This window comes from Rickettsia rickettsii, assembly GCF_001951015.1.
Taxonomy (GTDB): Bacteria; Pseudomonadota; Alphaproteobacteria; order Rickettsiales; family Rickettsiaceae; genus Rickettsia; species Rickettsia rickettsii.
This window is the reverse complement of the sequence record NZ_CP018914.1, coordinates 1,120,687-1,178,357: the sequence shown is the minus strand read 5'-3', so window position 1 is coordinate 1,178,357 and position 57,671 is coordinate 1,120,687. Positions and strand designations below refer to the sequence as shown.

Below are 57,671 nucleotides of genomic sequence, written 5' to 3'. Positions count from 1 at the left end.
TAACGCAAAAGGTACGGCGACACTTGGCGGTACTACAAGTTTTGCCAATACATTCACTAATACAGGTGCGGTTACTTTAGCCAAAGGTTCTATCACTAGTTTTGCTAAAAATGTAACGGCTACCAGCTTTGTAGCTAACAGTGCTACTATTAATTTCAGCAATAGCCTAGCCTTTAATAGTAATATAACAGGTGGCGGTACTACACTTACTTTAGGTGCAAATCAAGTAACATATACTGGCACCGGTAGCTTTACCGATACGCTAACCTTAAATACTACTTTTGACGGAGCAGCTAAGTCAGGTGGTAATATCTTAATTAAATCAGGTAGTACTCTTGATTTATCAGGGGTTTCAACTTTAGCACTTGTTGTTACTGCTACTAATTTCGACATGAATAATATAAGCCCAGATACAAAATATACGGTAATATCTGCAGAAACAGCAGGTGGTTTAAAGCCTACTTCTAAAGAGAATGTTAAAATAACTATTAATAATGACAACCGTTTTGTTGACTTTACTTTTGATGCATCGACTTTAACGTTATTTGCAGAAGATATAGCTGCAGATGTTATAGATGGAGATTTTGCACCGGGTGGACCGCTTGCAAATATCCCAAATGCTGCAAATATAAAGAAATCGCTTGAGTTAATGGAGGATGCTCCCAATGGTTCAGATGCACGTCAAGCTTTCAATAACTTTGGTCTAATGACACCGCTACAGGAAGCAGATGCTACAACTCATCTCATTCAAGATGTTGTAAAACCTAGCGACACTATAGCTGCCGTTAATAATCAAGTTGTAGCGAGTAATATATCAAGTAATATAACTGCTCTAAATGCTAGAATGGATAAAGTACAATCAGGGAATAAAGGTCCTGTTTCTTCTGGTGATGAAGATATGGATGCTAAGTTTGGTGCGTGGATAAGCCCGTTTGTCGGTAATGCAACGCAGAAGATGTGTAACAGTATAAGTGGTTATAAGTCTGATACAACTGGTGGCACTATAGGTTTTGACGGCTTCGTTAGCGATGATCTAGCACTCGGACTTGCATATACAAGAGCCGATACTGACATTAAGCTAAAAAATAATAAAACGGGCGATAAGAATAAGGTAGAGAGCAACATCTATTCTTTATACGGTTTATATAATGTACCTTATGAAAATCTCTTCGTTGAAGCTATAGCATCTTACTCAGATAATAAGATAAGAAGCAAATCAAGACGTGTTATTGCAACGACACTAGAGACTGTCGGTTATCAAACTGCAAACGGTAAGTATAAATCCGAAAGCTATACAGGTCAGTTAATGGCTGGTTATACCTATATGATGCCTGAGAACATTAACTTAACACCGCTAGCTGGGCTTAGATATTCGACTATCAAAGATAAGGGCTATAAGGAAACCGGTACTACTTACCAAAATCTTACCGTTAAAGGCAAGAACTATAATACTTTCGACGGTTTACTCGGTGCTAAAGTATCAAGTAATATCAATGTCAATGAAATAGTGCTAACACCTGAGCTTTACGCAATGGTCGATTATGCATTCAAGAATAAAGTTTCGGCGATTGATGCAAGGTTACAAGGTATGACTGCTCCTCTTCCAACCAACAGCTTTAAGCAAAGCAAAACAAGTTTTGATGTCGGTGTCGGTGTTACTGCTAAGCATAAAATGATGGAATACAGGATTAACTACGATACCAATATCGGAAGTAAGTATTTCGCTCAGCAAGGTAGTGTAAAAGTTCGTGTTAATTTTTAATTAACCGTTCTATAATCATAAAAAAAGCCTATATAGTTTGACTATATAGGCTTTTTTGCTTTATAATGTAGTTTTGAGAAGCGTCATTGCGAGGAGCGAAGCAACGTGGCAATCTCGTCAAATATCCTGAGATTGCTTCGTCACTTACTTCGTAATTTCCTTGCAATGAAGATAAAAACTTAAATAAAAAATTATGTTAAATAATATTAGAAAAACTGCCGATAGTTTTATAATGCGGGTTTTATTCGCAATGATAGCTTTTGCTTTTGTCGGCTTTGGTATTAAAGATGTATTAAATGGAAGAAGAAGCGGCGATATTGTTACTTTTTCTCATGTGAAAAATATCTCCCAGGAAGATTTTTTGAGAGCAAAATCTTTAGAAATTAATGCTATAAGTAAGCAAACGGGAACAAGTTTAACGGATGAAGAAATAGCACAGTTAAATATTGATAACCGAATCCTAAAAAGGCTTGTTTACGATAATGTCTTAGATTATTTAGTGAGTTATTATGACTTAGATCTAAGTGATGATACAGTTAAAATTTTAGTTAAAGAATCACCGGTTTTTAAAAATGAGCAAGGTGTTTTCAATATAAAAATTTTTAAAACTTATTTTAGAAATTCTTATATGGATGAAGAAAAATATTTATTAAACTTCAAAGAAAAAGCTCTAAAAAATATTTTTGTTGGTACTTTTATAGAAAGTTTCTATGTTCCTAAAGCTATGACTGACAATATAGTAGATTATATGGCTGAAAAAAGAGAAGTAGAATTAATACAAATAGATTTACAAAATAAACCGAAAGATTTACAAATCCCTACTCCTACCGGTCAGCAATTGAAGGATTTTTACCAAGATAATAAAACCGCGTTTGAGGTACCTGAGAAACGCAGCTTTTCTTATATTAAAGCTAATATTAAGGATTTAAAAGTCTCAGTTACTCAAGATGAGTTGTTAGAATTTTATAATGAAAATAAAGATGAATTCGGTGATCAAAGTTTTGAAGCGGTACAAAAACAATTACATGATTTATTAAAGGCTCAAAAAATCGACATACTTAATATGGAGTTTGCTAAAAAGCTGGAAGATGAGACGGCAGCCGGTTCTAGCTTAGTTGAAATTGCCGAAAAATATAAGCTACCGATACAAAACGTTAACTATATAAGTTATGCAGAGCTTATTGAAGATAAAATAATTGCTGAAAGTGCCGATAATATTTTTGAGCTTTCGGAAGGTGAATTATCTTATCCTATAGAAACAGAGGATAAAAGCTATCTTATATTGGTAGAATTAAAATCTATTCAGCCGGCAAAAATACCTGAATTTGATGCTATTAAAGAGCAGGTAAATAAAGCTTGGATAAAGCGGAATATTGCAGATGTAAACTTAAAAATTATCAAGGATTTAGCAAAGGAATATAATTCAGATCAAGAGAACATAAAAGAGCTTAAAGCTACCGGAATAAAAATAAGCAAAAAAAGCTATATTAGATCCGAAATGGAAAATGATCTAACACTAACTCCTGAAATATTATTATCAATTTTTAATACTACAATAGGAAGTAATACGCCTGTATTTCAAGTAGGTGATGAAGTATATTTTGCACATATTAAATCTAGCAGTATCGATGAATTAACAGCTAAAAATATTCATGTCAATTCAGAAAAAAATATAATATATAATATTAAAAATTCTGTAATTGATGAGCTAATTAACTACACAATTATTCAGAATGATATGCAGGTAAAAGCTAATTTTAGTAAGTAGCGAAATCCATCAGGTCATACCGTATCGTCATTGCGATGAAATTACGAAGTAATTGACGAAGCAGGATATTTAATGAGATTGCCACGCAGCCTATGGCTGCTCGCAATGACGATAAAATAAGCCACACATTATAAACAAAAAAAACTATGAGCTTTAAAGATTTACCGGAGTTTTTAAAATTTTTAGAAAAAAACGGTGAGTTAAAGCGTATTGCTCTTGAGGTTAAAACTGACTTAGAAATTACTGAAATTAGTAGAAGAGTATTAGCACAAGGCGGACCTGCATTACTTTTTGAAAATGTTATAAAAGTCGACGGCATTAAGTCCGACATACCTGTTCTAACTAATCTTTATGCTAGTATAAATCGTATTTGTATGGGGCTTAAACTTAAGTCACCCAAAGAATTAAGAGAACTTGGCGTTTTACTAGCATTCCTTAAACAGCCGCAACCACCCGCATCTTTTAAAGAAACATTGTCAATGTTACCGCTTGCTAAGCGTATATTTGCTATGTCTCCTAAAACCGTATCAAAAGCAGCTTGTCATGAAATCGTCATTGACAAACCGAATATTAATATATTGCCGATCCAAAGATGTTGGCCGGATGATATTTCGCCTTTAATTACTTGGGGTATAGTATTTACTAAAGGTCCAACAAAAGATAAAATCGATAATTACAACCTTGGCATATATAGAATGCAGGTTATTTCAGAAAATAAGCTATTGATGCGTTGGTTAAAGTTACGGGGGGGAGCAGAGCATCATAAACGTTGGAAAGAAGCAAAAAAAGAACCTTTTCCTACTGCTATCGTTATCGGGGCCAATCCAGCGGTAACTTTGGCAGCAGTTATGCCGATACCTGAGAATATCTCGGAGTATAATTTTGCTGGTTTACTCGGTAATAAAAAAGTAGAGTTGGTACAATGCAAAACTATTGACCTCAAAGTACCTGCACATAGTGAAATAGTTCTGGAAGGCTATGTAAGTTTAGAGGAGTATTTGCCTGAAGGTCCTTTTGGGGATCACACCGGATATTATAATGATGTTGAGGAATTTCCTGTATTTACGGTTACCGCAATAACGATGAAGAAAAATCCAGTATATTTAAGTACCTATACAGGAGAACCGCCTGATGAGCCATCAATCTTAGGTGAAGCATTAAATGAAATTTTTATTCCTATATTACAGCAACAATTTCCGGAAATAGTCGATTTTTGGCTTCCACCTGAAGGTTGTTCATATAGAGTTGCAGTAGTATCGATTAAAAAATCCTATCCCGGTCATGCTAAAAGAATAATGCTTGGGATTTGGTCTTACTTACGGCACTTTATGTATAGTAAGTTTATTATAGTTGTAGATGACGATATTGATGTTCGTAATTGGCAAGAAGTAATTTGGGCAATAGCAACAAGAAGCGACCCAAGGCGTGATACGAGCTTTATAGATAATTCCCCGATAGATTATTTGGATTTTGCATCTCCTGAGTCAGGCCTTGGTAGTAAAATGGGAATAGATGCAACCGATAAAATATACCCTGAGACAAATAGAAAATGGGGTAAAAAAATAGAAATGAGTCAGGAAGTTATCGACAAGGTTAATAGTATGTGGAATCGTTTAAAGATATAAGGTATACTCGTTTAATTTGAAAAATTGGCGTTGTTGTTTCATATTTTTTGATCCTCACGTAGGGCTAATGATTTAATTTAGACGTTTTTTGTCAATAATTACTTACTCGGTAAAAAACCGATGCCTTTTGATTTGCTATATTGGAATGCGGATTCTACTAATTTGCTGGCAAAAGTGTATGAGGAATATTTACAAAATACATATTGCAATAACTTGCTAAAAGAGTCCAATAATTTAGAGGTACTCTGAACAAAAATAGATCTTGGAAAAGTTAATTGTAACTCTTTTTTCGTATTATTAAACGGACATAAGATTTTTTGTCTCACGGATTCAGGGCATGTAGCAGTTGTAGTTAACCCTCCCGCTAGTGCTAAATATAATTATCGGTTTAATGACGACTTAAGTTTAAGTAGTCATGAGTGGCTTATGAAAGCTACAGAATATAAAGGCTCATGGTGGAATTATTGGCTTAATTGGCTTATAAAAAATAATAATAAGCTAGTAGATTCTTTAGATTATCAGAATCTAGAGGTTATTGAAGAAGCTCCAGGAAGTTACGTAAGGAAGTAGGTGTTGTTTGTGGGGATACTAAATCGTCATTGTGAGAGCCATAGGCTGCATGGCAATCTCATGAGATTTTGCTTCGTCAATTACTTTGTAATTTTCCTCGCAATGACGGAAAAGCCGATCTATGCAATGCCTAAAATATAAATAAGTCATGAAGAGAAAAAATAATAAATTTATAGAAATATCTATTGCCTTTATTTTGGGAATTGCTTTAGGTATTTATGGACAGAATCCGGATTATTTTACTAATCTAATAAGTAAAAAATCATTAGCTTTATCTGCTCTGCAAATAAAGCATTACAATATTTCAGAGCTTTCAAGAAGTAAAGTTAGTACATGTTTTACTCCGCCTGCCGGTTGTACTAAGTTTATAGCCAATCAGATAGATAAAGCTGAAGAATCTATTTATATGCAGGCATACGGTATGAGCGATGCGTTAATTACTACTGCACTTATTAATGCACAAGCGCGAGGAGTAAAGGTTAGAATATTGCTTGATCGTAGTAATTTAAAGCAAAAATTTTCTAAATTATATGAATTACAACGAGCAAAAATTGATGTATATATAGATAAAGTACCGGGAATCGCTCATAATAAAGTTATAATTATTGATAAAAAGAAAGTAATAACTGGTTCATTTAATTTCACGGCTGCTGCCGATAAACGTAATGCTGAAAATGTAATTATTATAGAAGATCAGGAGCTAGCAGAATCTTATTTACAAAATTGGTTAAACAGAAAGGCGAGCAACTGAGAGGAGATTCCCACTATGTCATTCTTGCGAAAGCAGGAATCCAGTAGCTAAAAGATATAAATAGATTTTAAACATTTTTGATGACATTCACTAGCTTGTTTGAAATCTTTAGAAGTTGCTGCTTCTTTAGTAGTATTCAAAATAGTATTAACATTATTTTGTATAATTTCGGAATTTTTCTTAAGCAAAGATAGCATGCTTTCTGTAGCAATTTAGTTAGTTATTAAAAGAATATTCATAGCTCTTTGCATTGTATTTGTGATAGATGCAAGATCTACACTAGGGATATTTTTTATATAGAACTCATATAAAATTCTGGATTCATATAGGATTTCATTAAATCTAAAATTGTGTATTATTTCACATTATTCATTATCCTAAAAAATTTTTTGTGTTTTATAGGTTACGTATATGTATAAATTCTCAATTCATGCTCACATTTATAAAATTATGAGTTAATAATTGTTAGCATTAAGAATAATATTAAAAATAGTTAAGTTTTTATAAATGTTAGATACATCAATTCAAGCGTTAATAAATAAGTGGCAAAAATACCTCGTTTTGCAAAGAAATTACTCTAATCATACAGTAATTTCTTATAATAATGACCTTAAGCATTTTCTTGAGTTTATGAATTATTATAATTCAGAGCTTGTAACGATAAATCATATTAAAACCGCAGATATCAGATTAATCCGAAGTTGGCTTGCAAAACGTAACTGTGATAATTTTGCCGCTTCTTCAATTTCACGTGGTTTATCTGCAGTAAAAAATTTTTATAGGTTTTTAGAGAAAACAACACAATTAAATAGTCATATAATTTTTTCTATAAAATCTCCTAAAAAGACTAAATTGTTACCAAAAGCTTTATCGGAAGATGATGTAGTAATATCACTTGAACATATTGAAGAATACGGGAATATTAAGTGGGTAGAACTTAGAAATAAAGCCCTACTTGTCCTTATATATGCTTCAGGTCTACGTATATCGGAAGCATTATCAATTACGAAACTTCATCTACAAAATCTAGAATTTATAAGAATAATAGGTAAAGGTAGTAAAGAAAGAATAATTCCGTGGTTACCGATTGCTAAAAATTTAATTACCCAATATTTAGAAATATTGCCGTATAAGTTAGGTGATAATGAACCCATATTTAGAGGAAAGCAGGGTAAGAAATTGCAACCACCGGTATTTAATCGTGAATTAATTAAATTAAAGCATTTTTATGGTTTACCGCAGCATTTAACTGCTCATTCATTTAGACATAGTTTTGCTTCACATTTGCTTGAGCATGGTGCAGATTTACGGTCTCTTCAAGCACTATTAGGTCATAAAAGTCTATCTACTACACAAAACTATACTAAAACAAGTATAAAGCATTTAGAAGCTGTATATACTACCGCATATCCAATTAAAAAATAAAATATATTAATATTCATAATCTTCTTGCATTAATTTTAAGTTATATATTATTTTAAAAACCTTATAAACATAATATATTATAGTTAATATTGAGATATGAATATGCTAGAAACACTTTTAAAAACCTTATAAACATAATATATTACAGTTAATATTGAGATATGAATATGCTAGAAACACCTAAATTACCTATGGGATATAAACCTTCTCAAGATGAAGAATATATGTGTCCTAATCACCTAGAATATTTTAGACAAAAACTTTTAATATGGAAAGAGGATTTATTAAAGGAATCTCAAGAGACTTTAAATCATTTAAAGGAAGCAAATTTAAAAGAATCCGATCTTAACGATTGTGCTACTCATGAAACAGAAAGAGCTTTTGAGCTTCGTAGTAGAAATAGATATTGTAAATTAATGAGTAAAATAGAAGAAGCATTATCACGTATTAAAAATGGGGAATATGGTTACTGTGAAGAAACAGGCAACCCAATAGGTATAAAAAGATTAGAAGCACGACCTATTGCTGCATTATGTATTGAAGCTCAAGAGCGTCATGAAAATTATGAGAGAAGTCATTTGGATGAGCCTGGGAATTAAGTAGCTAGGTAATTTATGTGCGTGGATCGCAGGAATCCAAAAACATTTAATGCCGCCCCGTGGCTTGACAACGGGGTCTAGAAAAACAAATTATTATATTAATAATTTTAGTATTTTTAACTAGATTCCGCGATCAAGTCGCAGAATGACAATAATTCATTTTTGCAGGCATGATACTTGAACATCTAAAACCTAAAGAAGTTAGAGCATTTACTGTTTCAAATAAAGGTAATCCCATAACATTTGAATATGAGCCGGAAATAAATGAGATAAAAGCTTCTGCATAACCGGAAATTTTACATCCGCCGGCTTTATCTATTCCCTCATCCAAAGAACAATAAAAATTAATCTCTTCATCACTTAATTTTTTGAACTTAACAATAGTCTGAACTATTTTTTGTCTAACTGTAAGCTGATCATTCTCTTTTTTGATAATACATAAACCGGTATAGACACGGTGACGACGTCCGGATAACATCTTAATACAATTCTTGACTTCTTCATAAGTAGTAGCTTTCGGCAATATTCTTCTACCTACTGCTGCTACGGTATCGGCAGCTATAATTATAGCTGATTCCTCTATTTGAGATGCAATTTTTATAGCTTTTTCGTAAGCAAGTCTTATGGCTAAGGGAGCGGGTAATTCACGCAAATTAGGTGTTTCGTCTATATCTGCCGGAATAATTTGTGAAGGGATAATTTTGATTCTGTTTAGTAACTCAATTCTTGCAGGAGAGCTTGATGCTAATATAATCGGTAGGTTTTTTCTGTTCTGCTTCATACTTATAAAGACTAGTGACGATGAATCACACGCCCCTTAGTTAAATCATAAGGAGTCATTTCTACCATAACTTTATCTCCTAGTAATATTCTGATACGATTTTTACGCATCCTACCGGAAGTATGAGCAATAATTACATGATCATTCTCAAGCTTTACTCTGAAAGTAGCATTAGGTAAAAGTTCAAGTACTGTACCTGTAAACTGAATGAGGTCGTCTTTTGACATTATAATTTATGTTTTTATGGTCGGGGCGGAGAGATTCGAACTCCCGACCCTCTGGTCCCAAACCAGATGCGCTACCAGGCTGCGCTACGCCCCGATAATTAATTATATCTATACTATATACTCTATTATTCGTAGCAAATCAATTTGTTTATGTAAAAATTTATAGATTTTACCTAGAAAAAGTGGTTTTGTTAGGTTCTAAGCGTCATTGTATTAGTCCTGCGGCTTTGTTGTATGGCCCTTATGGTTCATACCCGTGGGGAAGCGGGAATCCAGTCTTTTTTGCTGTTATACTGTGACTTGACCCCGATCTTGTATAACAGACTGTGTCCTGAGATCCTGCAATCAAGTTGCGGGATGACATTAAAGATTACTGGATTCCTGCTTTCGCAGGAATGACATAAGAGGTACAAAAATTAATAAAGTTTTGCGGTTTTCACTAAGAAGCTAAAATAGATAGGTTTTACCCTTGTATTTCTTAATTTTTATATACGATTTACCGAATTTCTATAAAAAGTACATAAAGTTTAATTTATTTTAAACAAGAAAAAGTAATCATAAGTTACTTTTCTATATAGAAAATACCTTATTTATAAGTATTTTTATAGATATTTTTAGTATTAATTAATGTTTTGCAATTAAAAGTAATATATTATTTATATAACAAAATCATAATAAAAAAAAGGCATGTTTACATCAATTGCGGCATTGATGCTTGCTAGCACTAGTTAGTGCCCTTGGTACTGCTAACCGAATCGTAACAGTAGGGGGTGGCGCAGTAGCTGATGGTAGTGCTTTTGGCGGAGGAGCATATGTACCAGGTTCATTTGTAACCCTTGGCGAAGTAAATAATTTTACTGTAGATGTGCCAGCAATTCCTTCTATATATTTAGATACCTTTAATAATGCAACAATGACTGTGCCAAATAACATATTTTGGACCGGTTATACCTGTTGATCTTACTAAAGAAAATGTCGGGCGTGTTGTAGATGTCCCTAACGCTATAAATATCACTTTAACAGGTACGCCAGTTACAAATGCACAAGTACTTGCAGTGGTTCCTCCTGTTGCTCCAGGACCAGCACCAGGGAATACTTACTATTTTAACAGCTTTAATTTTAACGATTTAGCTAGTACTTTGATTTTTCAGGCTACATCTACTTTTTCCTCCTACTGGTGATAATAGCATCGCCTTTATCTCAGGTTCAGGTAGTATAGTAACTTCTGTTCAAGGCCAGGCAGATCTTACATTACAGATTGACACTGACTTTCAATTTAAACATCCAAGTTGGATTAAGGCAAAAACTTTTAATATTGCAAATAATAAGTTACTTAATTTTGCTACTGATACTTCACCAGCCGCAGGTCTTTACGTTAATGAAGTTATGGATATACAACCTATAGACATAGTATCAAGTTCGGCGGCCAAAATGCTACTTATGACGTAAGTAATGAATCGCCAAATGCTGCAGAATTTGTGGCTAGCTTCAACCTAGTTCCAGCAAATGATGTAGATGGTCAATTAAGAGTACAAGTGGCTTCCGGTAGCCGAGAAATTGCACTTAATGCAGGTAGTGGTAATGGAACAGGAGGGACAATAAGGCTTAACAAATTTTTAACCGATTGGGATAGGAGCTCCTCTAAATCACACTCCAGCTACAATTACAGGAACCATCTTTGCCTAAACTATTCAGATAGGGAACCAGTATCAGCCTATTAATATAGGAGTAGACACGCCGTATGGTGTGGATTGGATACTGGCGCGGGAGGATTAGTACAATTTACGCAGCACTCGTTAGTACGATTTTAGCAAGATGTAATTTCTGATATAGATTTTAACGGTACGGCCGCACAAGTAACAATCGTTGATGGTAAGAATGTTGGTGGGACTACCGGTGGTAATATAGATAATAAATTAGTAGGAGGTGTGAATATATTAAATTTTGTCGAATAGTACGGTTATCGGTAATGTAGGAGCTATAAATCCGGTTAATATATTAAATGTTCAAGGCAATAATGCCGGTACAATAAACCTTGCTGCGGGCGGTAATTTAGCGGCAGTAACAAGTAGCGGAGGTGTTAACGGCATTGTTAATGTTTTAGGAGTAGGTACGCGTAATGCTGCGGTCGGAGCAGGCCAACTTACAACAAATACTACGGGTAATGTTACTGTTGGAACAGGAACATATACAGGCAATATTACCGGTAATGCAACTTTTTGCGGGGCCGGAACTATTAACACAACAGTTATTACAGGACAGACTGATTTTAAAGGGTCTGCAGGTACGGTTAACGTTAATGATACCGGTACTTTAGTAGCAGTGACAGGTAGTGCAGCAACTAACAGTAATTTAGTATTTTTAGGAGGCGGTAACGTTACCGGAGTCATAAATAATATTGGAGCAATTACTGTTAATGCAGCAGGTAATAAAACGTTTATCTTGCAAAAAAGTGTATCCGCTACTTCTTTAACACTTGGTAACAATGCTGTGGCGAATTTACAAGACTCGCTTACAAAAAGCGGTAACGTGGATTTTACCAATGGCGGTGTTTTAGAGTTTTCGGGAGCAAATCCTGCAGGTTATTTACTTAACAGCCAAATCAAAAATGGGAACACAGGAACATTAAACGTTTATACTACCGGTACTACTTTAATGGCTACTGATTCAAGTATAGGTATGGTAAACACAATTAATATCGGTCAGGGAAATGCAGTCGCGGCATTTACGATAGATGTATCTAACAAGGCTTTAACGCTAGGAAGTGATATTAATTTGAATAATACTAAATCCGTATTTGGTTTAACTACTAGTAAAAATCAACAAGTTACCTTTATGAATAGTGTCGATGGGTTTGCTGGTGGAGGCGGTAGCGTCAATTTAAGTAGTACTTCTAGTACTATACCTAATAACAATGTGTTAACTTTGCAGGGTAATTTGGGTAATGAAACTCTTGGCACAAAGGCAAACCTTTGCTGTTATAAATGTTAGTGGTAATGTCGGCGTTGTGGGTACTAATGCTACGTTAGGTACAAATGGACTTGATATGATTAATACTGCAGTGCTTAATATTGCTGTTGGCGGGGTTTTTGCCGATGCATCACTTACCTCGGCTAAGATTATCAAAATTAATATCGGTGAGGTTAATGCTGGACCAGCCGTTTATGCCCTTGATGCATTAAACGGTGATTTTCCATTAGATGCACCAGGTGTTACATTCGTGAATCCCGCATCTGTTTTAAAGTTAATGACTACCGTAGCTAGCGGCAAAAACAGTACTATAGAGTTAACAGGTAATATAGAGCCAGTTGTTCCAAATACCGGTGTAGTTGAGATAAATGCAAGAAATGCTAATACCAAGTTAACAATAGATGGTATGGCTAATAAGTATGCTATCGGAACAAAAGCAAATCCGGTGAGTAAAGTACAACTTACAGGGCACGGAACACTGGTAATAACTGCTCTTAATACCCCAAATATCGACGTATCCGTTGCAAAAGTTGCTATAGGATCAAAGTTTGGATCAAATTTTTTTCTCCACTCCTTCCGGTCCTATTAATAGCGAGTTTGGGGCTGTAAAGATTGACGGTAATATGAATTTCCAAAATAATGTCGGTACCGTAGCAATATTTGCTAGTGATATAGCAAATAATATAACATTAGCTATTACCGGTAATATAACAAGTACCGGAGGTACTAACGGTACTATAGGTACAGTTGACGGTAATGGAAACTCAACGAATACAATTACGAACCTTGCAATGTTAAAAGCGGGTGTTGACAACAGCACCGTTACGATTAATGCCGGCGGTAATATGTCAATTGCTGAAATCCAAGGAACCGGCACGGGTAATAAGTGTTTACTCAAGCAACTAATTTAACCAGTGGTATTAACATCACAGGTGGTAAAGTTGTGGATTTAATGTTTACCGGTCCAAGCAGCGTTAGTGGAGCTATAGGTAGCAGTACTTCAAAAGTGGGTGATATAACTATTAGCGGTGATATATTAAATTGTACAGGAGGTATTAATGCAGGATATATAATATTAATAAATGTTGGCGACATAAAATTTAAGGAAACAACGAATAGTTTAGATATTTCTGAAGGATCAAGCTTTTCTCCTTTTGTTTTTAAATCCTGAGGATAGAGCATGGTGATTTTTGATGAATTTACTGCTATTACTTATTCCGGTAGTATAGGTACTAAAGGAATGGTCGATATAGTTCAAATAGACGGGGGTGATGTTACAATTCAAGGTACCGTGAAAACAGGCTCGATTTCATTTACTACTGCTCAGTCTGCAACTTTAAGCCTTAATAATACAAGTATAATAAATGAATCAATTACGACCACAGGTAATAAAATCCATACTCTTGCAATATCAAATTATTTAACAACTGGAGCTAGCGGTAGTGGTTCGGTAGGTTCACAGACTCAAATCACCTTAAAACTGTTCAGTTCAAGGGTGTAGACAGTAAAATCACAATCGATAGCGAAGATTTTTACTCGAGTATAACAACCAAGACTAATAATCAAGGTACGGCAATATTTAACGCTAATAATGGTTTGACCGATGATTTAGGCGGTGAGAATTTAAACCTTAAACTAGTGCAGTAGTAATAAAGGCACGGTAAAAGGGGATACCTATGCTAAAGATATTACTATTGATGCTGGTAAATCAGCGGTATTTACCGGTTATAACAGTAGAAGTTTAGACATTCCGTCAGTCACGGTCGGCGGTGTTAAAGTGCCAAGAGCAACAACAAAATTTCATTACAAAACAAAAATCGTTTCAGAGAACTTCAAAGGGAGCAGCAGCAACTCTTCAGCGGAATACACTAATGCTGCACTTGTACAAGCACAGATTAATGGTGGTAGTCATAAATGCGATGATGATGTATAGTTACAAAAAGCGGTAACAGGCACTAATACTATTACTTTTGCACCGAAGAAAACCGCTTTTATTATTGCATCAGATTTAGGAGCAAATACTATAAGTTGCCGATCAAGCAACAATGATGTTTACCTGTGATAATATTAGCGTAAATGTCGGGGGCAATATCTCAGGAAGTAATATAACTTTCGATCTTGGTAATAATAAAGTTACTTATACAGGCTCTGCTACTCCTACCGGTGAGCTTATTATAAATGTCTTCTATGATACTATAAATGCAGGGCAAACAGGCAACGCTAATAGCGGTAATATAGTACTCGCAAGCGGTAGTATCTTTGATTTATCAAATGTTTCTTCAATTAAAGTATTTTTAACTGCACAAAATAATCCGTTTGCTATTGGGCAAGGTAGTGCTTATCCTATCATCACCACGGCAGGAGGTAATATCATAGTTGGTAATTCTGTAAGCTTACCGTTATGTAACCGCTAATGAAGGTGGTTTTGTCAGATGGCAAATTACAGGTAATTCCTTTGTACTTTTAACGATAGAACCAACAGGAGATGTAACAATAGATAATATCATCAAAATTTTAATAAATACTACTGTTGGTAATGTTATAGTAAATACCATTGTAGGGCAAAGATGAGAAGTCGTTGAACATCTATTACCTATAATTACAAAGACCTTCAAATGAAATACATAGAATAACTACTCCGCTTATTACCCCAATGGGGTCCTTCCGTCGGTTCGAGTGTTGGAGGTTTTAACCCTCTACAGCCGCCACCAACTAGCGGTAGTGTAGTTATATGTTCCGCCTACCACTCCGGGCAGCTACGACGTAACACCTAGCAATCCGGCGGGATATAATACTCCGACTACTCCGGTTACAGGCACAGGCGAATTTGGTCCTAACGGACCTGGTACAGGAGGAACTACAGGAGATAATATTGGTACAGGAGGCGGTAGCCCATCAGTTGGTACCGGTGGTTTTGGTCCTAACGGTCCTGCTAATGTCGGAGGCAATCCTTACGGTCCGAATGCTTCGGTCGTAACGACTCCAACTTCAAACTTAGGCGCTAACCAGTTATCAACTGGAGGAGGCGGTAGCTTTGGAGGTACTACGGGTTATAACAGTCCGTTAACAGGTGGCTCAAGCTACAATAGTTCAGTTTTCGGTTCGGATGTATACAGTCCATCAACGGCTGCTAGTGGTTAGAGTGGTGCCGGTGGCTCAAGTTATAATAGTCCTGCTGCAACCGGTATTGCTCCTGCTAATAGCGGTAACTCTTCAGCACAAGGGAACAGTTCTAGTTTGGGAGGTACAACTAAAGGCGGTGTAACCAACAGCGGAAGTAGTCCATACGGTAATAGTTGTAATCCTAAAGCAACAGGTGTTTCTCCCGCTAATAATAGTAACGGCATGGGAAGTAGTTCCGGTAGCGATATGTCTGCTATAGGTAGTAGCTGAGATAATTCTGCAGGTACAAGTAGCGGTGGAAGCTCAGGTAGCGGAATAAGTCGTGCTAAAGCGAATGACGGCTTTAATGCTGCACAAGATAATACTAGTACCGCTAATCAAAAAGTAAGGGAGAGAATTAAGGCTCTTGAAGATGAAAATAACAATGCTACGAATCCTACAGCAGAAGATGCTACATCACGTAAGAGAGGTGTAGTTGTCGGAGGTGGTGATTGTGAACTTGATGAAAGTAAAGCTAATAATTCCATTTACGGGGTATGGGCTAGCCTATATTACGGTAAGGCAGTACAAAAAGCCTTTAACGGACTTTATAAAGCTAAATCTACCGGTGGCTCAATCGGGATTGATACCGTTATAAACGATAATATAGTTCTGGGTGCTGCTTATTAGAGTCGGTACGAAGTTACGTAAAATGCTAAAGCCGGCAATACTACTAAGGTCGGAACTAATATGGGCTCTATATACGGTTTATATAGCTTTATAAATAACCTATTTATAGAATGCGTAACCATCTATGCACGAAGTGATACTAAAACTAATGAACTACGTAATATTATAGGCGGTTATGAAACAGCACACGGTAAATATAATTCAACTTTTTATAGCGGTCAAGTAGTTGGGGGTTATAATTATCTATGGAAAGAAACTTCATTTGCACCGATGGCAGGAATCAGGCTTACTAAGATTAAAGATTTCGGTTATCAGGAATACGGTACTTCTTTCCAAAACCTAACTATTCAGAAACGTCAATATAACAAGGTTGAAGGTATACTCGGCGGTGAAATTAAGACAACCTACTATAAGGATGAATGCATAATTAGACAGCAAATTCATGCCTTTATTAATTACGATTTCAAAGGTAAAACACCGGCAATCGTTGTAGATCTTAACGGTCTTAATGAGCCTCTACCGGTACTGGCAAACCTACTAAAATGCTATATGATTTAGGGGCAGGTGCAGTAATTAAGAAGGGTAGAATGGAGTACGGAGTGCATTACAGTCTGAACTTAGCTCAAAAATACCATGCCCAGTTCGGTACGCTAAGATTTAAAGTAAACTTCTAAAAACCCGCATCAATTAAGAATAAGGATTTTAAAATCCTTATTCTTAATTACACACCGAATAGCATTACTATATAATCAGCTGTTTGCATAAAATTAAATAATAAGTTGAATTTATACAAGGATTATCATATTAATATTTGTAATTATTTTTCGGGAACTGCGATAGTTTTTATGGTAATTGCATGTAGTTTTTTATTTAATATTTCAGACAGGGCGTTTTTTACTAATTTATGTTGATTAATTAAAGAAAGTCCATTAAATTGAACATCTGATATTTCTAAGGCATAATGGTCTTGATCTCCTACTAAATCAGTAATTTTCATTGTACTGTTCGGAAATGATTCTTTAAGTATTTTTTCTAACTCTTCTACAGATATTGCCATTATTTTATCAATATTAATTTAAGTATTAATTAAAGTTTTTTTGCTTAAAGTAAAGCTTTATATGAATTTTTATTATAGAATTTTAAACATTCATTGATAAAATCGACTCTTATGAATATAATAATTAATATTATTATGTCATTCTATTAATTATTATGCAAAAAGAAACTGAAGAATTAAAATTATTTATCTTAGAATGTTTAAGTGAGAAAAAAGCAGAAGATATTGAGGTAATTGATTTAACAGGAAAACATAAATTAGCCGATTATATTATATTTGCTAGCGGTCGTTCGACTAAAAATGTTGGAGCAATTGCTGAATATGTAGCTTTAGAATTAAAAAATAATGCTGGTATAAATAGTAATATTGAGGGGCTTGGTAAATCAGAATGGGTACTAATAGATGCCGGTACTATTTTAATTAATATTTTTTATCCTGAAGTACGGGAGCATTTTAAGTTAGAAGAAATTTGGAAAAGATGAACGATCATATTCTTATTAACGTTATAATTTTACTCGGCACTGCGGTTTTTATCGTGGCTATACTTAAGCGTCTTAGATTAAGTCCGGTACTTGGTTACTTAATTGCCGGAGCTGCAATAGGTGATCACGGTTTAAAAATCGTAACATATGACCAAACTAAGTTACTAGGTGAACTTGGTGTAGTATTTCTATTATTTGCGATAGGACTTGAGTTATCCTTCGAGCGATTAAAAGCTATGAGACGATATGTATTTGGTCTCGGTAGTTTGCAAGTTTTAACAACCGCTATAGTAATTGCTGGTGCAATGGTGCTTATAGACGGCAATAGTAGTGCGGCTATTATTACCGGCGGTGGTCTGGCCCTTTCATCTACAGCACTTGTTATGCAGGTGATTGAGGAAAATCGTAGTCAATCAACGCAAATAGGAAGAGTTTCTTTAGCTATTCTGTTACTACAAGATTTGGCCGTAGTGCCATTGCTTGTGATAGTTCCGTTACTTGCCGGTAACAATAAAGCCTCGCTTGCAGCGGCTCTTGGTATTGCACTCTTAAAAGCCGTAACGGCCTTACTTACAATATTTATTGTCGGTCGTGTTTTTCTTCGTCCTGTATTTTCATTCATTTCATCAGAAAGTAATAATGCAAGCGAGTTACCTATTTCGATGACTTTGTTAATAGTACTTTCTGCTGCTTGGGCTACCGAAACATTTGGTTTATCTTTAGCTCTAGGAGCGTTTGTTGCCGGAGTATTAGTTGCAGAAACTGAATTTAGATTGCAGGCAGAGGAAAGTATTTATCCTTTCAAAAGTTTATTTTTAGGATTGTTTTTCATGACCGTGGGTATGAATATCGATGCCCTAGAAATGTATGAAAAAATATCTCATATTCTTACTTTATCTATTGCTTTAATAGGTATAAAAACCTTAATCATAACGGCTTTTTGTATTTTATTCGGTTTTAATAAAGGAGTTGCTTTTTATTCAGGCTTATTATTATCGCAAGGTGGAGAGTTTGGTTTTATATTATTCAGTTTAGGTAAAGATAGTGGAGTATTAGAAGAAAGTACTGCCGATATATTATTACTCGTAGTTACTTTTACTATGGCACTTACTCCATTACTCGCAGCTTTAGGGCAAAAGATTGCTGAGAAAGTTGATAAAGGACTTGGTAAAACTCCGACTCAAATGATTGAGCTTGGGGCAAGAGATTTAACAAACCATATTATTATTGCCGGACTCGGTAATACCGGTAAAATGGTAGCAAGAGTTTTGGAAGCAGAAGGTATAAGTTACGTAATACTTGATTTAGATGATGATAGAGTAAAAGAAGAGCTATCAAACGGTTTGCCGGTTTTTAAAGGTGATGTATCGCAAGCCGATACTCTAAAGGCATTAGGTACGGAAAGAGCATTCGCTATAATACTTACTATGAATAATCAAGTAACTATCAAGAAATCGCTTAAAACAATTAGTGGTAATTATCAGGATATACCGGTTGTCGTTAAGTTAAAAAATTTAAAAAATGCTAGAGAGTTTTATGATTTAGGTGCCACAACTATTATTCCAGAAAGTTATGAGACTGGATTACAAATAGGTGGAACAGTCCTAAAAAATATAGGTATTAGTGAGCAGGAAATTAATAGAATAAAAGTACAATTTAGGCTTGGTAATTATATAATAGCAAAAAAAGAGGATGCTTTATCTGAAGCGGAAGATAATGATTAAAATTCTTATTACTTTAATTATTGTAATATTATCAACAACAATTAATGCCGATAATAAAAAATTGCCTATTCCGAGATTTGTTTCAATAAAATCTAATGAAGTAAATGCAAGGAGCGGACCAACTACTAAATCTGCCGTAGAATGGGTTTTTGTTAAAAAAGGCGAACCGGTAGAAATAACTGCAGAGTACAAGCAATGGCGACAAGTACGTGACATTAACGGCGAAGGTGGTTGGATACATTCAAGCGTTTTATCAGGTAAAAGATCAGTAGTTATTACTTCTGATAAGGAAATAGAACTTACCAAATCCGCAGACCATAAAAGCCGAGTTATAGCAAAATTAATGCCAAAAGTTCGTTGTAGTTTGAAAAAATGTAAAGAACAATTCTGCCAAATTACATGTAAGGATTACACAGGTTGGATTTCCAAGAAAGTAATTTGGGGAGTGTATGATGATAATGATAGGTATTAATAGGCTTCTTGCATAACCTCCTTCTAAAGGTAATTTGTACGTCAATCCGGTACTCGCATCCTCACGTACTTTTATGTACGCTGCAGTGCTGTGTTCCGTGTTTCCTTCAAGTGCCTCTTTATAAGATAGGTGATACAAGAAGCCTAGTACCGATAATAAATTGTAAAAGTAATTTACTGCCTGAAGTTAATTTGCTAATAAAGATTTACCAAAGATATAATTATTTATCCAAAGATATTTAGACGGTACAAATGATGTCGCATTTAAAAAACTATTTAGCGATAAAGTAAAATTAATAAATTTATTGACCTCTCTTCTTAGGTTATCGCAAGGAGATAGAATCATAGATTTAAGCTATATAACTACTGAACAGTTACCTGTATTTCTTGAAGGGCAAAGAAGTTTGTTCGATATAAAAGTTAAAGATGAAACCGGTAGATGGTATATAATCGAGATGCAGCGTAAAATGGAGAAAGATTATCTTAATAGAACGCAGCTTTACGGTTATTATACCCACGTTAGTCAAATTAAGAAGGGTATGAAACATAAGGATTTATTGCCGGTAGTAATAATTGCTCTCATAGGAGCAAAAGCTTTGCCTGATGAATTGCCGTATATTAGCTATCATCATATAAAAGAAAGCAATATCCATAAATAATATTTGTTTTCATTAACTTATGTATTTATTGAACTAGGGAAGTTTAAAAAAATGATCTTAAAGATGATACCGATGAATGGTTGCATTTATTAAAATATGCTTCGCAAGAACAAGAACCGCCAAAAGAGATTAAAAATGAAATTGTGTTATCGGCATATGCAAGTTTAGAGCAATATAAATGGACAGAACAAGAGCATGATGATTATTTTAGAGCTGAAATGGCTATATAACAAGAAATAGATAAGTTTGAAGAAAAGTTTAATGCCGGGATGGAGAAGGGCATAGAAAAAGAGAAAATTGAAACTGCAAAAGAAATGCTAATAGAGAATGAGCCTATAGAGAAAATAGCACGATATATTAAGCTTACAATAGAAGAAATAAAAAAGCTAAAAGCAGAAAAATATAAAGTATAGATATTTAAATGAAAACCACCTTGCCCGAACGTTCTCTTAAAATTAGAGCAAGGCTTAATTTTATAGTGCAGCAGATTTTAGATATTGCACAGGAAAAATCGCTATGATTATCTTGTACGGCTCTTTTGCTAGAGGCGATTGGGTACATGATCTACCTTACGGCTATCATAGCGATACTGATATTTTGATAATTCTGAAAAAAGGTAAATATAAAGGATACAGTGCTTTAAGATTAAAAGATAATATAAATATATAAGATTAGAAAACACAGGAATAATAAACCCTAAGCAAATTATTCCGTATGATTCAAGAATATCGATAATTCTAGAGTCAATAGAGGAAATAAGTAGGCAGTTAGAAAAAGGACGTTATTTTTATACCGATATAAAAAAAGAAAGTATTCTTTATATATGATAGCGGTGAATTTATACTTAGCGAGGCTAAAGATTTATCTTGGAGCGATTGGTAGAGGTAAAGGTTTTTTAAAAGGGGCAACTACTTATTTAAGCGATTTGTAGTATGCTTTTTATCAGCCTTTGACCTTCATCAAGCTACAGAAAGTCTTTACAGTACTATTTTATTAGTTTCCTCAAACTACAAACCTCAATTACATAATTTACAAGAACTAGGTAGCATGGCAGGAAATTATGACAATGAATTATGGAGTGTATTTCTTCAATTAACCGAAGAACAAAAAAAGTGTTTTGAGCTTCTTGAAAAAGCTTATGTTGATGCAAGATATGATAAAAACTATAAAATTACTAAAGAACAGCTGCTTTGTCTTATTGAAAGAATAGAAAAATTAAAAGAAATCACCGCAAGAATCTGTACAGCAAGAATTAATCCGTAAGGATTGAGTGTCATTACTAACTCAGCATTATCTGCCTGGATACCGAGTCGTCATTGCGAGCGACTGCAAGGAGCGTAGCAATCTAGCAAAAATAATAAAAATCTAAATATTAGCATTTTTAACTGGATTGCTTCGTCAAAACTTGCAGTTTTTCCTCGCAATGACTGGGCTTTTAAAGATATCTATAGTTATTGAGCAATGCCCATTAAGGTTTTAGTTTAAAGATTGATATAAATATAGTATAATATAAACCTTTAGTATATTCGATGAACTGCAAAAATTGGCTGAGTCGTTCTACAAGAGCTTCGGTTCTCGCGTATTACGTTATACGCAGCTCATCTTGCCTTGTGAACTCCTCGCTCTTTTTGAATTTGATCTTCGTATACTAGGCTTTTAGTTTAAAGATATATATATATAAAATTATGAGTAAGAAGCTTTATATTAAGACCTACGGATGTCAGATGAATGTTTATGATTCCATTAAGATGCAGGATTTGCTTTATCCCTTTGGCTATGAACCTACTGAAAATATTGAAGAAGCAGATGTTATTATTCTAAATACTTGTCATATCAGAGAGAAAGCAGCTGAGAAAACTTATTCTGAACTCGGTCGTATTAAGAAACTACAAGATACCAGAACAAAACAAGGTTTAAGTTCTGCAATAATAGTTGTAGCTGGTTGTGTTGCACAGGCGGAAGGGGAGGAGATTTTTACAAGAACTCCTTATGTTGATATTGTTGTCGGTCCGCAATCTTATTATAACCTACCGGAATTAATCTCAAAAGTCGTTAGACATGAAAAACACTTAATCGATCTTGATTTTGTTGAAGAAGCAAAATTTGATCAGCTACCTGAGCAATTATATCCGCAAGGAACAAGTGCCTTTATATCGGTACAGGAAGGGTGCGATAAATTTTGTACTTTCTGCGTAGTACCTTATACTAGAGGTGCTGAATTTTCAAGAAATGTAGAGCAGGTTTACAGAGAAGCACTAAAAGTAGTTAGTAGCGGTGCTAAAGAAATTATGTTACTTGGACAAAATGTCAATGCATATCACGGTAAAGGTCCTGCAGATAAAATATTTAGTCTAGCCGATTTACTCAAACATCTAGCACAAATTCCCAATTTAGAGAGATTACGTTATACCACCTCACACCCGATAGATATGAATAATGATCTAATAAAGCTGTACGGCACCGAACCTAAATTAATGCCGTTTCTACATCTACCGGTGCAGTCAGGTTCAAATAAAATATTAAAAGCCATGAACCGCAAACATGATCGGGAATATTATTTTGATATAATTAATCGCTTAAGAGAAGCAAGGCCTGATATCGTTTTATCCTCTGATTTTATTGTCGGGTTTCCCGGTGAAACAGATGAAGATTTTGAAGATACATTAGATTTGGTCCGTAGAGTAAAATACGGTCAGTGTTATTCGTTTAAATATAGCCCACGTCCCGGCACACCTGGTGCAACTAGAACCGACCAAATACCTGAACATATAAAATCAGAGAGATTAACTATATTACAACAAGAACTCATGGCTCAGCAACTAGCTTTTAATACAAGTTGTGTTGGTAGTACTATGAAAGTTCTATTTGATCGCAATGGTAAATTCGACGACCAGATAATAGGTAAAACTCCATACATGCAGTCCGTATATATCCAAAACCCTAATAAGTCTTTACTTGGTAAAATCATTGATGTAAAAATTACTAAGGCTTCACTTAATAGTTTAACCGGCGAAATATTATAAGTCATGTATAAATCTCTTCTTTTTTGTTTAAAAATTTTTGTCTTCCTTATTTTAGTAGGTTGCGGGATTACTGCTTATATAATATACCACTATTCACGTGATTTGCCTGATTACTCACAGCTTGCACGTTATTATCCGCCGTCGGTAACGCGTATTTATTCCCGTGACGGCAAATTAATGGAGGAGTACGCTTTTGAACGTCGTGTGTTTGTACCGATTAATAGCGTACCGAGTTCGCTAATAGAAAGTTTTATTGCAGCTGAGGATAAGAATTTCTATAACCATCCCGGCGTTGATTTGTTTGGAATAGTTAGAGCGGCATTTTTAAACATATCTAATTATTTACATAATAGGCGTATGGAAGGAGCGTCTACCATTACTCAGCAAGTGGTTAAAAATTTTCTGCTAACTAACGAAGTTTCTCTTGAACGTAAGATTAAAGAAGCGATTCTTTCTTATATGATTTCAAGAGTATTTACTAAGGATCAAATTTTAGAATTATATCTTAATCAAACATTTTTTGGTCGTGGTGCATACGGTGTTGCGGTAGCTGCACAAAATTATTTTAATAAATCCGTAGAGGAACTTACTATTGCAGAATCAGCTTTTATTGCGGCACTGCCTAAAGCCCCTTCCGAACTTAATCCTGAGAGAAACTATGCTAGAGTAAAAGCTCGTCGTGATTACGTAATAGCACGTATGTTTGAAGATGGTTATATAACAAGAGATGCTGCGAAAGAAGCTATGGATAGCCCGATAGTTTTACGTAAACGAGCTAAGGAAGAAACTGTTACAGCAGATTATTATGCTGCACAGGTCAGAGAAGAAGTAATTAGGATGTTAAATAGTCAGGAAGAATTTTATACCGGAGGTCTTACTATCATTACTTCTTTAGATGCAAAGATGCAGCAATTAGCTGAAAACTCTCTAAGAAAAGGTCTAAGGGAGTTTGATAGAAGGCGTGGTTTTAGAAAGCCTATAGCTAATATTTCTCTTGATAATTGGCAAGGAGAGCTAAAAAAACTACCGACTCCTCCATCGCTTTTAGAGTATAAATTAGCTGTAGTTCTAGATGTAGCCGATAATCATGTAGAGATTGGACTTATAGACGGCAGCAAATCTAAGATGCCTATTGCTGAAATGAAATGGGCAAGAAGTAATCTTAAATCAGTTAAGACCTTGCTTAAAAAAGGTGATGTGATAGTGGTTGAGGCTATAAAAGAGGGGTATGCTCTTCGTCAGATTCCTGAAGTAAACGGTGCTATTATGGTTATGAACCCAAATACCGGACAGGTACTTGCAAGCGTTGGCGGTTATGATTTTTCCACAAGTAAATTTGATAGAGTAACTCAAGCACTGCGTCAACCCGGTTCTTTGAGTAAAACCTTTGTTTATTTAGCAGCTCTTGAAAACGGTGTTAAGCCGAATCAGATTTTTAATGATGGACCTATTGAGATTTCGCAAGGTCCAGGGATGCCTAGTTGGCGTCCTAAAAATTATGAGGGTAAGTTTTTAGGTGAAATCACTATGCGTACTGGTCTTGAAAAATCTCGTAATCTTATAACAGTAAGAGTTGCAACTGCCGTAGGACTTACAAAAATCGTTGATATAATTAAGCGTTTCGGTATTAATAATGAACCAAAAAAAGTTTATTCTATGGTACTTGGTTCAATTGAAACCACACTTAGCAGAATGACTAATGCTTATGCAATTATTGCTAACGGCGGTAAAAAAGTTGAGCCTCATTTTGTAGAATTAATTAAAGATCGTAACGGTAAAATTATTTATAGGCGAGATGATAGAGAATGTCTTGCTTGTAATGTTTCGGATAGTAATTTAGATACCGCAATATTAGAAATACCGAAAGAATATATCTATAGAGTTACGGATGAAGCTAGTGATTATCAAATTACTTCGTTTTTAACCGGAGCAATAGATAGAGGTACCGGTTATGCTGCGAAGAAGTTAGGGAAAATTATCGGCGGAAAAACCGGTACTAGTAACAATAGTAAAGATACATGGTTTGTAGGTTTTACACCCACAATAGTAGTCGGCAGTTATGTGGGTTATGATACACCGAAAGAGCTTGGAAAAAGAGCAACAGGCTCAAACGTAGTATTACCGATTTTTATTGATTTTATGAGTAATGCTTATAAGGATAAGCCATCGCTGCCTTTCAAAGTTCCAGATTCAATTAAGCTAATTCCCGTAGATAGAGCAACTGGTAAAATTACACCAAGCGGTACTGTTATAGAAGCATTTAAAGTAAATAATGTTCAGATGCTTGAGAATGAATATATGATTGATAATCAAGATAATAATGATATTTTTGATTATGTACCGAGTAAGGAAGATCAATCGCAGGAAATTTACTAAACTGTATAATTAGTTTAAGCCGATGTCATTCCCTGTTTTCTATGTCATGCCCGCGGAAGCGGGAATCCAGGAAAAAAGCAGCAATACAGCAAATTTTAAAAATTAAAAGTTCGATTTATCGTGCACCCTGGATTCCCGCTTCCGCGGGCATGACATCGGTATCATACAACAAAACCACCTATTTTTATTTTAACCTATGAAAAAAATTATTTTATATCTCACTGCCCTAATATCACTTACTATAACTTTTATAACTCAAGCGGATTGTTTTTTAGTTAATGAAAATTATAAAACAAGAAGGTAATTGTGAGTCTCGTTATGCTCCATGCTCAACATTTAAAATTGCTATAAGTTTAATGGGTTATGATGATGGGTTTTTAATTGATGAAACTCATCCAAAATTACCTGTTAAAGCAGGATATGCTGACTATCTTGAAGTTTGGAAACAATCCCAAACACCTAAAGATTGGATGAAGAATAGCTGTGTTTGGTATTCTCAGATTATTACTAAAGAATTAGGTATTGAAAAATTTCGTGATTATGTAACATAATGTGATTATGGTAATCGTGATATTTCAGGAGGAGATAAAGGCAAGAATAACTGTTTAACTAATGTATGGCTTTCTAGTTCTTTAGAAATTTCACCGTAAGAACAATTAGCTTTTCTTCAGAAACTAGCAGAGAATAAATTGCCTGTAAGTGTTCAAGCCCAAGAAATGACTAAAAATATTTTGTTTATTGAAGATTTTGTAGATTGTTGGAAGCGTTACGGTAAAACAGGTAGTGGTAATAAACTTAGCCAAGATAGAACTGTAAAGTTAAAGGATCGTAAAATTGGATGGTTTATAGGTTGGCTACAAAAAAATGACAGAACAGTTTTCTTTGTACATTTCATTGAAGATAATAAAAATTATTATTCTTATGCAGGGCAACGTTCTAAAGAAGCAGCGAAAGAAAAGCTAAAAGAATTGATAAATCAAGAATTGAAATAAATCTCAATTTTTATTTTCGAGGAACAACCAACAGTGAATTTGCTATTGGTTGTTGATTAAAAAGCAATACTCTAGGTTATCTATACTAAAGTACCTTCTTCTTCATAGGAGACTCCGGTCATATCTACCACAGCATGATCATTATCAAGTAGAGTGTTATTTTCAGTAGTAACATCTTCATTAATTTCAGCAGCAAGTTTTTCAGCTTCAATTTCATCAATATATTGTTTTAATTTAGCTTTTGTTGCGTTTTTATTTCTAACATACCCAAGTTACCCCTACACCTATTATAACAGCTATGGAGGCAACTACAGCTGTGCCAATGCTTATATATTGAGCAACTAAGGAATTATCATTATCACTCTCATCAAACATATTTTCTTGAAAGTTGTAAGTTGTATTGAAAGCAGTATTAGTAAGGTTTGCTACGGTGTTATTAATTAAATTTATTCCCGTTTCAGTCTAACTTTCGGTGTTATCGGAAAAGATTGATTCAGAAATTTCGTCAGTAGAGCTTGTTATTGTGTTATTAATCGGATTAGCTGCTATTTCAGATAAGTCTTTTGTTATGAGTTCTAATAAGTTTTCTATTGTGTTAGTACCTTGAGTAGTGCTAGATATCGGGTTAGATATTAAATCCTTTATTTCTGAATAAATTCCATTCAAATTATTTCCTTTAAGTACCTCAAATATTTTGCACCCTTTACTATAACCTATAGTAATAGGGTTATTAGTTGCTGCAGTATTAAGTATATACTCAATAGTAGGGTTTTAAATTTTAGTATAATTGTGTGGATCAAAATAATAACGAAAATTTTCTTGACATATTTTCATCAATGCTTCCTCATACATAAAAGTATTATCACCTTGTTTTTTTTAATATATAATCTCGTATATTGTCTCCATTATCATTATATCGTTATTTAATAATTCAATTCCTTTGCTATACTCCATCGCTGCCATATTGTTTTTAGGACAATTCGATACAATTAAATTTTTTGTAGTAGGATCTATATAATAATTTTCTCCGTTATATCCTATTTGAAGCATATTATATTCTTGATCTCCAATTGTTGCTCTTACTGTTATAGTAATGCTTGCCACAGTGGTTAAAAATGAAGTTAATTGATGTATCATTTTGCTATTCCTTTGGATTTTTAAAATTGAAGGGCATAATCAGCAGTACTTATTTGATAGTCAAGAAATTATTAACAAAAATTAATAATTAATATATAATAATTGCAATTAGGTAAATTATATAAATTTCAATATCGCTTGAAGTATCTAAAGAAATGTTATAAAGTCAAAAAGTTCATAGAAATTTAAGGGTATTATGCAAGTAGTAAAAGCTTTAGAACAAATTTTAGCAGATAGCTATGCTTTATATTTTAAAACACAAAATTATCATTGGAATGTAGAAGGAGCAGAGTTTAGAAGTCTACATTTATTATTTGAGGGGCAGTATGAAGATTTAGCTGAAAGCTTAGATGAGCTTGCTGAAAGAATAAGAAGTTTAAATGCTAAAGTTCCCGCATTATCAGATTTAATAAAACTTGCATCTATAGATGAGGCAAATCTAAACGCAACGGCAAATGAAATGCTTAAAAGTCTAACAAAAGATCAAGATATTATTAGAGATACCTTATATAAGGGACTCAAAGTAGCACAAGCAGAGGGCGATGAGGGTACAGCCGATATGATTATTGGACGAATTAAGGTGCATGAAAAGAATAGATGGATGCTGAAGAGTAGTATACTCTAGTGTCATTTCCATTTTCGTCATTGCAAGCGACTGAAAGGAGCGTAGCAATCTCAGGAGATAGTGTATGATTCCTGAGATTGCTGTGTCGATGCTGTGCATCTCATCGCAATGACGTTAATGTTCATAACAAACAAACTAACAAAATAAAAATAAAATGGAACAATATGATGTAGCCGTTATAGGCGGTGGTCCAGGTGGGTATGTTGCAGCAATTAGAGCAGCACAATTAAAGAAAAAAGTTGTATTAATAGAAAAAGAGCATTTGGGTGGGGTATGTCTTAATTGGGGGTGTATACCGACTAAATCCCTGCTTAAATCTGCTGAGGTTTTTGAATATATAAAACATGCTAAAGATTATGGAATTGATGCTAAAGGTGCTGAAATCAACATTAAGAAAATAGTCGAACGCTCAAGAGAGATTTCAAATAAGCTTGCAGGCGGTGTTAAATTACTACTGAAAAAAAACAAAGTGACCGTGATAGACGGAGTAGCAAGTCTTGCAGGAAATAAGGTAATAAATATAAATGATAAACCTACAGTAAAAGCAGGAAATATTATTATAGCTACCGGCGCAAGATCTAGGGTTTTAAAAGGCTTTAAGCCTGACGGTAAACAAATTTGGACTTCTAAAGAAGCTATGATACCTCAGCATGTGCCGAAATCTATGATTATTGTCGGCTCAGGTGCAATCGGTATAGAATTCGCTTCGTTTTATAATAGTATTGGTGTGGATGTTACAGTAATTGAGGCACATAATAGAATATTGCCTGCTGAAGATATGGAAATTAGCGGAATCGCTCATAAGAACTTTGAGAAGAAAGGTATAAAAATTATTACAAATGCTAAGTTAATTAAGCAAACAAAATCAAAAGATAAGATAGAAGTTGAGTTAGAGTTAGCAGATAAAACACAAAAATTACAAGCTGAAATTTTACTTATGGCAGTAGGTATTACAGCTAATACGGAAAATTTAGGTCTTGAGAAAACAAAAATTAAAGTAGAAAACGGCTATATAACTACTAACGGGTTAATGCAAACTGCGGTATCAGGAATTTATGCTATAGGCGATGTAGCAGGAGTACCTTGTTTAGCTCATAAAGCAAGCCATGAAGGTATTATTGCAGCGGAAAGCATAGCGGGCTTAAAACCGCATACTATTAATAAACATAATATTCCTGGTTGTACTTATTCTTCGCCGCAAATAGCAAGCGTCGGTTTGACTGAAGAAGCAGCAACAACCTTAGGTTATAAACTTAAAATAGGCAGATTTCCTTTTATAGCTAACGGTAAGGCTTTAGTAAGCGGTGATAGCGATGGCTTAATTAAAACTATATTTGATGCTAAGACGGGTGAGTTGCTTGGAGCTCATATGATAGGCTCGGAAGTTACGGAATTAATACAAGGATATGTGGTTTCAAAAAATTTAGAAGGAACGGAGTTGGATTTAATTAACACTATCTTCCCGCATCCGACTTTATCGGAAATGATGCATGAATCAGTATTCTCTGCTTATGATAGGGCAATACATATATAATACTCGATGAACTTCAAAAATTGGCTACGTCGTCTTATAAGAGCTGTGGTGCTCACGTATTAAGTATATGCTCCGCTCCTCGCCTTATAGACACTCCTTGCTCTTGTTGAAGTTGATCTTCGTATATACGTTTCATTTTACTTCGGAGATATAAATTAAGAAAATGAACAAAGGTAATTTAATCAAGAATTATGCAGTAGCGTTATTTAATAACGCTATAGTTGATAATATACAAGATAAGATCTTTGAAGAAATTACTTCTATAAACCGTATAATTACCGATAATTTTGATATTAGAGAGTTCCTATTTTCTCCTATAGTAAATAAGAACGACAAAATTAACGCAGTTAATTCATTAGCAAAAAATATCAAAATTAGCACAATAGTACAAAATTTTTTATTGTTATTGGTAAAAAATTCGCGTACTGCTATTTTATCTAATATAGTAGATGCTTATAATACTTTACTATATGAAAGTAAAAACATAAAGATAGTTCAGGTTATTTCTGCAAATAAGTTACAACCTAAAGAGCAGGAGTGGATTAAATCTCGTATAGAAAAAGAATTAAATCAAAAAACAGAAATATTATTTGATATAGATAATACTATTATTGGCGGTATTGTAATTAAATATGATAGTATGTTGCAAGATTACTCAATAAAAGGTAGTTTAGAGAAAATAACGAAAGCTTTAAAGACAGTTAATATTGCTGTATAGATATTTATATAGTCATTGCGAGGAAATTACGAAGTAATTGACAAAGCAATCTCAGGATATTTTATGAGATTGCCACGAGGCCTACGGCTGCTCGCAATGACGACTCGGTGTCCACACGGGCAATGCTCGTTCGCAATGACAAGAAAATTAGGAGACATAAACCACATGAAACTAAAGCCTATTGAAGTAGCTGAAATATTACAAAAGGAAATAGCTAATATTAATTGCTTAAGTGAGCTTGAGGAAGTAGGGCAGGTAATAACCGTCGGTGACGGTATAGCCCAAATTTACGGTCTTGCTAATGTAAAATCCGGTGAAGTAGTAGAATTTAAATCCGGTGTTAAGGGCCTTGTTTTAAACTTGGAAAACGATAGTGTCGGTGTTGTAATTATGGGGGATGATAACCAAGTACAGCAAGGTGATAATGTCAAAAGAACTAAAGAAGTTTTAGAAGTACCGGTAGGAAAAGCTTTGCTTGGTCGTGTTGTTGATGCTCTAGGTAATCCTATTGACGGCAAAGGCGATATTGCAAGTAAAGAGTACAGACATATCGAGATGAAGGCTCCGGGGATAATAGAAAGAACGAGCGTGAGTGAACCCGTACAAACCGGAATAAAGGCTATAGATTCGTTAATCCCAATAGGTAGAGGACAAAGAGAGTTAATAATCGGTGATAGGCAAACTGGAAAAACAGCTATAGCCGTTGATACTATTATTAATCAAAAACAAGCTCATTCACTTACTAATGAAAGTGATAAAATTTATTGTATTTATGTAGCTATTGGGCAGAAAAGATCAAGTGTTGCACAAATAGTAAAAAAACTAGAAGATGCCGGAGCCATGGACTATACACTCATTGTTTCGGCTACTGCTTCGGAAGCTGCAGCTCTTCAATTCATTGCCCCTTATTCTGCCTGTAGTATGGGCGAATATTTTCGTGATAACGGCATGCACGCACTTATTATTTATGATGATTTAAGTAAGCATGCCGTTGCATATAGACAAATCTCATTATTACTTAGAAGACCTCCCGGGCGAGAAGCCTATCCCGGCGACGTGTTCTACCTGCATTCAAGGTTGCTTGAGCGTGCTGCTAAAATGTCAGAGGAAAAAGGCAGCGGTTCACTTACTGCTCTTCCTATAATCGAAACGCAGGCAGGTGATGTATCCGCATATATCCCAACAAATGTTATTTCGATTACCGACGGTCAAATTTTCTTAGAAAGTGAGCTATTTTATAAAGGTGTAAGACCTGCCGTTAATGTCGGTATTTCGGTAAGCCGTGTTGGTTCTGCAGCACAAATAAAGGCTATGAAGCAGGTAGCAGGTTCGGTAAAGTTAGAGCTTGCTCAATTTAGAGAGCTTGAGTCTTTCTCGCAATTTGGATCAGATTTAGACCCTGCCACTAAAGCACAAATCGATCACGGTAAAAGATTAGTTGAGATATTAAAACAAGCTCAATATAATCCTTTTCCGGTAGAAGAACAAATAGTAAGTATTTATGTCGGCACTAAGAAATATTTAAATGATGTCCCGCTTCAGAAAGTAAAAGAATTTGAAGATAAAATGCTTACGGAGATAAGGTTAAATAAAAAAGATATTTTGGAATCAATAAAAAACGAGCAATGTATAACCGAAGAAACCGAGCAGAAACTGAAAGCATTTTTAGAAAACTTCGTTAAGGAATTTGTTAAATAAGATGATGTTGTTTTTGTGTGGATACTAAATCGTCATTGCGAGTGACTGAAAGGAGCGTGGCAATCTCAGGAATGTTGCCTGAGATTGCAACAAAGTTTCGTTCCTCGCAATGACATAAAAATACTAAATAAATATGTCAAATTTAAAGCAGTTAAGAACTAGAATTAAAAGCGTTAAATCTACACAAAAGATTACTAAAGCAATGCAACTAGTATCAGCTTCTAAAATGGCAAAAATAAAGAGTCAAATAGCCAATTCAAATTTTTATATTGAGGCTGTTAGTAAAATGATGTCTGCTATATTATCAATTGATATGTATGAGTTATCTATAGAAGAGCAGAAATTTTTTAATACCGTGCCGAATAAAGCAAATTTATTGATAGTTATGACATCACAGCGTGGTTTATGCGGAACGTTTAATTACAGTATAATTCAGCAAGTTAAGAATGATATTAAAGAGTTAGAAAATAAAGGCGAACAAATAAAACTTATCATTATTGGAAAAAAAGGTTACGAAGCACTAAAAAGGCAATATGTAAATTATATTGATAGTTATTTTGAGTTACCCAAAATTCATGATGAAAATCTGATGCTACAAGTAAAACAAAAAATTATGTCGGCAGTAGAAAATCTAGAAGTTAGTAATTGTGTTATATATTTTAATAAATTTAAGAACGCAATGACTCAAATTATGACTAGACAACAGATTTTACCAGTAGCAAAATATCAGGATGATTCTATGATAGATAATCCTATAGTTAATTTAGTCGGATTCGGATACAAGGAACGAGGAGCGAAGCCTATAAATAATAGGAGCGCGACGAGTGACATAGTAGGCGAGTCCAAATCAATTGACTATAATTATGAATATGAGGGAGAAAATCTCATTTCTAATCTCATTAATTTATATGTGAATTCCCAAATAAATTATGCTTTACTACAAAGTAGAGCAAGTGAGGAGGGAGCTAGAATGACTGCTATGGAAAATGCAACAAATAATGCTAATGATTTAATAAGCAAGTTAGTTTTAAAGCTAAATAGATCAAGACAGGCTATTATTACTACGGAATTAATAGAGATTATAGCCGGTTCAGAAGCGGTTTAGATATACTCGTTTAATTTGAAAAATTGGCGTCGTTGTTTCATATTTTTTGATCCTCACGTACTAGTATATACGCTGTCAAAAAATATGAAACGCCTTGCTCTTTTCCACATTAAACTGCGTCTATCTGTTCTTCATTTTATTTGTATTATATTTTTTAACAAAAGAAAAAATCATGACAAAAAATATTGGAAAAATTACTCAGATTATTTCAGCGGTGGTGGATGTAAAATTTACGAATAACGGTAAGTTACCGGAAATTTTAAATGCTCTAGAGTGCTATAACGATACACGAAGGGTAGTCCTGGAAGTAGCACAACATATAGGTGATGATACAGTGCGTTGTATTGCTATGGATTCTATGGAAGGGTTAGTGCGGGGCGTAGAAGTAATAGATACAGGCAGTCCTATTCGTATTCCTGTAGGTACTGAGACGCTTGGGCGTATTATGAATGTTGTAGGTGAGCCGATTGACGGTAAAGGAGACATTAAAAGCTCAAATATTTCTTCTATATATAAGCCTGCTCCTGATTTTACCAATCAGTCAACCGAGCGTAATATATTAGTAACCGGTATTAAAGTTATTGATTTACTTGCTCCTTATACTAAAGGCGGTAAAATAGGACTATTCGGTGGTGCAGGAGTCGGTAAAACCGTGCTTATAATGGAGCTTATTAATAACGTAGCTAAAGCACACGGCGGTTATACGGTATTTGCAGGAGTTGGTGAGAGAACTAGAGAAGGTAATGATCTTTATCATGAAATGATTGACTCGGGTGTTATTAACCTTGCAGAGCCTGAAAAATCAAAAGTAGCTTTAGTTTATGGACAAATGAACGAGCCGCCGGGAGCAAGGGCAAGAGTTGCGTTAAGCGGTCTGACCATTGCCGAGAGTTTTAGAGATATGAATGAAGGGCAAGATGTTTTGTTTTTTGTAGATAATATTTTCCGTTTTACTCAAGCAGGTTCTGAAGTATCGGCGTTACTCGGTAGGATTCCGTCAGCGGTAGGGTATCAGCCTACTCTTGCAACCGATATGGGCGAACTACAAGAGCGTATCACCTCTACTAAGCACGGCTCAATAACTTCCGTGCAGGCTATATATGTACCGGCGGATGATTTAACTGATCCTGCTCCTGCTACTTCTTTTGCACATTTAGATGCTACAACGGTACTTAGTCGTCAGATAGCTGAGTTTGGGATTTATCCGGCAGTTGATCCGTTAGATAGTAATTCGCAGGTACTTGATCCGATGATTGTTGGTGAAGAACATTATAGTGTAGCAAGACAAGTGCAGCAGGTTTTACAAACTTATAAATCGTTGCAGGATATTATCACTATTTTAGGTATGGATGAGCTATCCGAAGAAGATAAACTAACCGTGGCACGTGCTAGAAAAATACAGCGTTTCTTATCGCAGCCTTTCCATGTCGCTGAAGTATTTACCGGAGCTGCAGGCAAGTTTGTTAATCTAGCTGATACTATAGCAGGCTTTAAAGGACTTGTAGAGGGTAAATACGATGATTTACCGGAAGCTGCTTTTTATATGGTCGGAACTATAGACGAGGCTATAAAGAAGGCGCAAACGTTGAAGTGACGTTGATGTCATTCCCGCGTAGGCGGGAATGACGTAGTAATTTTACTATATTATTCTATGAACGCAACAATTCTAGTCAAAATAATTACTCCTTTAAGTATTGCATTGGAAAAGCAAGCTAAAATAGTAACAATGTCGGGTGAGGAGGGTATGTTTGGAGTGCTGCCGAGTCACGTTCCGATGATTGTTAGTTTAAAAGCCGGTTTAGTGCAGGTTTATATAGATGATATGCATAAATCCGAAAACACTTATCTTATTTCCGGCGGTGTAACCGAAGTAACGGCAAATTATATTAATATAGCTACGGAAACGGCTATTAACGTTACGAATTTAAGTGAAGCGGAAATAGCAACTAAGCTTCTCGATCTTCAAAAAACTTTATCAGATCAACATTAATTTGTTTGAAAAATCTACGTTTTGGGATAAGGTTATTTTAATGTCATTGCAAGGCTTTTTTCCGTCATTGTGAGGAGCGAGAGGTGACGCGGCAATCTTGTCAAACTTCCTGAGATTGCCAAGCAGTTCTACGGCTGCTCGCAATGATGATGTTTATTCCACATAATCAAGTGAGAAACAAATGTCAGAAGTACATAATTCAGAATATATACAAGAGTTATCAGTTGATAATACTTCATACAAAATTTACGATATAAATAAAGCGGCAAGCGATGTAGATCTTCCCTTAAAAAAGCTTCCATATAGTTTAAGAGTATTATTTGAGAATGTATTACGTTCTAATGGTTCAAAGCAAAGCTTACTTTTATTTAAAGAATGGCTAAAAACTAAAAAATCTGATGCGGAAATAGATTTTATGCCGGCAAGAGTTTTGATGCAGGACTTTACTGGTGTGCCTGCTATTGTAGATTTGGCGGCTATGCGTGATGCGATGAAGAAAATAGGAGGTGATCCGTTAAAAATTAACCCGCTTATTCCTGTTGATTTGGTAATAGACCATTCCGTAAGCGTTGATTCTTATGCAGCTAAGGATTCATTCAATAAAAATGTTCAAATGGAAATGAAACGTAATATAGAGCGTTATGCATTTCTTAAATGGGGGCAGCAAGCATTTAATAATTTTAAAGTAGTGCCGCCGGGTACGGGTATTTGTCATCAGGTAAATTTAGAATATTTAGCAAAAGTCGTGTGGCATAAAGACGGCACCCTTTATCCTGATAGTTTAGTTGGAACGGATAGCCATACAACTATGGTAAACGGTTTATCGGTGCTTGGTTGGGGAGTCGGCGGAATAGAGGCAGAAGCTGCCATGCTAGGTCAACCTCTTACTATGATTCTGCCAGAGGTAATTGGGGTAAAACTAACAGGAAAATTAACAGGTATAGCTACCGCAACTGATTTAGTTTTAACCGTTACCGAGATGTTGCGGAAAAAGAAAGTAGTAGGTAAATTTGTCGAGTTTTTCGGTGAGGGTCTTAAAAACCTAATGATTGCCGATCGTGCTACTATTTCTAATATGTCGCCTGAATACGGTGCTACTTGCAGCTTTTTCCCGATTGATCAAGAAACTATAAAATATCTAGAGCTAACAGGTAGAGAAAAAACGCAAATCAGATTAGTAGAGCAATACGCAACCGAGCAGAATCTTTGGTATGATTTTGAACATGCGGTAGAATATACTGAGGTTTTAGAGCTAGATTTATCTATGGTACATAGTTCACTTGCCGGTCCAAAACGTCCGCAAGATCGAGTAAACTTAAATGATGTAGCAAGTAATTTTAAATATGAATTACCGAATTTTGCTTTAGAAAATAAAGACATTGATAAAAAATATGCCGTAGCAAATCAGAATTACGAAATTGGTAACGGCGATGTGGTAATTGCAGCAATTACTAGCTGTACTAATACTTCTAATCCTTCGGTTATGATTGGTGCAGCACTTCTTGCTAAAAAAGCACTAGAACACGGGTTAAAGGTAAAACCTTGGGTTAAAACTTCTCTTGCTCCTGGTTCAAAAGTCGTAACGGAATATTTGAAGCTTAGTGGTCTTGATAAATATTTAGATGAATTAGGGTTTAATCTAGTAGGTTACGGCTGCACTACTTGCATCGGTAATTCCGGACCTCTCAATCCAGAAATAGAGGAAACTATTAACAAAAACGGGTTAGTTGTTGCTTCTGTTTTATCTGGTAATAGGAATTTTGAAGGGCGAATTAATCCGCTTACTAAAGCAAGCTATCTCGGTTCGCCTATTTTAGTCGTAGCATATGCACTTAGCGGCACTCTTAATATAGATCTAACAAATATGCCCATAGGAGAAAATATTTATTTAAAAGATCTTTGGCCAAGAAAAGAAGAGATAGATGAAGTTATTGCAAATTCAATTAATTCCTCTATGTTTATAGAAAAATATTCTGATATATTTAGCGGAACGACAGAGTGGAAAGATTTACAGGTTACTAATAGTTCTACTTATAACTGGAATAAGAATAGCACCTATATTAATAATCCGCCTTATTTTAAGGATATAGGCAGCAAGAATAATATACAAGATATAAAATCTGCAAAAATTCTAGCAATTCTCGGTGATTCTATTACTACCGATCATATTTCGCCGGCAGGTAGTATTAGTAAAACCAGCCCTGCTGCTAAATATTTAACGGACCATCATATAGAGCCTCTAGATTTCAACTCTTACGGATCACGTAGAGGAAATCATGAAGTAATGATGCGTGGCACATTTGCTAATATTCGTATAAAAAATGAGATGTGTAAAGGTGTAGAAGGCGGGTTTACCATAAACCAGTTAAACGGCACGCAGCAAACTATCTACGATGCAGCTATGGACTACAAAGCTCATGATGTATCGGTAGTGATTTTTGCAGGTAAAGAATATGGCAGCGGCTCATCTAGAGACTGGGCAGCAAAAGGACCTGGTTTGCTTGGTGTAAAGGCAGTGATTGCCGAGAGCTTTGAGCGAATACATCGATCAAATTTAGTAGGTATGGGTATTTTACCGCTCACTTTTACCGGCAATAATACAAGATTAGATTTAAAGTTAGACGGTTCAGAAACTATTGACATTACAGGCTTAAGCGAGAATATAAGCTCTTATCATCCTGTTAAATGCGTGATACAAAAACAAACCGGTGCAATAAGAACAATCGATTTAATATTGCAAATATTTACGGATAATGAGATAAATTATATAAAGCACGGCAGTATTATGCATTTTGTGGTAGAGAGTTTGAAGGGGTAGTTTGCTGGTATCGTCATTGCGAGGAAATTGCGTAGCAATTGTACGTGCGTAATATTGGGAGTTTGTTATTATTTTATGAGATTGCCACGCAGTCTACGGCTGCTCGCAATGACAATTCAGATAGCCATGCAACAACGCCACATGGGAACGACATAAAGAGGTAAAAATATGGACAAGCATCTTAAAGAATATACCGAGAGCGGTAAGAAAAATTTAATTGTAGTATATATATTATATTTATGCGGGATCGTAGCTCCGATATTGCCATTAATTGGGGTATTTTTTGCATATCTTAACAAAGATAAAGGCGATAACTTTGCAATTAGTCATTACGTGTTTTTATTTCGTACTTTTTGCCTTGGGGTTCTTGGGTGGATTGTATGTTTTATATTTACGTTTATCATGATTGGAGTAGTACTATACGTTATACTCGCTGTTTGGTATATACTTCGTGTTGCCATCGGTTTTAAATATATGATAGAAGACAAAGCATACCCAAACCCTATGACTTATTGGATAAAATAAAAATGATAAAGCTGAACATAGACGGTTCTGAAATAGAAGTATCAGAAGGTAGCACCGTTTATCAAGCCTGTAAACAAGCAGGAAAAGAAATCCCTCATTTTTGTTATCATGAGCGTCTAAAAATTGCTGGTAATTGCCGTATGTGCTTGGTTGAAATGGAAAAATCACCAAAGCCTATAGCTTCTTGTGCTATGCCGGTAAGTAACGGTATGGTTATTCATACCGATACGCCGATGGTAAAAAAAGCACGTGAAGGGGTGATGGAGTTTTTACTGATTAACCATCCTTTAGATTGTCCTATTTGTGATCAGGGCGGAGAGTGTAATTTACAGGATCAGGCTTTCAGATATGGCAAAGGTACTAATAGATTCCACGAAAATAAGAGATCTATTAAAGATAAATATATGGGACCGTTGATTAAAACAGCGATGACTAGATGCATACAATGCACAAGATGTATTAGATTTGCAAGCGATATAGCGGGAATAGAGGAAATGGGCGCTATTCACCGTGGAGAACACATTGAAGTAACTTCATATTTAGAGCAAACTTTAGATTCCGAAATTTCCGGTAATATGATCGATATTTGTCCCGTCGGTGCTTTGAACTCTAAGCCTTATGCTTTTAAAGCTCGTAAATGGGAGCTAAAACATACCGCTAGCATTGGAGTGCATGATGCCGAAGGCTCTAATATTCGTATTGATAGTAGAGGCGATGAGGTAATGAGGATATTACCTCGTGTTAATGAAGAAATAAATGAAGAGTGGCTTTCGGATAAGAATCGTTTTAGTTATGATGGTTTAAAATATCAGCGCTTGGATCGTCCTTATATCAGAAAAAACGGTAAGTTAGTAGAAGCTAGCTGGAGTGAAGCTTTAAAGACAGTAGCGGATAAAATAAAATCCGTAAAACCAGAAAAGATTGCTGCTATTGCTGGTTCTCTCTCTTCTGTCGAATCAATGTTTATGTTAAAAACATTATTACAAAAGCTTGGCTCTAATAATTACAGCGTTAATCAGTTTGACTATAAACTAGATACCATGCAGCGAGGCAATTATTTATTTAATACTACTATTGCAGGGATAGAAAAGGCTGATTTATGTTTGCTAATCGGAGCAAATCCAAGGCAAATAGCTCCAGTATTAAATAGTAGAATAGGTATGCGAGTACGTGCCGACTCACTAAAAGTAGCAAGAATAGGTGGGGGGCATAACCAAACCTATAAAATTCAGGATTTAGGAAGTGATATTAAGATTATTGAGGGGCTAGCTATTGGTACTCATGAGTTTACGAAAGTCTTAAAAGCAGCAAAATATCTGATGATTATAGTAGGTGACGGTGTATATGCAAGAGATGACGGATATGCTATATTGTCGCTTATTCATAAGATAGTGACTGAATATAATATTATGCGTGATGATTGGAAAGGTTTTAATATATTGCATAATCACGCTTCTATAGTTGGCGGTCTTGATATTGGTTTTAATACTCCTATTAAGCTCGAAGAGTTGGAACTCGCTTATTTACTTGGAACGGACGCCATCCCATTTAATAAGCTGAAATCGACCTTTATAATATATCAAGGACATCACGGGGACGCAGGTGCTAGCAGTGCTGATGTAATTTTACCTGCGGCTGCTTATACCGAGCAGAGCGGAATTTACGTAAATTTAGAAGGTAGACCGCAAATAGCAGAAAAAGCAGTATCGCCTGTAGGGGTAGCTAAAGAAGATATAGAAATTATTAAAGAACTTGCCGGTTATCTAAAAATAGATATCGGAATGGATAATTTGCAAGAAGTAAGAGTAAGACTTGCTAAAGAATATAAGGTATTTGCTAGTATTGATAGAATTATAGAAAATAAATTTAGTAAGTTTAGCTCTAAAGATAAGTTATCAAAAGAGCCTATAACTGCAGAACCTATTAATTATTATATGACTGACGTGATTAGTAAAAATTCGGTCACTATGGCTAAGTGCGTTGAAGCTAAGGAAGCAAGAGACGAGGAGGCGGCATGATGAAAAATATGCTATTCTCACATCGTATGTCATTCCTGCAAAAGCGGGAATCCAGCTCTTTTTTTGTAAATTATTTTCTGGATTTTCACTTTTGCGGGAATGATATAATAAGAGTACAATCATGCTAGAACTCTTTTTTGAATATATTTTTCCGTTAATTATCATCGCTCTAAAGGTAGTTGCAATTACTATCCCTTTAATATTGTGCGTTGCGTATTTAACATATGCAGAGCGTCGTGTTATTGGATTAATGCAGCTTCGACGAGGACCTAACGTTGTCGGTCCGTTTGGATTACTTCAGCCTATTGCCGATGCGGTTAAGCTCTTATTCAAAGAGCCGATCATTCCAACCAATGCCGATAAAATATTATTTATTTTAGCACCGATGATAACTTTTATATTAAGTTTAATCGGCTGGGCAGTTATACCCTTTGCAAAGGGCGTAGTTCTGGCAGATATTAATGTAGGTGTTTTATATATTCTTGCTATTTCTTCTTTAAGTGTTTACGGCATTATTATTGCTGGCTGGGCTAGTAACTCAAAATATGCTTTTTTAGGAGCTATACGTTCCTCTGCCCAAATGATTTCTTATGAAGTGTCGATGGGGCTGGTTATTATTACCGTGCTACTTACTACCGGTACTCTCAATTTAAGTGAGATCATTGAAGCACAAAGAACAATACCGTGGTGGATTGATTTAATGCTACTACCTATGGGTGTCGTGTTTTTTATCTCGGTGCTTGCCGAAACAAATAGATTACCTTTTGATTTACCTGAAGCAGAATCGGAGTTAGTTGCTGGCTATAATGTTGAATATTCCTCTATGGGATTTGCTTTATTTTTTCTAGGTGAATATGCTAATATGATATTAGTTAGTGCAATGACTACGACTTTCTTTTTAGGAGGTTACTTGCCGCCCTTTAATATATCGTGGTTAGATTGTATTCCGGGGTTCTTTTGGTTTGTATTTAAGGTCGGATTCTTATTGTTTTGTTTTTTATGGATTAGAGCGACCTTACCAAGATATCGCTATGATCAATTAATGCGACTTGGCTGGAAAGTATTTTTACCTCTAACTTTATTTTGGGTAGTGTTAGTATCAAGTGTGCTTGTTTATACAGATAATTTACCGAGTATTTAGGTGTTATTGTAATTGTTGCTTGATCGGTTTACCCGTGCGAGGAAATTACTAAGTAATTGACGCAGCAATCTCAGGATATTTGACGAGATTGCCACGCAGCCTACGGCTGCTCGCAATGACAACTCGGTATCCATGCGGGTGATGCCCCGCAGAAATACATCGATCTTTAATATATAATTTTTATGATAAACTATTTAAAATCGTTTTTTCTATATGAGATAGTAAGGGGGATGGCTTTGACTTTAAAGTATTTCTTTAAGCCCAAAGTTACCATAAATTATCCTTATGAAAAAAGCCCTATTAGTCCAAGATTTAAGGGTGAACATGCCCTGCGTCGCTATGAACACGGTGAAGAACGCTGCATTGCGTGCAAACTCTGTGAGGCGATTTGTCCGGCACAAGCGATAGTAATTGAAGCGGACGAACGAGAAGACGGCAGCAGGCGTACTACTCGTTATGATATAGATATGACAAAATGTATTTATTGCGGATTATGTCAGGAAGCTTGCCCTGTAGATGCAATAGTTGAAGGTCCTAATTTTGAGTTTGCAAGTCTAACTCATACCGCACTTATTTACGATAAGGAAAGATTACTGCAAAATGGTGATAGATGGGAACAGGCACTCGCTAGTAAACTACACAAAGATTACGAGTATAGGTAATATACTCGTTTAATTACTCTTCATTTATTCGGAATATATACGTATATTATGCTGTTGTGATTCTGTTAATAGTCATTTCAAAAAAGTTAAATTAAAAAAATATATCATGAAAATTCGAACCTTGCATTCGAGATTTCATAAACCTTTGTAATTTAATTATTGCTTTTCTTTTTTTTGACTTTTATTCATCTTAATTATAAAAACTAAAAAGCTATATTCCTACTGGAATAAGAGAAACTCATAAAATATATAGTACTAATGAGCAATATTTAAAGCTAAAATCATATGATAAAGATTTATACAATTATAAAAGCCTCCAAAAGAGCTAGAAGACAAGAGAATTAGTTATAAGAATAATATATAAAGTTACTAAAACACATGCTGTAAGTATAATAATTAATTGTTCAATTTGGATTATAGTTAGCCTTATATTTTTTATTGTACATTGGGAGATTTATAAAAATACGCAAAACAATAATAATTAATCAAGCCGTAATATCTGTGCAGATTTTATAGAGCTTTCTAGATGAGAGGATAGAAGAACAATACCACCGCTATTTGCTTTCATGACAATTAGATTATTGAGTAAAGCCCTATTTTCTTTGCTTAAGTTAGTTTCAACTTCATCAAGTAGCCATAAGTCAGATTGGCAAGCAATAAGCCTTGCTATGGCTACGATTTTCTGCATTCCGCTAGACAAACTATAGCATTTTTTATCTAATAAGTCGTGTAATTTGAAGTAATGAATAGCAGCATATAGGGTTGCAGCGGAATTATAAATTTCTGACCAAAATTTTAGATTCTCAAAAACAGTCATTTCTGATTTTAGACCTAAATTATGACCGATATAAGTGCAGTAAAGTTTAGCTATATTGTTAATATTACAGTTTCTATAGTAGATATTACCGCTACTCGGTTGCATAATTCCTGCTATCATTCGTAGCAACGAGCTTTTCCCACAACCGTTAGCTCCTTTTATATATGTTATAGAAGAAGGAAGAAAAGTAATATTTAGATCAAATAAGTTTTTAAATTGTAATTGATGAAGTGATAGCATGTCCTTGTCATACCGTAGCTTGACTACGGTGTGACATCTGTTGCTTTTTAATAAATTTAATTTTCATGATGCTCTTCTGATGTAGTCCGTTAATTCTGTATTATATTGTTGATTATTATGACCAATTCCAAGTTTCTCACGAGCATCTCTTCAAGCTTCTTTATGATCTGATGCATCAGGATTTACCACATGACTTATATCTATGCCTGTTACCTTATTAGTTTCTTGACCTAGTTTTTTAGTTGCGTTGTTTAATTCATGGTTTATTTTTTTAGTTTCTTTTGCTATTTTTTCATATAAATCTCACTTTTAAGTTCTATAATTAGAGTAGCATTTATATTTTTTGTAAGCAATTAAAATTTTACCAGCAAATTTTCCACCGATAAGCTAAATACATTTAAAATAGAACTCGGCATTAGACCAAAGTAAATAATTAATAATATTAAAGGAGCTATTGAGATTATTTCGTATTTATATAAATCTCTGAAATGCATAATTTCTTTATTGGTAATTTCACCGAGCATTACTTCTTTGTATAATTTCAGCATATAAACCGCCCCGAAGATTATGCCGAGAGCTGCTATAAAGGTTGCTACTACATTCACCTTATAAATCCCAAGCAGGCTTAAAAATTCTCCAATAAATCCACTAGTTCCGGGTAACCCGACAGAGCCGAGCATTGCAATCATAAAAAAGGTGGCAAGCACCGGCATTTTACTTGCTACACCACCATATTTAGCTATTTCTTTTGTATGTAATCTTTCGTACAAAGTACCGACTATTAAGAATAGACATGAAGAAATCACACCGTGGCTAAGCATCTGAAATATTGCTCCGCTAACTCCAGCTTTAGTAAAGCTAAAAATACCTATCGTAACATATCCCATATGTGCAATAGATGAATATGCTATCATCTTCTTCATATCTTTTTGAGCAAGCGCAACGAGTGATGCATATATTATAGCAATAACGCTAAGGTAAAGTACGTAAATTGCAAATTCTTGTGATACACTTGGACATAGAGGTAGTAATACTCTTAAAAAACCGTAACCGCCGAGTTTTAGCAAAATACCGGCAAGAATAACCGAGCCGCTGGTTGGAGCTTGTACGTGTGTATCGGGTAGCCAAGTATGAAAAGGAATAATAGGGATTTTAACGGCAAAAGCAATAAAGATAGCCCACCATAAAATTTGCTGAGCAAATAATGGAATATTATCGGTAAGCTGAAAGAGATAGGTTAAATCAAAGCTATGCATTTTGCTATAAATATAAATTAATGAAAGTAGGAAAAATACAGAACCAAAGAACGTGTATAAGAAGAATTTAAGAGCCGCATATATTCTATTCTTGCCACCCCATACGCCGATAATAATGTACATCGGCACTAATATTGCTTCAAAAAACAGATAAAATAATAGTAAATTTACCGAGGTAAATGCCCCTATACAAAAAGATTCCATTAATAAAAAACATACCAAGTATTCTTTAATATATTTTTTAACGGTAAATAAGCTTCCAATTATACAAATAAGAGTAAGAAAAGAAGTTAGAACCACAAAAAATATTGATATACCGTCAACGCCTACATGGAATTCAAGCCCGATCTTATCAAGCCAAGCGTAGCGTTCAACAAATTGATAAGCGGGGTTTGAGGAGTCAAACTCTATTAAAATATAGATAGTTGAGATGAATGTTAAAACAGAACTAAGCACTGCAACATACATTATATATATCGGTTTATCTGCTTTTTTACTTTGACTAATAAACAGCAAAATATATAGCACGCTTATTAGCGGCAGAAAAATACTGATAGATATAATAGGTAATTCTAACATTCTTTAAGATTTTATGAGTTTTTTTCCGTCATGGCGAAGCAAATTACGAAGTAATTGACAAAGCAATCTCAGGAATTTGTTATTATTTCATGAGATTGCCACGCTCTTTACGTTCGCTCGCAATGACGGTTTTAGTTTTTAACGCAAATAACATCAGTACATTATGTTTTTCCAAACAAAATAACTAATTGTTACAACAATAAATGATACTATATACAAAGCATAATTAAAAACATATCCTGTTTGTATTTTGCCGGTAAGAACGCTAAAGTAATTAACGACTCGTGAAAAACCGTTTGGTCCAAAACGATCGATTATTTGCTGATCGCCAAGATAAAATAAAGAAGCTAAACAGTTAATAGGTTTCACAATTAAGCAATTATATATTTCATCGAAGTAATATTTATTGCGTAATATGTTGGAAATTAATACAAGGGGTGTCATCACGCGGCTTGACCGCAGGATCCAGGCGTTTTTAATATTTTTACTGGATTTCCGCGTTTGCGGGAATGACATAACAGTACTTGACTTATATAAGTAAATCCCAGTAACAATCCCCACTATACCGACTGCCATAGGTAGTAGCTTAATATATAAAGGCGGGTGGCTAATTAGTAATTTATAAATATGTAAATTAAATAGGCTTGCATGGAAATAACCGTTTGGTTTGTCCATAGCAAGTAAATAATAGCCGATCATACCGCTAAAAAAGCTCCCGGCGACAAGTAATATAAGTGGATTATTCATTACTTTAGCCGGTTCGTGAGCATGCTCAAAAACATCTTTTTCTAGCTTAGTTTTGCCATGAAATACCAACATAATAATCTTCATTGAATAAATAGCGGTAAGTATTGCTGCTGCTATTCCAAAAATAAACATAAACGAGCCGCTACTATAAGCCGCTTCTAAAATCGAGTCTTTAGAGTAAAATCCTGCCAAAGGATAAATCCCTATTAGTGCAAGTGAGCCGATTAAGAAGTTGCCATAAGTTACCGGCATTTTATTTCTTAAATCACCCATTTTAAAAATATCCTGCTCGTGAACGGCATGTATTACGCTGCCGGCTGATAAGAATAATAAGGCCTTAAAAAAGGCATGAGTTACTAAGTGAAATATTCCGCTATTATAGGCAGATACTCCGCACGCCATGAACATATAACCAAGCTGACTACAAGTTGAGTAAGCAATAATCTTCTTGATATCGCTGTGCATAATAGCAATGCTTGCAGCAAAAAGACAAGTAACACCGCCGATAATCGTAATAAATTGTAGAATTAAAGGGCTATATTCAAATAAATACGAGCAGCGTGCTACTAAGAATACTCCTGCCGTTACCATGGTTGCTGCATGAATAAGTGCAGATACCGGAGTCGGTCCTTCCATCGCATCAGGAAGCCATACATGTAAACCGATCTGTGCAGATTTACCCATACAACCGATGAATAATAATAAACAAATAATGTCTAGAATGGAAAAATGTAAAAATATTTTTATATTAGATAATAATTCTGCAGATGACAATACATCTTTGTAATTTGCTGAGCCACAATAAACAATAATCGTCATTATGCCTAAGATAAAAGCAAAATCGCTGGCTCTATTTATTATAAAAGCTTTAATCGCTGCTTTATTAGCTGATTCTTTTGAATACCAAAAACCTATTAGTAAATATGAGCAAATGCCGACGCCCTCCCAACCGAAAAATAACTGTAAGAAATTATCGCTAGATACTAGCATTAACATAAAAAAAGTGAATAAAGAAAGAAAAGACAAGAAGCGTATAATCCCCTTATCTTCGGCCATATAGCCAAGCGAGTAGATATGCACGATGCTTGACACCCATGTTACGGCTATAAACATTATGCTAGTTAGCTGATCGATATAAATCGACCAATTTACTTTAAAATTTCCAACCTCAATCCATGGTAATAATTTAATATGGATTATATTCCCATCTAAGCCTGCATCGCAAAATATTATTAATGAGAATAAGGCAGATAAAGATAAAAAGCCGGTTGCAATTACTTGCGCTAATTTTTTGTCTATTACCCTTACGAATAACCCGTTTATTATGCTAGATGCAAGCGGTAACATGATGATCATTATGCAAATATTTTGATACATCATTATCCCCACATCTGATTAATGTCGGTAATTTCAATGGAGCCTTTATTACGGAAATATATTAGTAATATTGCAAGCCCGATTGAGGTTTCGGCAGCTGCTACGGTTAAGATTATAATACTAAAAATTTGTCCCGATAATTCTTGCATATATACGGAAAATGCAACAAAATTTATGTTAACTGCAAGCAGCATTAACTCAATAGACATTAATATATTGATAATATTTTTGCGATGCATAAATAATCCAAACATTCCGATAGTAAAAACTAAGCTGCTTAAGATTAAATAATGATTAAGCGAAATATATTCATTCATATTTAATATTCTCAACACCTTTATTTAGAATAGGCTTTGTCATTAATACGGTATTTTCTTTATTGTGACGTAGTTGTTTTGATATATCTTGACGTTTTACTCCCTCACGCTTCTTTAGTGTTAACGTAATACATGCAATCATAGCGACAAATAATATAAGGCCCGCCATTTGAAACGGTAGCATAAAGTCTGTGTAGAGTACGCTTCCTATTGCTTTAGTATTTGAGATATTATTTGTTATAGTAAACGATACATTGGAGTTGAAATTAATATTTTTAGTACCAAGTAAAATAATTATTACTAAATCGGCAAACATAATCAAAGCTATAAAAATACTTAAAGCTAGATTTGCTTTTAGCTGCGTTATTGTCTTATTAAAATGCATATCTAGCATCATTATCACAGATAAGAATAATAATGCTACAGCTCCAACATAAATCACTATCAGCATCATAGCTAAAAATTCTGCTCCAAGCAAAATCATAAGCCCTGCACCGTTGATAAATGCAAAAATTAACCATAATACCGAATATACGGAATTTTTGCTTAAGACAACGCATACGCTACTGATAGTTATTAATGTTGCAAATAAATAAAAAAATATAGGCATGGTGTTTATATAGGTTGTGTCTTATCTCTATTTTATCCTCGTAAAACTCGTTTTACAACATTAGGTTCTTTCTCAATAATCTTAAGAAGTAATTTTGCAGCTCCGGTAGGTAATCTTCTGCCTTGTTCCCAGTTTCTTAAAGTTGCAACACTCACTCCAAATGTTGTAGCAAATTGTTGTTGTGTTAATTTTAACTTATCTCTTGCTTCATGCACGTCTATATTAGATAATTTTATATCATGTTTATTTGCTTTTAATTTTCCTTTAGTGTATAAAACAGCCTCTTGCATTCCAATTAATATACTTTTGTCGGTTTGATTAGTATTTTTATTATTTATTTTTGCCGTGTCCGACATATAATGTTCCAATTCTTCAGTTAGTTTTTTTAATTCATTACAACTATTATGATTAATATTTTCCATCTTACTTTTTATAAAACCGGTTATTAAAAATACCGGCATATTTTCATTGTAGTAAAAATAAATTATTCTTATACTGCCACTTTTACCTTTATTATTACTACTTAAAGTAAATCATAACTTTCTTCTTACTACCTCCTCCAGTGCCTTTGATTATATCACCTTGGTCAGGATTAGCAGCAATGTAATGTATTATTTTAAAGCATTCTTTTTCATTTAAATTATTCTTAGCGAATTTTTGAAACTCTGGAAGCTCAACAACTGAAATCAGTTTTTTACTCATAATAATTATACGCCATTGGCGTAGGAGAATCAATAAATAATTTTTGTTTAGTATCATGGATACCGTGGCAAGACCACGGTATGACAGAGTGCAAATTGGCTACACCAACAAAGCATTAGAAGAAAATTTCTTGATCATCGGAATAAATAAGCTTTCTAGTTCTTTGCGTATTTCTTCCTTGTTTTCTACTTTTTGACCTTCTTTACTTAAAGTTAGCTCGCCTTTTTCTACATGACCAAGTACAGCCTCAATGATTGCTTTTTTATCATGTTTACCATCCATATATCTAAGTGCAAACTTCTCAAAGAAATTAACGCCGATCGGTTCATGTTTTAAATTTGTAACCCACATAGAAGGTGTATGGGTTGCTTGATGTATCACCATTTTTGTTGTTTTAGGCTTATCAAGCTCAGGGTTATTTCGATGCTTCTGATTTGTAATACTAATATAACCTTGTAGTACTAGCTTCATTGCATTATTTAAAAGCTCAGCTTTGATTTCGTTTAATTTAGTATTATGTAGCTTTTTATTAGCTTCAGTGGTTATTTTCTCAAAGCTTAACGGGTTATTTAGATTTTCGCTGAAAGTGTATAAAATAGCTTTCATATAAGGCGAACTAGTTGTTAAGTTAGAGTCTTGATTGCCGTTTAAGAAGAATTTTAAATTTTCGGAAGCATTATTAAGATCTACTTCTTTGAGTGGTTTTTCAGGCACTATATTAAAGATTATATTAAATTTCGTTATATCATCATTGTTAATATTTCTATTAATTTTCACATCACTATGACATAGTAAAGTGGTTCTAAAACGACGATTCGTAATGAAATCCATATATTGTTCGGTTCTAACTATATCGTTTACCGCTTTTAACTGCTCTACTACTTTCGGCGGCATATTACCGAGATACATAGTCGAAAGATTACAATCGGCTAAATATTGTAAATTGTGCTTTCTTGCTTCATTCATAAATTCATGGAAGTAGAATTGAGCATTTTCTTCTTCTAGATGATCATGACGTAAATAATGATCGGTTTGTTTAGCAAGTAGCCCTGCTTCGGTTTTTAATGCTTCTGCATAAGGAGTTTTAGAGTTTTCTAAGCTATCCTTAACAAATTCTAGTAACAATCTAGATTGAGCTATTTTATCCCGTACATTTGCAAATGAGCTAGAATGATACATCATCATATCTCTAATAGTACGGACCATATTCCAGCCAGGGAGGGTATTATAGCTAATATATGCTATTCCGTTTGGACTAAGATTTTTATTACAAACTTCAAAAATTTTATCTCTAACGGTTTTTGGTACCCAAGAAATTACACCATGGCAAATTATATAATCAAACTTACCGAAAGAATCGTTAATATCAGTTATCGAACAATGATGGAACTCTATATTTTTTAATCCTAGCGCTTTAACATTTTTATTTGCTTCGTCAATTTGTACCTTAGACAAATCAACCCCAACAAAATAAGCTTTTGGATAAAGAACTGCATGTGGTATTAAATTACCGCCTGCTGCACAACCAAGCTCCAATATTTTTGCATTCTCGACTTCAGGAGCATTTACACCGAAAAGAGTTGCAAGTGTACTTAAGTGATAAGGATTTGTAAGAGCATATGGGTAGCTTTCATAAGGTATTTCATCATAAGTGTTATGATCTGAAACCGCACCGTTAACAACGGATTGTGCGGAATGTGTTTTTTTTGCCATCTTATCATGACCGTTAGGGGTAGAAGAAGAGTTAGTAGCTTTTGGAGACATATTTTTCCCTTATATAGTTGAATTATTCGTGTCATCCCGTGGGATGATGACATTGTAGCTTTCATATAAATATTTCACAGAATTATTAAAATGGCAATCTATAAGTAAATCCTATGCCAAATTCTCCAACGGCTATAGTTTTTTTGATAGGATTTGTTGGCACGAATTGCCCCGTTTTCATATCAAGCGTATCATAATTAATTCTTACTCTATATGCCGTTTGTAATTTTGCAGTTGCATCAATACTTAAATTTGAAGTTACATCTTGTGAAATTCCAAGACCTGCTTGCCAAGCAACACAATTTTTATGAGTTTTTCTTACTTTAAAATAATCGCTATTTATAACACTCCACCTAGAAGAGGTAGGCTTAACTTTTACTTGTGCTATTCCACCTCCAAGTATTACAAAAGGTGTGAAAGTTTTTATTTTTTCTAAATCATAAATAAGATTTAGCATATATATATTTGATAATATGGTAGTATTACCTGGGGTTTTAGGAATAGTGAGACCATTAAAATTTTGCTGAGGTAATACGTAATGCAGACTATATTTAGGTTGATAAGTTGCTGAGAATTCAATAGCTATCTGTGGATATATTATATAGCCTATTTTTCCACTATACATACTTGATTTTTTTAAAATTATTTCGGTATTTGAGTGTTTATGTCGGAATTTACTAACGACCGGTTCAATTATTCCGCCTTCTACTCGTATATAGAACCCTGTTTCTTTTGCGAAAGCAATGTTATTAAAAATGATGATAGTAATAAAAAATAATTTTAGTAATTTAGTCATTATAATTGCTTAAAAAATAAAAAAATATTATATACCCCCTTTATTAATGGTCAATCATATTTTTCCTAATTATGGAAGCAATTATACCAAATAATAATAAAGTAATAGTCACAGTGAACGCAACATATTCCGGAATCGCTATATAATGATGAATAAATATTTTAAAGCTGATAAATATTAAAATTAAAGCCAAAGAATATTTTATATAACTGAAACGTTCTACAATTTCTGCTAAACAAAAGAATAACGCTCTAAGCCCTAAAATAGCAAAAATATTTGAAGTATAAATTATATAAACATCATTAGTAATTGCGAATATTGCCGGTATACTATCTATAGCAAAGACTAAATCTATTGCTTCTATCAGTACTAGAGATATAAAAAGGGGGGTGCAATATAGTTTGTTATTACGTTTAACAACAAATTTATCCCCTTCAAGGTTAGGGGTAATATTTAGATTGTTTATTATTGACTTGTAAATATAAGAATTCTGTATATCAAAAGTTTTATCTGATACATAGAAAGTTTTTATACCTGTAGCAATAAGTATTACGGCAAAAATATATAATAACCAGGCAAATTTATTTATAAGAATAATACCGCCGTAAATCATTACGGCTCTGAATATTATTACGCCTATTATACCGAAAAATAAAACACGATGTTGATATTGCCAGGGAATTTTAAAAAATTGGAAAATAATAGAGATAACAAAAATATTATCAAGTGACATAGCTTTCTCAATGAGCAAGCAAGTATAATATTCACGAGCATGATCTGTCCCCGTATTATAGTAAACATAGATACCGAATAAACAAGCTATTACAATATAGAAAAGACTAAAAAGTACGCTTTCTTTAAAGCTCATTATGGTATTTTTTTTTTGTATTATTCCCAAATCGAGAATCAGTAAAGCAGCGATTACCGTATAAAAAATAATCCAACTCATTTATTTATCTCTTCATTTTATATTGCATGTGGAAATATAGTCCTCCCTCAAACATAACTCTTAGCTGGAATCTTATAGTATTTTCTCCTGGTTTTAAATAACGCTTTATATCAATCGGTAAATTTTTAGCTTGTAATGTTTGATCTTGGTTATTTCCATTGTTACAGTACCTTTTCTCATCTAGAGAATCAATGTTAGTAGGGAAGCTAAGTAACTTTGTGCCGTTGACATATATTAATGTGCAATCATTATACCATAAATCTTTTACTGCAAAATACTCAATATCGTCCATTATTGCATCTAAAGTTACTTTGAATTCTACAGTATGCAATATTGTATTGTCCGGTTTATTTGTTGCATCTATAAGTGCTCCATCCTTTGGAAATGCCATAATGCTCCCATGTGGTACCGGTTTTTTGTTGAAGATATAGTCACCTATTTTAGTTACCGGATTATAAGGGGTCTCAAGTAATTGGTCTGATGGAAAGTCGTTATAACCAACTGTTATGGGGAATCCTGTAAATTTTCTACAGCCGACATTATGGCCTAAAGGTTCAAACTCGACAACCTTTCTATCAAAATATGATAAACAATGGCGTTCTAAAGGTTTATTAGGATCAATAGGTCTCCAATTCGTCGGGCATTTGCCTTTTGCAAGTTCTCCTATATCGCTTTCAGGCCATTCTGCATTACCGTGATTGTTACCGGAAGGAGCTTTCTCTGTGCTAGGAATTTTAGCACAAGTAGGTACTAATATAGGAACACAAAGATTTAGCTCTTGCCAAGTTTTATCTCTTACATCCTCAGTCTCAGCGTTATATGTCGGCTCAGGAGGAGTATTGTTATCTCCTTTTGTATATGTCACTGTATAATATTTTGAAGGATCTACCGGTACTAATATTGGTCCTATGTTAGGTTTCGGCTCGATTCTATCTGTATAATCCCTACTTAAAACACATACTGGAGTATTAGCCTTATCGTTATTGGTATAGCATTTACTCGGAATCTTATTTATATTGCAAGTATAAATTGTAATACCTCTTCCTGGACCTGACACTGTTTCTTCTAGAGTACAGCCCGTTAGATCTATATCTTTTTTACATAAGCCAAGATTTGGATATTTAACGTTATATTTTTTTTTAAAATCTTTACAATTTATAGTATCGTTGTTGTGGAGTTTAGCAAGTACACAATTTGTTGAGTCATGATTGTAACCGGGCATAGGTGATCCATCAGGTAAAGTAGGACGCAGCATAGGGTTACAATGTTGGAAATTTTTCGGCATCAAGCAGGCATGCGTTCCACCTTGGATATATTTACCGTTTATATATTCTAAATATTTTAAATATACCGCACTTGAGTCAGGATTGCCATTACTATCATAAGGTGCTTTATCGTCTTTATATTTACCGTGAATAGTCAACTGATTTAGAGCATTCTCTCCTGAAAACGGCATAGCAATATATTTATCTTCCTTTGGATCTTTAGGTATAAACGCAACGGAAGAACTATACTTATAACCGGCAAGCATTACTATGCTTTCTGTGTCAGTGGGGTTGGGAGGTGGAGGTCCGGCGTATGCTAACGGCGTTACAAGAGTGCTTGTTTCATCTATGATATTGTCGCCTTCTCTTACTTGTACTGACGCAATGAATTGTGGTTTATAATAAGCATCGTTGGGATTGCTATTATTAGTACAGGTAATTCCGGCATATTGCTTTGCACATTCATAAGCAGCTAAGCTGTAAGAATGATTTACTCGCGGTACACAATCTATTAAATTATCGGACTCAAATAAGCAAATATTATTAGGATTTTGCTTATCGTCTTCGGTATTACTAATAGAGACATAAAGCTTTCTATCTTTACCGTTGTTGTCTTTTAAGATGACATCTGTCTTTATAGGCATTAAGCTAGTTGTATCTTGCTTTTGTACCTCAGGAAATTTTACGCTTACATCCTTAAATTCGCCGATATTAACTCCCCACACTTTTTGACAGGTAGTTGAATTAGAACTTGGACAGTCCGGTATATCGCTTATGTAGTAATCGCTGGGTGTTTCTACATTTCCAATTTTCTGCGAATATACTATTCTAAACCCCTCATTACAACCGTTAGCCGTAACACTACATGGCGTAGAAATTTCTGTATTAATACATGGAGTGTTGCCTGAAGTATTCTTACACGATTTAATTAAATCTTTAAAAGCCGTATTAGTATGAGTAATTTTTGCTGAAGAAAAATCTATATTACGTGGTTCTACACAAGTTTTGAGGTCAGAGCGAGAACTCGTGCAAAGCGGAACAAGGTTGCTAAAGCTAACACGTATGGTATTATTAACAATATTGTTTTTAACATTAATATTAGATGGCACTACACAAGCCGGACTAGTAGAAGATTGGTCAAACTGGCCGCTTGCATCTTTTATGCTACATACATTATGAGCACTCGCATTAGTGGTAATATAATCTAAATTTGGACAATATGGTGGTGGAAAAGGCCCTAAAGGTAATTGTACACAACCAAAAGAATAGCTATCTACAGAACCGTTTAATGACCCAAGTGCTTCAATAATTTTTATTATTAAAGTAGGAAAAAAATTAAAAATCTCTCCTATTGCATTAAGTATTGATTGAAGTACTTTTATAAATTCTGAATTTTGATCTATCATACCAAGAAGCTGCCCTAATAAACTTGGTAAATTTACTCCTTTTATCGTTTCAACTAAAAATTTTAATACTTTTGCAATAGGGCTAAGTTCGTTAGTTTGATGAAGAGGTTGACGGTTAGGATTCCAGTCCATCGGATCAAGATGTACACCGGAATCTGAAACAAGGTTAACAAGTCCAGGATCGCTATAAGCACAAAGTTTAGGAGGTTTTAAAGTAATTATTTTTCCGTCTATACCGATTATCTTATTATCAGTTTCTGTATAACCGACTTTATTGAGATGTACTCCATCGGTATAACCTGGATCTGCAGGGGAAGGTGGGGCATTGATCCCGGGAGGTGGAGGCATATCCGGTACGGCAACTCTAGCACAGACTCTAGTTAGAGGTATACCGTAACCTGTAGGCCATACTACACATTCTCCATCCCAATTTAAAGTAGAGTTTTGGTGCCAACAAGCTATGGCATTACAGCTTTGAATTCTAATACGAATTTTTGGAGTAAAGTAACTACTATCAGGGGCTTCTTCTGCACATCTATTGAGTAAAAAACCGATAAATATACCTGGGTAATCAAATTTTAATAAACAAGTATCATTATTGCGACCGTCGCTTTTATTCCAAGGAGGACATAATGTGCCTGGTTTAAAAGGTCCTCTTGGCTTTGCATTGATGCCTCCATCCTTATTCCAAATTTCCGTTCTCTCACTTTGACCGCAATTACATGGATCGCTAAGACAAGTGACTATATCATCCCAAATAGATGCATATACATTAAATGAGAAAAATGAAAATAAGAAAAATAGTAAATATTTTTTTAACACTTTGAGTATTCTTTATGCTCGTTGTTTTTATAGTTCATAATAAATTATTGTCATCCCACGAGCTTGTAGCGGGATCCAGTCCTTTTTAATTTTTTTTGGATCCCATAATAAATCACGGGATGACAGAGTGAAATATTAGTCCGTATTTAACTCATTATATAGGTAATTAACCCAATTATCCGGAGGACCTTGGTGTTGTTCAAGTATTTTTTTATAAATATCCATTTCCTCCTGTCTGCTTGATAAAATACGGACAACTCCTATTAAAGCGGCAATACTTAATTCAGAAGCTATCGATTCATTATCCTTACTAATTAAGAACATTCTTGCAGAAAGCATTAGCTGTGATAATTTTCGTATTTCCGGCTTGCTTAAACCTAAAATTTTATCTAAATCTTCTATTTTAACGTCAGACGGTAGAATAATTTTAGTATTAATTAAATCAAGCCAAGGTTTTATAGTATATTTTGGATATGACTTAAGATAAATAAAATTGAAATTACTGACGAAAATACCGTTATTTTGAGACAAATTATTATAGATTAAATTTATATTATCATAATAAATCTCAGGTCTGTAAAGTTGATCAAAATTATCGGCAGCAAATATTTTAGGTTTTGTGCCAACTAGACTTAAATGATAAGTAAAAGCATAAATTACTGCTGCACTAATACTTTGGTGTTTCTTTAAATTGTTATTAAATTGTTCTAAAAATTTTCTCTCCGTCGGGTAAAATTGTTTAGAAAACGGCTCATCAGAAAGTTTATATAAATTAAACCCTATAACTTTCCCTTCTTCAATGTTAAGAGACGATCCGTCAAATAATCCGGAATATAATTGTTCTTCGGTAAAAACTTTAAGTTTATCAAGTATTTGTATTCCTCCTTCCTCCTTAAAATCTTCTAATTTTAAAATATCGGAAAAAATACGTTTTTCTTTTTCAATTGATAAAATTTTATTTTTTAATTTTTCTAGAAAGGATATCTCTATTTCGCTAAG

58 protein-coding genes, 1 tRNA gene and 1 pseudogene (2 of these 60 only partly in view) are annotated in these 57,671 nt (G+C 34.4%); 40 read left to right on the top strand and 20 right to left on the bottom strand.

Features of this window, described 5'->3' with window-relative positions; all coding sequences use genetic code 11:
• The 5 genes from BTU51_RS07140 to pld all read left to right on the top strand — a co-directional run.
• A protein-coding gene (locus tag BTU51_RS07140; RefSeq protein ID WP_075825599.1) for an autotransporter outer membrane beta-barrel domain-containing protein crosses the window boundary here: on the top strand, nt 1-1,762 show its 3' portion. The gene continues 4,097 nt to the left of window position 1, outside the view; only the last 1,762 of its 5,859 coding nucleotides appear in the window; its start codon lies beyond the left edge, outside the window; the stop codon is at nt 1,760-1,762.
• Nucleotides 1,763-1,955: 193 nt separating this feature from the next.
• Nucleotides 1,956-3,530, top strand: a complete 1,575-nt coding sequence (locus tag BTU51_RS07135) for a SurA N-terminal domain-containing protein (protein ID WP_012151378.1) — start codon at nt 1,956-1,958, stop codon at nt 3,528-3,530.
• Nucleotides 3,531-3,676: 146 nt separating this feature from the next.
• Entirely contained in the window at nt 3,677-5,155 is a 1,479-nt protein-coding gene (locus BTU51_RS07130) for a UbiD family decarboxylase (protein ID WP_012151377.1), read from the top strand.
• Between the two features lie 426 nt (nt 5,156-5,581).
• Nucleotides 5,582-5,725, top strand: coding sequence for a hypothetical protein (locus BTU51_RS08725; protein ID WP_012151376.1), 144 nt, complete (start codon nt 5,582-5,584; stop codon nt 5,723-5,725).
• 148 nt (nt 5,726-5,873) lie between these two features.
• Complete coding sequence (pld, locus tag BTU51_RS07120; RefSeq protein WP_012151375.1) at nt 5,874-6,476, top strand: phospholipase D; 603 nt, start codon at nt 5,874-5,876, stop codon at nt 6,474-6,476.
• Nucleotides 6,477-6,523: 47 nt separating this feature from the next.
• Here the strand turns inward: pld and BTU51_RS10080 are convergent.
• Nucleotides 6,524-6,813, bottom strand: a pseudogene (locus tag BTU51_RS10080) (phasin family protein).
• A gap of 170 nt (nt 6,814-6,983) precedes the next feature.
• Between BTU51_RS10080 and BTU51_RS07110 the strand changes: the two are divergent.
• Together BTU51_RS07110 and dksA are read left to right on the top strand one after the other, a co-directional pair.
• On the top strand, nt 6,984-7,901 hold the full coding sequence (locus tag BTU51_RS07110; RefSeq protein WP_012151373.1) for a tyrosine recombinase XerC: 918 nt from the start codon (nt 6,984-6,986) through the stop codon (nt 7,899-7,901).
• 167 nt (nt 7,902-8,068) lie between these two features.
• Nucleotides 8,069-8,500, top strand: a complete 432-nt coding sequence (dksA, locus tag BTU51_RS07105; protein ID WP_012151372.1) for an RNA polymerase-binding protein DksA — start codon at nt 8,069-8,071, stop codon at nt 8,498-8,500.
• A 133-nt stretch (nt 8,501-8,633) separates the two neighbouring features.
• On the opposite strand, the gene BTU51_RS07100 is transcribed toward dksA, so the two are convergent.
• The 3 genes from BTU51_RS07100 to BTU51_RS07090 all read right to left on the bottom strand — a co-directional run bounded on the left by BTU51_RS07100 (nt 8,634) and on the right by BTU51_RS07090 (nt 9,602).
• Entirely contained in the window at nt 8,634-9,281 is a 648-nt protein-coding gene (locus BTU51_RS07100; RefSeq protein ID WP_012151371.1) for a Maf family protein, read from the bottom strand.
• Nucleotides 9,282-9,292: 11 nt separating this feature from the next.
• Nucleotides 9,293-9,508, bottom strand: coding sequence for a translation initiation factor IF-1 (gene infA, locus BTU51_RS07095; protein WP_010977828.1), 216 nt, complete (start codon nt 9,506-9,508; stop codon nt 9,293-9,295).
• A gap of 17 nt (nt 9,509-9,525) precedes the next feature.
• Nucleotides 9,526-9,602: transfer RNA gene (locus tag BTU51_RS07090), tRNA-Pro, on the bottom strand.
• 621 nt (nt 9,603-10,223) lie between these two features.
• On the opposite strand from BTU51_RS07090, the gene BTU51_RS07085 reads away from it, so the two are divergent.
• The 7 genes from BTU51_RS07085 to BTU51_RS07040 all read left to right on the top strand — a co-directional run bounded on the left by BTU51_RS07085 (nt 10,224) and on the right by BTU51_RS07040 (nt 14,892).
• The gene (locus BTU51_RS07085) at nt 10,224-10,466 is read left to right on the top strand and encodes a hypothetical protein (protein ID WP_012151370.1); all 243 of its coding nucleotides are present in this window, start codon (nt 10,224-10,226) and stop codon (nt 10,464-10,466) included.
• Nucleotides 10,467-11,452: 986 nt separating this feature from the next.
• On the top strand, nt 11,453-12,499 hold the full coding sequence (locus tag BTU51_RS09565) for a hypothetical protein (RefSeq protein WP_230453747.1): 1,047 nt from the start codon (nt 11,453-11,455) through the stop codon (nt 12,497-12,499).
• Nucleotides 12,453-13,067, top strand: coding sequence for a hypothetical protein (locus BTU51_RS07060; RefSeq protein WP_230453746.1), 615 nt, complete (start codon nt 12,453-12,455; stop codon nt 13,065-13,067). Before BTU51_RS09565 ends, BTU51_RS07060 begins: the two co-directional genes overlap by 47 nt.
• Entirely contained in the window at nt 13,027-13,389 is a 363-nt protein-coding gene (locus BTU51_RS07055) for a hypothetical protein (protein WP_041472367.1), read from the top strand. The genes BTU51_RS07060 and BTU51_RS07055 overlap by 41 nt, the downstream gene beginning before the upstream one ends.
• Nucleotides 13,365-13,649 carry a hypothetical protein gene (locus BTU51_RS07050; protein ID WP_012151368.1) on the top strand — a complete coding sequence of 95 codons (285 nt, stop codon included), beginning with the start codon at nt 13,365-13,367 and terminating at the stop codon, nt 13,647-13,649. Before BTU51_RS07055 ends, BTU51_RS07050 begins: the two co-directional genes overlap by 25 nt.
• 9 nt (nt 13,650-13,658) lie before the next feature.
• Entirely contained in the window at nt 13,659-13,979 is a 321-nt protein-coding gene (locus tag BTU51_RS08930; RefSeq protein ID WP_012151367.1) for a hypothetical protein, read from the top strand.
• Between the two features lie 544 nt (nt 13,980-14,523).
• Nucleotides 14,524-14,892, top strand: a complete 369-nt coding sequence (locus BTU51_RS07040; protein WP_014362428.1) for a hypothetical protein — start codon at nt 14,524-14,526, stop codon at nt 14,890-14,892.
• A gap of 342 nt (nt 14,893-15,234) precedes the next feature.
• Here BTU51_RS07040 and BTU51_RS07035 read toward each other — a convergent pair whose 3' ends face one another.
• Nucleotides 15,235-15,426 carry a hypothetical protein gene (locus BTU51_RS07035; protein WP_012151365.1) on the bottom strand — a complete coding sequence of 64 codons (192 nt, stop codon included), beginning with the start codon at nt 15,424-15,426 and terminating at the stop codon, nt 15,235-15,237.
• A gap of 289 nt (nt 15,427-15,715) precedes the next feature.
• Here BTU51_RS07035 and BTU51_RS08925 point away from each other — a divergent pair, with 289 nt between their 5' ends.
• Both BTU51_RS08925 and BTU51_RS07025 read left to right on the top strand, forming a co-directional pair.
• A complete protein-coding gene (locus BTU51_RS08925; RefSeq protein WP_193385855.1) occupies nt 15,716-15,871 on the top strand; it encodes a hypothetical protein in 156 nt (51 codons plus the stop codon).
• A 459-nt stretch (nt 15,872-16,330) separates the two neighbouring features.
• A complete protein-coding gene (locus tag BTU51_RS07025; RefSeq protein WP_014362503.1) occupies nt 16,331-16,828 on the top strand; it encodes an autotransporter outer membrane beta-barrel domain-containing protein in 498 nt (165 codons plus the stop codon).
• A gap of 259 nt (nt 16,829-17,087) precedes the next feature.
• On the opposite strand, the gene BTU51_RS07020 is transcribed toward BTU51_RS07025, so the two are convergent.
• Nucleotides 17,088-17,327 carry a BolA/IbaG family iron-sulfur metabolism protein gene (locus BTU51_RS07020; RefSeq protein WP_012151363.1) on the bottom strand — a complete coding sequence of 80 codons (240 nt, stop codon included), beginning with the start codon at nt 17,325-17,327 and terminating at the stop codon, nt 17,088-17,090.
• A 155-nt stretch (nt 17,328-17,482) separates the two neighbouring features.
• Between BTU51_RS07020 and rsfS the strand changes: the two genes are divergently transcribed.
• The 12 genes from rsfS to BTU51_RS09535 all read left to right on the top strand — a co-directional run bounded on the left by rsfS (nt 17,483) and on the right by BTU51_RS09535 (nt 27,054).
• Nucleotides 17,483-17,809 carry a ribosome silencing factor gene (rsfS, locus tag BTU51_RS07015; protein ID WP_012151362.1) on the top strand — a complete coding sequence of 109 codons (327 nt, stop codon included), beginning with the start codon at nt 17,483-17,485 and terminating at the stop codon, nt 17,807-17,809.
• Nucleotides 17,806-19,533 (top strand): monovalent cation:proton antiporter-2 (CPA2) family protein, encoded by a 1,728-nt coding sequence (locus tag BTU51_RS07010; protein ID WP_012736865.1) that lies wholly within the window; start codon nt 17,806-17,808, stop codon nt 19,531-19,533. Before rsfS ends, BTU51_RS07010 begins: the two co-directional genes overlap by 4 nt.
• A complete protein-coding gene (locus BTU51_RS07005; RefSeq protein ID WP_004997294.1) occupies nt 19,526-20,005 on the top strand; it encodes an SH3 domain-containing protein in 480 nt (159 codons plus the stop codon). Before BTU51_RS07010 ends, BTU51_RS07005 begins: the two co-directional genes overlap by 8 nt.
• 304 nt (nt 20,006-20,309) lie before the next feature.
• Nucleotides 20,310-20,663 carry a PD-(D/E)XK nuclease family transposase gene (locus BTU51_RS09555; protein ID WP_012151359.1) on the top strand — a complete coding sequence of 118 codons (354 nt, stop codon included), beginning with the start codon at nt 20,310-20,312 and terminating at the stop codon, nt 20,661-20,663.
• Between the two features lie 80 nt (nt 20,664-20,743).
• Nucleotides 20,744-20,893, top strand: a complete 150-nt coding sequence (locus BTU51_RS09550; protein ID WP_012151358.1) for a hypothetical protein — start codon at nt 20,744-20,746, stop codon at nt 20,891-20,893.
• 39 nt (nt 20,894-20,932) lie between these two features.
• Entirely contained in the window at nt 20,933-21,076 is a 144-nt protein-coding gene (locus tag BTU51_RS09545; RefSeq protein WP_012151357.1) for a hypothetical protein, read from the top strand.
• 103 nt (nt 21,077-21,179) lie between these two features.
• Nucleotides 21,180-21,332, top strand: a complete 153-nt coding sequence (locus BTU51_RS08720; protein ID WP_162839893.1) for a nucleotidyltransferase family protein — start codon at nt 21,180-21,182, stop codon at nt 21,330-21,332.
• Between the two features lie 318 nt (nt 21,333-21,650).
• Nucleotides 21,651-21,926 carry a HEPN domain-containing protein gene (locus BTU51_RS08390; protein ID WP_081498235.1) on the top strand — a complete coding sequence of 92 codons (276 nt, stop codon included), beginning with the start codon at nt 21,651-21,653 and terminating at the stop codon, nt 21,924-21,926.
• Between the two features lie 422 nt (nt 21,927-22,348).
• Nucleotides 22,349-23,686 carry a tRNA (N6-isopentenyl adenosine(37)-C2)-methylthiotransferase MiaB gene (miaB, locus tag BTU51_RS06985; protein ID WP_012151355.1) on the top strand — a complete coding sequence of 446 codons (1,338 nt, stop codon included), beginning with the start codon at nt 22,349-22,351 and terminating at the stop codon, nt 23,684-23,686.
• Nucleotides 23,687-23,689: 3 nt separating this feature from the next.
• The gene (locus BTU51_RS06980) at nt 23,690-26,062 is read left to right on the top strand and encodes a penicillin-binding protein 1A (protein ID WP_012151354.1); all 2,373 of its coding nucleotides are present in this window, start codon (nt 23,690-23,692) and stop codon (nt 26,060-26,062) included.
• 278 nt (nt 26,063-26,340) lie between these two features.
• Complete coding sequence (locus BTU51_RS09540; protein ID WP_012151353.1) at nt 26,341-26,613, top strand: penicillin-binding transpeptidase domain-containing protein; 273 nt, start codon at nt 26,341-26,343, stop codon at nt 26,611-26,613.
• A 165-nt stretch (nt 26,614-26,778) separates the two neighbouring features.
• A complete protein-coding gene (locus BTU51_RS09535; RefSeq protein WP_196218320.1) occupies nt 26,779-27,054 on the top strand; it encodes a penicillin-binding transpeptidase domain-containing protein in 276 nt (91 codons plus the stop codon).
• Between the two features lie 462 nt (nt 27,055-27,516).
• Here BTU51_RS09535 and BTU51_RS06965 read toward each other — a convergent pair whose 3' ends face one another.
• Nucleotides 27,517-27,720, bottom strand: a complete 204-nt coding sequence (locus tag BTU51_RS06965; RefSeq protein WP_012151350.1) for a hypothetical protein — start codon at nt 27,718-27,720, stop codon at nt 27,517-27,519.
• 210 nt (nt 27,721-27,930) lie between these two features.
• Entirely contained in the window at nt 27,931-28,191 is a 261-nt protein-coding gene (locus BTU51_RS06960) for a hypothetical protein (RefSeq protein ID WP_012151349.1), read from the bottom strand.
• 196 nt (nt 28,192-28,387) lie between these two features.
• Here BTU51_RS06960 and BTU51_RS06955 point away from each other — a divergent pair, with 196 nt between their 5' ends.
• The 12 genes from BTU51_RS06955 (at nt 28,388) to nuoI (ending at nt 43,025) form a co-directional block, all read left to right on the top strand.
• Entirely contained in the window at nt 28,388-28,816 is a 429-nt protein-coding gene (locus tag BTU51_RS06955) for a Dps family protein (protein WP_012151348.1), read from the top strand.
• Nucleotides 28,817-28,970: 154 nt separating this feature from the next.
• Nucleotides 28,971-30,350 carry a dihydrolipoyl dehydrogenase gene (gene lpdA / locus BTU51_RS06950; protein ID WP_012262607.1) on the top strand — a complete coding sequence of 460 codons (1,380 nt, stop codon included), beginning with the start codon at nt 28,971-28,973 and terminating at the stop codon, nt 30,348-30,350.
• Between the two features lie 163 nt (nt 30,351-30,513).
• On the top strand, nt 30,514-31,068 hold the full coding sequence (gene atpH, locus BTU51_RS06945; RefSeq protein ID WP_012151346.1) for an ATP synthase F1 subunit delta: 555 nt from the start codon (nt 30,514-30,516) through the stop codon (nt 31,066-31,068).
• A gap of 165 nt (nt 31,069-31,233) precedes the next feature.
• Nucleotides 31,234-32,766, top strand: a complete 1,533-nt coding sequence (gene atpA / locus BTU51_RS06940; protein ID WP_012151345.1) for a F0F1 ATP synthase subunit alpha — start codon at nt 31,234-31,236, stop codon at nt 32,764-32,766.
• Between the two features lie 133 nt (nt 32,767-32,899).
• Nucleotides 32,900-33,871: an ATP synthase F1 subunit gamma gene (gene atpG / locus BTU51_RS06935; protein ID WP_012151344.1), complete on the top strand. Its 972-nt coding sequence runs from the start codon at nt 32,900-32,902 to the stop codon at nt 33,869-33,871.
• A gap of 172 nt (nt 33,872-34,043) precedes the next feature.
• Entirely contained in the window at nt 34,044-35,465 is a 1,422-nt protein-coding gene (gene atpD, locus BTU51_RS06930) for a F0F1 ATP synthase subunit beta (protein ID WP_012151343.1), read from the top strand.
• Between the two features lie 57 nt (nt 35,466-35,522).
• Nucleotides 35,523-35,861 (top strand): F0F1 ATP synthase subunit epsilon, encoded by a 339-nt coding sequence (locus BTU51_RS06925; protein ID WP_012151342.1) that lies wholly within the window; start codon nt 35,523-35,525, stop codon nt 35,859-35,861.
• A gap of 181 nt (nt 35,862-36,042) precedes the next feature.
• Entirely contained in the window at nt 36,043-38,679 is a 2,637-nt protein-coding gene (gene acnA, locus BTU51_RS06920) for an aconitate hydratase AcnA (protein ID WP_012151341.1), read from the top strand.
• A gap of 168 nt (nt 38,680-38,847) precedes the next feature.
• A complete protein-coding gene (locus BTU51_RS06915) occupies nt 38,848-39,204 on the top strand; it encodes a DUF4870 family protein (RefSeq protein WP_004997331.1) in 357 nt (118 codons plus the stop codon).
• 2 nt (nt 39,205-39,206) lie between these two features.
• Nucleotides 39,207-41,222, top strand: coding sequence for an NADH-quinone oxidoreductase subunit NuoG (gene nuoG / locus BTU51_RS06910; RefSeq protein ID WP_014362424.1), 2,016 nt, complete (start codon nt 39,207-39,209; stop codon nt 41,220-41,222).
• 121 nt (nt 41,223-41,343) lie between these two features.
• Nucleotides 41,344-42,363: an NADH-quinone oxidoreductase subunit NuoH gene (gene nuoH / locus BTU51_RS06905; protein ID WP_012151339.1), complete on the top strand. Its 1,020-nt coding sequence runs from the start codon at nt 41,344-41,346 to the stop codon at nt 42,361-42,363.
• A 182-nt stretch (nt 42,364-42,545) separates the two neighbouring features.
• On the top strand, nt 42,546-43,025 hold the full coding sequence (nuoI, locus tag BTU51_RS06900; protein WP_012151338.1) for an NADH-quinone oxidoreductase subunit NuoI: 480 nt from the start codon (nt 42,546-42,548) through the stop codon (nt 43,023-43,025).
• Between the two features lie 481 nt (nt 43,026-43,506).
• On the opposite strand, the gene ccmA is transcribed toward nuoI, so the two are convergent.
• From ccmA to BTU51_RS06845, 12 genes are all read right to left on the bottom strand, one after another.
• Nucleotides 43,507-44,082: a heme ABC exporter ATP-binding protein CcmA gene (ccmA, locus tag BTU51_RS06895; RefSeq protein WP_012151337.1), complete on the bottom strand. Its 576-nt coding sequence runs from the start codon at nt 44,080-44,082 to the stop codon at nt 43,507-43,509.
• A gap of 353 nt (nt 44,083-44,435) precedes the next feature.
• Nucleotides 44,436-45,917, bottom strand: a complete 1,482-nt coding sequence (locus BTU51_RS06890; protein WP_012151336.1) for an NADH-quinone oxidoreductase subunit M — start codon at nt 45,915-45,917, stop codon at nt 44,436-44,438.
• Between the two features lie 153 nt (nt 45,918-46,070).
• Nucleotides 46,071-48,044 carry an NADH-quinone oxidoreductase subunit L gene (nuoL, locus tag BTU51_RS06885; RefSeq protein WP_012151335.1) on the bottom strand — a complete coding sequence of 658 codons (1,974 nt, stop codon included), beginning with the start codon at nt 48,042-48,044 and terminating at the stop codon, nt 46,071-46,073.
• Nucleotides 48,044-48,358: an NADH-quinone oxidoreductase subunit NuoK gene (nuoK, locus tag BTU51_RS06880; protein ID WP_012151334.1), complete on the bottom strand. Its 315-nt coding sequence runs from the start codon at nt 48,356-48,358 to the stop codon at nt 48,044-48,046. The genes nuoL and nuoK overlap by 1 nt, the downstream gene beginning before the upstream one ends.
• The gene (locus BTU51_RS06875; protein WP_012262602.1) at nt 48,351-48,968 is read right to left on the bottom strand and encodes an NADH-quinone oxidoreductase subunit J; all 618 of its coding nucleotides are present in this window, start codon (nt 48,966-48,968) and stop codon (nt 48,351-48,353) included. Before BTU51_RS06875 ends, nuoK begins: the two co-directional genes overlap by 8 nt.
• Nucleotides 48,969-49,000: 32 nt before the next feature.
• A complete protein-coding gene (locus BTU51_RS08920; RefSeq protein ID WP_012151332.1) occupies nt 49,001-49,429 on the bottom strand; it encodes a helix-turn-helix domain-containing protein in 429 nt (142 codons plus the stop codon).
• 58 nt (nt 49,430-49,487) lie between these two features.
• Nucleotides 49,488-49,670 (bottom strand): hypothetical protein, encoded by a 183-nt coding sequence (locus BTU51_RS08915; protein WP_233417779.1) that lies wholly within the window; start codon nt 49,668-49,670, stop codon nt 49,488-49,490.
• Nucleotides 49,671-49,769: 99 nt separating this feature from the next.
• A complete protein-coding gene (locus tag BTU51_RS06865) occupies nt 49,770-51,434 on the bottom strand; it encodes a methyltransferase regulatory domain-containing protein (RefSeq protein ID WP_012262600.1) in 1,665 nt (554 codons plus the stop codon).
• Between the two features lie 85 nt (nt 51,435-51,519).
• Nucleotides 51,520-52,230: an outer membrane protein gene (locus tag BTU51_RS06860; protein WP_012151330.1), complete on the bottom strand. Its 711-nt coding sequence runs from the start codon at nt 52,228-52,230 to the stop codon at nt 51,520-51,522.
• A 43-nt stretch (nt 52,231-52,273) separates the two neighbouring features.
• Nucleotides 52,274-53,179, bottom strand: a complete 906-nt coding sequence (locus BTU51_RS06855; RefSeq protein ID WP_012151329.1) for a TerC/Alx family metal homeostasis membrane protein — start codon at nt 53,177-53,179, stop codon at nt 52,274-52,276.
• A gap of 4 nt (nt 53,180-53,183) precedes the next feature.
• Entirely contained in the window at nt 53,184-56,672 is a 3,489-nt protein-coding gene (locus tag BTU51_RS06850; RefSeq protein WP_012262599.1) for a hypothetical protein, read from the bottom strand.
• A gap of 135 nt (nt 56,673-56,807) precedes the next feature.
• Nucleotides 56,808-57,671 carry the 3' portion of a VirB4 family type IV secretion/conjugal transfer ATPase gene (locus BTU51_RS06845; RefSeq protein ID WP_012151327.1) on the bottom strand. The gene runs 1,569 nt beyond the window's last position, so 864 of the gene's 2,433 nt are visible here — the last part of the coding sequence; its start codon lies off the right edge, out of view; its stop codon occupies nt 56,808-56,810.

Coding starts and splice junctions, on each gene's coding strand:
- BTU51_RS06955 (WP_012151348.1), top strand. CDS start 28,388: ATGCAAGTAGTAAAAGCTTTAGAACAAATTTTAGCAGATAGCTATGCT.
- BTU51_RS07135 (WP_012151378.1), top strand. CDS start 1,956: ATGTTAAATAATATTAGAAAAACTGCCGATAGTTTTATAATGCGGGTT.
- BTU51_RS06915 (WP_004997331.1), top strand. CDS start 38,848: ATGGACAAGCATCTTAAAGAATATACCGAGAGCGGTAAGAAAAATTTA.
- nuoH (WP_012151339.1), top strand. CDS start 41,344: ATGCTAGAACTCTTTTTTGAATATATTTTTCCGTTAATTATCATCGCT.
- BTU51_RS06925 (WP_012151342.1), top strand. CDS start 35,523: ATGAACGCAACAATTCTAGTCAAAATAATTACTCCTTTAAGTATTGCA.
- BTU51_RS06960 (WP_012151349.1), bottom strand. CDS start 28,191: ATGATACATCAATTAACTTCATTTTTAACCACTGTGGCAAGCATTACT.
- BTU51_RS07020 (WP_012151363.1), bottom strand. CDS start 17,327: ATGGCAATATCTGTAGAAGAGTTAGAAAAAATACTTAAAGAATCATTT.
- BTU51_RS08720 (WP_162839893.1), top strand. CDS start 21,180: ATGATTATCTTGTACGGCTCTTTTGCTAGAGGCGATTGGGTACATGAT.
- atpG (WP_012151344.1), top strand. CDS start 32,900: ATGTCAAATTTAAAGCAGTTAAGAACTAGAATTAAAAGCGTTAAATCT.
- BTU51_RS06855 (WP_012151329.1), bottom strand. CDS start 53,179: ATGAGTTGGATTATTTTTTATACGGTAATCGCTGCTTTACTGATTCTC.
- atpH (WP_012151346.1), top strand. CDS start 30,514: ATGAACAAAGGTAATTTAATCAAGAATTATGCAGTAGCGTTATTTAAT.
- rsfS (WP_012151362.1), top strand. CDS start 17,483: ATGCAAAAAGAAACTGAAGAATTAAAATTATTTATCTTAGAATGTTTA.
- lpdA (WP_012262607.1), top strand. CDS start 28,971: ATGGAACAATATGATGTAGCCGTTATAGGCGGTGGTCCAGGTGGGTAT.
- BTU51_RS09545 (WP_012151357.1), top strand. CDS start 20,933: ATGGAGAAGGGCATAGAAAAAGAGAAAATTGAAACTGCAAAAGAAATG.
- BTU51_RS07060 (WP_230453746.1), top strand. CDS start 12,453: ATGAAACTCTTGGCACAAAGGCAAACCTTTGCTGTTATAAATGTTAGT.
- miaB (WP_012151355.1), top strand. CDS start 22,349: ATGAGTAAGAAGCTTTATATTAAGACCTACGGATGTCAGATGAATGTT.
- acnA (WP_012151341.1), top strand. CDS start 36,043: ATGTCAGAAGTACATAATTCAGAATATATACAAGAGTTATCAGTTGAT.
- infA (WP_010977828.1), bottom strand. CDS start 9,508: ATGTCAAAAGACGACCTCATTCAGTTTACAGGTACAGTACTTGAACTT.
- BTU51_RS07005 (WP_004997294.1), top strand. CDS start 19,526: ATGATTAAAATTCTTATTACTTTAATTATTGTAATATTATCAACAACA.
- BTU51_RS07010 (WP_012736865.1), top strand. CDS start 17,806: ATGAACGATCATATTCTTATTAACGTTATAATTTTACTCGGCACTGCG.
- BTU51_RS06860 (WP_012151330.1), bottom strand. CDS start 52,230: ATGACTAAATTACTAAAATTATTTTTTATTACTATCATCATTTTTAAT.
- nuoL (WP_012151335.1), bottom strand. CDS start 48,044: ATGATGTATCAAAATATTTGCATAATGATCATCATGTTACCGCTTGCA.
- BTU51_RS06875 (WP_012262602.1), bottom strand. CDS start 48,968: ATGCCTATATTTTTTTATTTATTTGCAACATTAATAACTATCAGTAGC.
- BTU51_RS08725 (WP_012151376.1), top strand. CDS start 5,582: ATGAAAGCTACAGAATATAAAGGCTCATGGTGGAATTATTGGCTTAAT.
- nuoI (WP_012151338.1), top strand. CDS start 42,546: ATGATAAACTATTTAAAATCGTTTTTTCTATATGAGATAGTAAGGGGG.
- pld (WP_012151375.1), top strand. CDS start 5,874: ATGAAGAGAAAAAATAATAAATTTATAGAAATATCTATTGCCTTTATT.
- BTU51_RS08915 (WP_233417779.1), bottom strand. CDS start 49,670: ATGAGTAAAAAACTGATTTCAGTTGTTGAGCTTCCAGAGTTTCAAAAA.
- BTU51_RS07130 (WP_012151377.1), top strand. CDS start 3,677: ATGAGCTTTAAAGATTTACCGGAGTTTTTAAAATTTTTAGAAAAAAAC.
- BTU51_RS07100 (WP_012151371.1), bottom strand. CDS start 9,281: ATGAAGCAGAACAGAAAAAACCTACCGATTATATTAGCATCAAGCTCT.
- dksA (WP_012151372.1), top strand. CDS start 8,069: ATGCTAGAAACACCTAAATTACCTATGGGATATAAACCTTCTCAAGAT.
- BTU51_RS06980 (WP_012151354.1), top strand. CDS start 23,690: ATGTATAAATCTCTTCTTTTTTGTTTAAAAATTTTTGTCTTCCTTATT.
- BTU51_RS07110 (WP_012151373.1), top strand. CDS start 6,984: ATGTTAGATACATCAATTCAAGCGTTAATAAATAAGTGGCAAAAATAC.
- BTU51_RS09535 (WP_196218320.1), top strand. CDS start 26,779: ATGACTAAAAATATTTTGTTTATTGAAGATTTTGTAGATTGTTGGAAG.
- BTU51_RS08930 (WP_012151367.1), top strand. CDS start 13,659: ATGGTGATTTTTGATGAATTTACTGCTATTACTTATTCCGGTAGTATA.
- ccmA (WP_012151337.1), bottom strand. CDS start 44,082: ATGCTATCACTTCATCAATTACAATTTAAAAACTTATTTGATCTAAAT.
- atpD (WP_012151343.1), top strand. CDS start 34,044: ATGACAAAAAATATTGGAAAAATTACTCAGATTATTTCAGCGGTGGTG.
- BTU51_RS09540 (WP_012151353.1), top strand. CDS start 26,341: ATGAAAATTATAAAACAAGAAGGTAATTGTGAGTCTCGTTATGCTCCA.
- nuoK (WP_012151334.1), bottom strand. CDS start 48,358: ATGAATGAATATATTTCGCTTAATCATTATTTAATCTTAAGCAGCTTA.
- BTU51_RS06890 (WP_012151336.1), bottom strand. CDS start 45,917: ATGTTAGAATTACCTATTATATCTATCAGTATTTTTCTGCCGCTAATA.
- BTU51_RS08920 (WP_012151332.1), bottom strand. CDS start 49,429: ATGCCGGTATTTTTAATAACCGGTTTTATAAAAAGTAAGATGGAAAAT.
- BTU51_RS07040 (WP_014362428.1), top strand. CDS start 14,524: ATGATGTTTACCTGTGATAATATTAGCGTAAATGTCGGGGGCAATATC.
- atpA (WP_012151345.1), top strand. CDS start 31,234: ATGAAACTAAAGCCTATTGAAGTAGCTGAAATATTACAAAAGGAAATA.
- nuoG (WP_014362424.1), top strand. CDS start 39,207: ATGATAAAGCTGAACATAGACGGTTCTGAAATAGAAGTATCAGAAGGT.
- BTU51_RS06865 (WP_012262600.1), bottom strand. CDS start 51,434: ATGTCTCCAAAAGCTACTAACTCTTCTTCTACCCCTAACGGTCATGAT.
- BTU51_RS07025 (WP_014362503.1), top strand. CDS start 16,331: ATGGGCTCTATATACGGTTTATATAGCTTTATAAATAACCTATTTATA.